The 53,738-nt window shown below is 59.3% G+C and carries 50 protein-coding genes and 1 pseudogene (1 of these 51 only partly in view); 39 read left to right on the top strand and 12 right to left on the bottom strand.

What is annotated here, in order from left to right:
* Window positions 1-260: pseudogene (locus tag DLM86_RS32480) on the top strand (hypothetical protein); the annotation flags it as partial.
* A gap of 196 nt (window positions 261-456) precedes the next feature.
* Window positions 457-945: a LiaF transmembrane domain-containing protein gene (locus DLM86_RS14285; RefSeq protein ID WP_110840678.1), complete on the top strand. Its 489-nt coding sequence runs from the start codon at window positions 457-459 to the stop codon at window positions 943-945.
* A gap of 45 nt (window positions 946-990) precedes the next feature.
* On the opposite strand, the gene DLM86_RS14280 is transcribed toward DLM86_RS14285, so the two are convergent.
* The 3 genes from DLM86_RS14280 to DLM86_RS14270 all read right to left on the bottom strand — a co-directional run bounded on the left by DLM86_RS14280 (window position 991) and on the right by DLM86_RS14270 (window position 3,125).
* Window positions 991-1,854, bottom strand: coding sequence for an SDR family oxidoreductase (locus tag DLM86_RS14280; protein WP_110840677.1), 864 nt, complete (start codon window positions 1,852-1,854; stop codon window positions 991-993).
* A gap of 96 nt (window positions 1,855-1,950) precedes the next feature.
* Window positions 1,951-2,367 (bottom strand): Rrf2 family transcriptional regulator, encoded by a 417-nt coding sequence (locus tag DLM86_RS14275; protein WP_110840676.1) that lies wholly within the window; start codon window positions 2,365-2,367, stop codon window positions 1,951-1,953.
* 116 nt (window positions 2,368-2,483) lie between these two features.
* Complete coding sequence (locus tag DLM86_RS14270; protein ID WP_110840675.1) at window positions 2,484-3,125, bottom strand: NAD(P)-dependent oxidoreductase; 642 nt, start codon at window positions 3,123-3,125, stop codon at window positions 2,484-2,486.
* 327 nt (window positions 3,126-3,452) lie between these two features.
* Between DLM86_RS14270 and typA the strand changes: the two genes are divergently transcribed.
* The 6 genes from typA (at window position 3,453) to DLM86_RS14240 (ending at window position 8,046) form a co-directional block, all read left to right on the top strand.
* A complete protein-coding gene (gene typA / locus DLM86_RS14265; protein ID WP_110840723.1) occupies window positions 3,453-5,294 on the top strand; it encodes a translational GTPase TypA in 1,842 nt (613 codons plus the stop codon).
* A 48-nt stretch (window positions 5,295-5,342) separates the two neighbouring features.
* The gene (locus DLM86_RS14260) at window positions 5,343-5,717 is read left to right on the top strand and encodes a YlaH-like family protein (protein WP_110840674.1); all 375 of its coding nucleotides are present in this window, start codon (window positions 5,343-5,345) and stop codon (window positions 5,715-5,717) included.
* A gap of 49 nt (window positions 5,718-5,766) precedes the next feature.
* Window positions 5,767-6,213 carry a hypothetical protein gene (locus DLM86_RS14255; protein WP_110840673.1) on the top strand — a complete coding sequence of 149 codons (447 nt, stop codon included), beginning with the start codon at window positions 5,767-5,769 and terminating at the stop codon, window positions 6,211-6,213.
* Complete coding sequence (locus DLM86_RS14250; RefSeq protein WP_110840672.1) at window positions 6,210-6,485, top strand: hypothetical protein; 276 nt, start codon at window positions 6,210-6,212, stop codon at window positions 6,483-6,485. The genes DLM86_RS14255 and DLM86_RS14250 overlap by 4 nt, the downstream gene beginning before the upstream one ends.
* 15 nt (window positions 6,486-6,500) lie before the next feature.
* A complete protein-coding gene (locus DLM86_RS14245) occupies window positions 6,501-7,475 on the top strand; it encodes an LCP family protein (protein WP_110840671.1) in 975 nt (324 codons plus the stop codon).
* Between the two features lie 118 nt (window positions 7,476-7,593).
* Window positions 7,594-8,046, top strand: coding sequence for a pyridoxamine 5'-phosphate oxidase family protein (locus DLM86_RS14240; protein WP_110840670.1), 453 nt, complete (start codon window positions 7,594-7,596; stop codon window positions 8,044-8,046).
* 59 nt (window positions 8,047-8,105) lie between these two features.
* Here the strand turns inward: DLM86_RS14240 and DLM86_RS14235 are convergent, their stop codons facing one another.
* A complete protein-coding gene (locus DLM86_RS14235; protein ID WP_110840669.1) occupies window positions 8,106-8,654 on the bottom strand; it encodes a YhcN/YlaJ family sporulation lipoprotein in 549 nt (182 codons plus the stop codon).
* A 104-nt stretch (window positions 8,655-8,758) separates the two neighbouring features.
* Here DLM86_RS14235 and DLM86_RS14230 point away from each other — a divergent pair, with 104 nt between their 5' ends.
* Window positions 8,759-10,090 carry a PhoH family protein gene (locus DLM86_RS14230; RefSeq protein ID WP_110840668.1) on the top strand — a complete coding sequence of 444 codons (1,332 nt, stop codon included), beginning with the start codon at window positions 8,759-8,761 and terminating at the stop codon, window positions 10,088-10,090.
* A gap of 66 nt (window positions 10,091-10,156) precedes the next feature.
* Here the strand turns inward: DLM86_RS14230 and DLM86_RS32995 are convergent, their stop codons facing one another.
* Entirely contained in the window at window positions 10,157-10,285 is a 129-nt protein-coding gene (locus tag DLM86_RS32995) for a hypothetical protein (protein WP_281272142.1), read from the bottom strand.
* Between the two features lie 158 nt (window positions 10,286-10,443).
* Between DLM86_RS32995 and DLM86_RS14225 the strand changes: the two genes are divergently transcribed.
* From DLM86_RS14225 to DLM86_RS14210, 3 genes are all read left to right on the top strand, one after another.
* Window positions 10,444-10,824, top strand: a complete 381-nt coding sequence (locus DLM86_RS14225) for a hypothetical protein (protein ID WP_110840667.1) — start codon at window positions 10,444-10,446, stop codon at window positions 10,822-10,824.
* A gap of 299 nt (window positions 10,825-11,123) precedes the next feature.
* Window positions 11,124-17,315 (top strand): carbohydrate binding domain-containing protein, encoded by a 6,192-nt coding sequence (locus tag DLM86_RS14220; protein ID WP_110840666.1) that lies wholly within the window; start codon window positions 11,124-11,126, stop codon window positions 17,313-17,315.
* Between the two features lie 220 nt (window positions 17,316-17,535).
* Window positions 17,536-17,970 (top strand): GNAT family N-acetyltransferase, encoded by a 435-nt coding sequence (locus DLM86_RS14210; RefSeq protein WP_110840664.1) that lies wholly within the window; start codon window positions 17,536-17,538, stop codon window positions 17,968-17,970.
* 145 nt (window positions 17,971-18,115) lie between these two features.
* Here DLM86_RS14210 and melA read toward each other — a convergent pair whose 3' ends face one another.
* A complete protein-coding gene (melA, locus tag DLM86_RS14205) occupies window positions 18,116-19,414 on the bottom strand; it encodes an alpha-glucosidase/alpha-galactosidase (protein WP_110840663.1) in 1,299 nt (432 codons plus the stop codon).
* Between the two features lie 208 nt (window positions 19,415-19,622).
* Between melA and DLM86_RS14200 the strand changes: the two genes are divergently transcribed.
* Window positions 19,623-20,486, top strand: coding sequence for an AraC family transcriptional regulator (locus DLM86_RS14200; protein ID WP_110840662.1), 864 nt, complete (start codon window positions 19,623-19,625; stop codon window positions 20,484-20,486).
* A gap of 2 nt (window positions 20,487-20,488) precedes the next feature.
* On the opposite strand, the gene DLM86_RS14195 is transcribed toward DLM86_RS14200, so the two are convergent.
* Window positions 20,489-20,980 (bottom strand): hypothetical protein, encoded by a 492-nt coding sequence (locus tag DLM86_RS14195; protein ID WP_110840661.1) that lies wholly within the window; start codon window positions 20,978-20,980, stop codon window positions 20,489-20,491.
* A 226-nt stretch (window positions 20,981-21,206) separates the two neighbouring features.
* Between DLM86_RS14195 and DLM86_RS14190 the strand changes: the two genes are divergently transcribed.
* Window positions 21,207-22,541 (top strand): sugar ABC transporter substrate-binding protein, encoded by a 1,335-nt coding sequence (locus DLM86_RS14190; protein WP_110840660.1) that lies wholly within the window; start codon window positions 21,207-21,209, stop codon window positions 22,539-22,541.
* 22 nt (window positions 22,542-22,563) lie between these two features.
* Here DLM86_RS14190 and DLM86_RS14185 read toward each other — a convergent pair whose 3' ends face one another.
* Both DLM86_RS14185 and DLM86_RS14180 read right to left on the bottom strand, forming a co-directional pair.
* The gene (locus tag DLM86_RS14185; protein ID WP_110840659.1) at window positions 22,564-23,643 is read right to left on the bottom strand and encodes a coiled-coil domain-containing protein; all 1,080 of its coding nucleotides are present in this window, start codon (window positions 23,641-23,643) and stop codon (window positions 22,564-22,566) included.
* Between the two features lie 101 nt (window positions 23,644-23,744).
* Window positions 23,745-24,698 (bottom strand): hypothetical protein, encoded by a 954-nt coding sequence (locus DLM86_RS14180; protein WP_110840658.1) that lies wholly within the window; start codon window positions 24,696-24,698, stop codon window positions 23,745-23,747.
* Between the two features lie 116 nt (window positions 24,699-24,814).
* Here DLM86_RS14180 and DLM86_RS14175 point away from each other — a divergent pair, with 116 nt between their 5' ends.
* Window positions 24,815-25,939 carry a class I SAM-dependent methyltransferase gene (locus DLM86_RS14175; protein WP_245954584.1) on the top strand — a complete coding sequence of 375 codons (1,125 nt, stop codon included), beginning with the start codon at window positions 24,815-24,817 and terminating at the stop codon, window positions 25,937-25,939.
* Window positions 25,940-26,022: 83 nt separating this feature from the next.
* On the opposite strand, the gene DLM86_RS14170 is transcribed toward DLM86_RS14175, so the two are convergent.
* Complete coding sequence (locus DLM86_RS14170; protein WP_110840721.1) at window positions 26,023-26,253, bottom strand: DUF2626 domain-containing protein; 231 nt, start codon at window positions 26,251-26,253, stop codon at window positions 26,023-26,025.
* Window positions 26,254-26,524: 271 nt separating this feature from the next.
* On the opposite strand from DLM86_RS14170, the gene DLM86_RS14165 reads away from it, so the two are divergent.
* From DLM86_RS14165 to DLM86_RS14100, 14 genes are all read left to right on the top strand, one after another.
* Window positions 26,525-27,178, top strand: a complete 654-nt coding sequence (locus tag DLM86_RS14165) for an RsfA family transcriptional regulator (protein WP_110840657.1) — start codon at window positions 26,525-26,527, stop codon at window positions 27,176-27,178.
* Window positions 27,179-27,311: 133 nt separating this feature from the next.
* On the top strand, window positions 27,312-28,319 hold the full coding sequence (locus DLM86_RS14160) for a ketopantoate reductase family protein (RefSeq protein WP_110840656.1): 1,008 nt from the start codon (window positions 27,312-27,314) through the stop codon (window positions 28,317-28,319).
* A 35-nt stretch (window positions 28,320-28,354) separates the two neighbouring features.
* Complete coding sequence (locus DLM86_RS14155) at window positions 28,355-28,750, top strand: DUF3397 domain-containing protein (protein WP_245954582.1); 396 nt, start codon at window positions 28,355-28,357, stop codon at window positions 28,748-28,750.
* Between the two features lie 27 nt (window positions 28,751-28,777).
* Complete coding sequence (locus tag DLM86_RS14150; RefSeq protein ID WP_110840654.1) at window positions 28,778-29,035, top strand: late competence development ComFB family protein; 258 nt, start codon at window positions 28,778-28,780, stop codon at window positions 29,033-29,035.
* A 466-nt stretch (window positions 29,036-29,501) separates the two neighbouring features.
* Window positions 29,502-31,184: a peptide ABC transporter substrate-binding protein gene (locus DLM86_RS14145; RefSeq protein ID WP_110840653.1), complete on the top strand. Its 1,683-nt coding sequence runs from the start codon at window positions 29,502-29,504 to the stop codon at window positions 31,182-31,184.
* Between the two features lie 205 nt (window positions 31,185-31,389).
* Window positions 31,390-32,325, top strand: a complete 936-nt coding sequence (locus DLM86_RS14140; RefSeq protein WP_110840652.1) for an ABC transporter permease — start codon at window positions 31,390-31,392, stop codon at window positions 32,323-32,325.
* The gene (locus tag DLM86_RS14135; RefSeq protein WP_110840651.1) at window positions 32,322-33,269 is read left to right on the top strand and encodes an ABC transporter permease; all 948 of its coding nucleotides are present in this window, start codon (window positions 32,322-32,324) and stop codon (window positions 33,267-33,269) included. The genes DLM86_RS14140 and DLM86_RS14135 overlap by 4 nt, the downstream gene beginning before the upstream one ends.
* A gap of 30 nt (window positions 33,270-33,299) precedes the next feature.
* The gene (locus DLM86_RS14130; protein WP_158289472.1) at window positions 33,300-34,301 is read left to right on the top strand and encodes an ABC transporter ATP-binding protein; all 1,002 of its coding nucleotides are present in this window, start codon (window positions 33,300-33,302) and stop codon (window positions 34,299-34,301) included.
* On the top strand, window positions 34,298-35,254 hold the full coding sequence (locus tag DLM86_RS14125; RefSeq protein WP_110840650.1) for an ABC transporter ATP-binding protein: 957 nt from the start codon (window positions 34,298-34,300) through the stop codon (window positions 35,252-35,254). Before DLM86_RS14130 ends, DLM86_RS14125 begins: the two co-directional genes overlap by 4 nt.
* 147 nt (window positions 35,255-35,401) lie before the next feature.
* Entirely contained in the window at window positions 35,402-35,962 is a 561-nt protein-coding gene (locus DLM86_RS14120; RefSeq protein ID WP_110840649.1) for a TetR/AcrR family transcriptional regulator, read from the top strand.
* Between the two features lie 48 nt (window positions 35,963-36,010).
* Window positions 36,011-36,385 (top strand): DMT family transporter, encoded by a 375-nt coding sequence (locus DLM86_RS14115; RefSeq protein WP_110840648.1) that lies wholly within the window; start codon window positions 36,011-36,013, stop codon window positions 36,383-36,385.
* A gap of 10 nt (window positions 36,386-36,395) precedes the next feature.
* The gene (locus DLM86_RS14110) at window positions 36,396-36,812 is read left to right on the top strand and encodes a YvaD family protein (RefSeq protein ID WP_110840647.1); all 417 of its coding nucleotides are present in this window, start codon (window positions 36,396-36,398) and stop codon (window positions 36,810-36,812) included.
* A 73-nt stretch (window positions 36,813-36,885) separates the two neighbouring features.
* Complete coding sequence (bshC, locus tag DLM86_RS14105) at window positions 36,886-38,520, top strand: bacillithiol biosynthesis cysteine-adding enzyme BshC (RefSeq protein WP_110840646.1); 1,635 nt, start codon at window positions 36,886-36,888, stop codon at window positions 38,518-38,520.
* A 46-nt stretch (window positions 38,521-38,566) separates the two neighbouring features.
* Window positions 38,567-39,835, top strand: a complete 1,269-nt coding sequence (locus DLM86_RS14100; protein WP_110840645.1) for an adenosylhomocysteinase — start codon at window positions 38,567-38,569, stop codon at window positions 39,833-39,835.
* A gap of 96 nt (window positions 39,836-39,931) precedes the next feature.
* Here the strand turns inward: DLM86_RS14100 and DLM86_RS14095 are convergent, their stop codons facing one another.
* Window positions 39,932-40,264: a hypothetical protein gene (locus tag DLM86_RS14095; RefSeq protein ID WP_110840644.1), complete on the bottom strand. Its 333-nt coding sequence runs from the start codon at window positions 40,262-40,264 to the stop codon at window positions 39,932-39,934.
* Between the two features lie 64 nt (window positions 40,265-40,328).
* Window positions 40,329-41,273 carry a helix-turn-helix domain-containing protein gene (locus DLM86_RS14090; RefSeq protein WP_110840643.1) on the bottom strand — a complete coding sequence of 315 codons (945 nt, stop codon included), beginning with the start codon at window positions 41,271-41,273 and terminating at the stop codon, window positions 40,329-40,331.
* Window positions 41,274-41,405: 132 nt separating this feature from the next.
* Here DLM86_RS14090 and DLM86_RS14085 point away from each other — a divergent pair, with 132 nt between their 5' ends.
* From DLM86_RS14085 to mraY, 10 genes are all read left to right on the top strand, one after another.
* Window positions 41,406-42,185, top strand: a complete 780-nt coding sequence (locus DLM86_RS14085) for a phytanoyl-CoA dioxygenase family protein (RefSeq protein ID WP_110840642.1) — start codon at window positions 41,406-41,408, stop codon at window positions 42,183-42,185.
* A 137-nt stretch (window positions 42,186-42,322) separates the two neighbouring features.
* Entirely contained in the window at window positions 42,323-43,423 is a 1,101-nt protein-coding gene (locus DLM86_RS14080) for a DUF4349 domain-containing protein (RefSeq protein WP_158289471.1), read from the top strand.
* Between the two features lie 129 nt (window positions 43,424-43,552).
* On the top strand, window positions 43,553-43,990 hold the full coding sequence (gene mraZ / locus DLM86_RS14075; RefSeq protein WP_110840640.1) for a division/cell wall cluster transcriptional repressor MraZ: 438 nt from the start codon (window positions 43,553-43,555) through the stop codon (window positions 43,988-43,990).
* A gap of 47 nt (window positions 43,991-44,037) precedes the next feature.
* Window positions 44,038-44,997, top strand: coding sequence for a 16S rRNA (cytosine(1402)-N(4))-methyltransferase RsmH (rsmH, locus tag DLM86_RS14070; RefSeq protein WP_211326527.1), 960 nt, complete (start codon window positions 44,038-44,040; stop codon window positions 44,995-44,997).
* 49 nt (window positions 44,998-45,046) lie between these two features.
* On the top strand, window positions 45,047-45,454 hold the full coding sequence (gene ftsL / locus DLM86_RS14065) for a cell division protein FtsL (RefSeq protein WP_110840638.1): 408 nt from the start codon (window positions 45,047-45,049) through the stop codon (window positions 45,452-45,454).
* An 18-nt stretch (window positions 45,455-45,472) separates the two neighbouring features.
* The gene (locus DLM86_RS14060) at window positions 45,473-47,767 is read left to right on the top strand and encodes a penicillin-binding transpeptidase domain-containing protein (RefSeq protein ID WP_110840637.1); all 2,295 of its coding nucleotides are present in this window, start codon (window positions 45,473-45,475) and stop codon (window positions 47,765-47,767) included.
* 129 nt (window positions 47,768-47,896) lie between these two features.
* A complete protein-coding gene (locus DLM86_RS14055) occupies window positions 47,897-49,825 on the top strand; it encodes a stage V sporulation protein D (RefSeq protein ID WP_110840636.1) in 1,929 nt (642 codons plus the stop codon).
* Between the two features lie 79 nt (window positions 49,826-49,904).
* Entirely contained in the window at window positions 49,905-51,392 is a 1,488-nt protein-coding gene (locus tag DLM86_RS14050; RefSeq protein WP_110840718.1) for a UDP-N-acetylmuramoyl-L-alanyl-D-glutamate--2,6-diaminopimelate ligase, read from the top strand.
* A complete protein-coding gene (locus tag DLM86_RS14045) occupies window positions 51,389-52,789 on the top strand; it encodes a UDP-N-acetylmuramoyl-tripeptide--D-alanyl-D-alanine ligase (protein ID WP_211326526.1) in 1,401 nt (466 codons plus the stop codon). The genes DLM86_RS14050 and DLM86_RS14045 overlap by 4 nt, the downstream gene beginning before the upstream one ends.
* A 22-nt stretch (window positions 52,790-52,811) precedes the next feature.
* Window positions 52,812-53,738, top strand: the 5' portion of a protein-coding gene (mraY, locus tag DLM86_RS14040; protein WP_110840635.1) for a phospho-N-acetylmuramoyl-pentapeptide-transferase. Its footprint extends 30 nt past the window's final position; 927 of the gene's 957 nt are visible here — the first part of the coding sequence; the start codon lies at window positions 52,812-52,814; the stop codon falls past the right edge of the window.

Here is a 53,738-nt window from a genome sequence, read left to right as displayed (position 1 = left end):
CGTCGCCTTTGATAATGACGTTCAGATCTTTAATCTCGCCGGCGACGGCCGCGCGCCCGGCGCGCACCGCGGGCCCCGCGGGCGCGGCGGAGCCGCCGCCCGGCCCGCCGCCGGCCGTGCCGGACGCGCCCGAGCGCGCACCGGCGTCTGCGGCCGCGGAGCGGGCCGCCGAGGCTTCGCCGCCGGACGGCGCCGCGCCGGACGCGTCGGCGGCGCGGCTCGGCCGGCTGCTCGCGGCGAAAAATCGCCGCGGCCGCTAGCGCCGGCCGGCACGTTGCAGGGAATCGCCGGATATCGGACCGGCGGTTCCCTGTTTTACGTTCGCAAGCTTTCGCGAAAAGCGAACGTTTGTTTTGGCGAAAGCTAGCCAATTTTGTCTATTTTCGCTACAATAGAGAAAAGGGACGCCTGCGGATTCGCCGCGGCGCCAACCTGTTTGCGGGGGAGGAAAGCCTTTTGTCCAACAATCGCTACTCCGTCGGCCTGATCATCGTGGCGGTCGGCATCGTGCTGCTTCTCGGGAAGCTCGGCGTTTTCGGATTTTTTTGGGGAACGTTCTGGCCCGTCTTCTTGCTGGCTCCCGGCTTGCTGTTCCACGCCCTGTACTTCAATCGCACGCTGCCGTCGGGCGTTCTGATCCCGGGCGGCATTCTCGTGACGATATCGATTTTATTTTTTTTGTGCACCTTGTTCGGCTGGGGCTTGATGGCGTACCTGTGGCCCGGCTTCATCTTCGCCGTCGCCGTCGGGCTGTACGAGTTTTATTTGTTCGACAAGCATAGCCCGCGCGGCACGCTCGTCGCCGCCCTCGTGCTGGCGATCGTGTCGGGCGTCCTGTTCGGCATGACGATTTTGTTCACCGTCGGCATTTACTTCATCGCGCTCGTCCTGATCGCGGTCGGCGCGTACTTGATTTTTTTCAACAAGCAGCGCCGTCCCTGGTGACGGCGAAACGAACGACGAACGCCCCGGATACCGGGGCGTTCGCGTTTATTTGACGGCATCGACGATCCGGGCGAGCGCCTCCCGGACCGGAGTGGCCGGACGACCGAGCAGCTTCTCGAAATCGCCGCTTTCGACCTCCAGCGTGCCTTCCCGAATGCCCTGCTGGATGCCGACGAGGAAGGGGATGATGAAGTCGGGGACGCCCGCGCCCTTCATGATGTCGGCATAAGCGGCGTCGTCGACCTGCCGAACGGGCACGTCCTTGCCCAATACGGCGCCGACGGCGGCCGCCAGCTCCTCTTGCGTCAGCAGCTTGCCCGAAAGCTCATAAATCGTATTGTCGTGCCCGCTCCCTGCCAAAACGGCGGCGGCCGCCTCCGCGTAATCTTGCTGCGGCGCCCAGCCGACTTTGCCGGAGCCGGCGGACGTCACCCAAGGGGCGCCGGCCATCGCGGCTTGAATGCCCGACGTTTCGTTTTCCAAGTACCAGTTGTTGCGCAGGAAGGAGTACGGAATGCCGGTATTCGCAATGGCTTCCTCCGTGGCGCGATGAGTGGGAGCGAGGAAGTTGCGGCTCTCTTTCGCGTTGGCGATGCTCGTGTACGCGATAAAGCTTACACCGGCGCGCTTGGCGGCATCGACCGCATGGGCGTGCTGGCGGATTCTCGTCTCGTTGTCGCCGTCCGCGGAGATGAGCAACAGCCGGTCGATTCCCGAAAACGCCGTCTCCAACGTCTCCGGCCGGTCAAAATCCCCCTGGCGCACCTCGACCCCGCGCGCCTTCCATCCTTCGGCTTTGTCCGGATTCCGGACACTGACGGCGAGCCGGCTTGCCGGTACCGTCTTCAACAGCGTCTCCACCACTTTGGATCCCAATTTCCCCGTTGCGCCTGTCACCAATAATTTCATAATCGTTTCCCTCCAGTAGTTGGTTTGTTGTAATAACACACGTTATAACATACATGGTTACAACATGCGCATTATAAAAGCTCCGAGGGGGAGCTTTTATTGAAAGGTACCGATGAGCTGCTCCAGCGTCGTCCGGGCGAGCCTTTGTTCCATGGCGGATTGCGCGGCCTGCAATTCCGATTGCAGAGCTTGCTCGATGTTCCGGCCGACGGGGCAATTCATGTTGGGGCTTTCGTGCATACGGAACAGCCGGTTCTCCTCCGTCACGTCAACGGCACGATAAATGTCGAGAAGCGTAATTCGACCGGGCTCCTTAAGCAAAGTCGCTCCGCCCACCCCCGGACGAACGTCCACCAAACCGGCCTTTTTCAGCATGCCCATGATTCTCCGAATGACGACCGGGTTCGTATTGACGCTGCCGGCGATGAAGTCCCCGGTGCATTCGTTCGGACTGACGGCAATAAGGGACAGCGTATGCACGGCCATGGAAAAGCGCGTACTGATCTGCTTCATCGTAATCACCACCGCTGTAACCATTCTAGTTACAATTATTCGATTTGTCAAATCCGTTATGATTGATTGCTTTCATATCCGGATGACCGTTATTCCCGCTCCCGTGTCGGTCCTCCTCAGTTGGAAACGAACGGAAACGCCCGAACGAACCGGGAATCTTGAATGTGCCCGACGATAAATCGGGCCAGGTCGGCGCTGCGCACCCGCAATCCCGGCATATCGCCTTCGTCGAACCGGATTCGTCCGATGGCCGGCCCTTCGGTTACGAACGATATCCGGAACAACGTCCAATCGGCGTCGCTGTTTCGGAGAACGGCGAGCTCTTTCGCTTTATCTTTCATCATGGCCGGATACGAGAGCCGGAATAAGGCGGCCCCGATCCGGTTGGGAATCGATTTGCGGTCGCCGGGTACGTCCAACGATGCTCCCGTAACCCCGATATACCGTCGAATGCCTTTCTCTTTCATGATTTCCACAATTTGCCCGGTTACGAGACTGTAGAGCGGAAACGTTTCCTTGTTCGGCTGGCCGAACGCATTGATGACGACGTCGCAGTCCGCAAGCAGCGAGGCGATGGCCGCCCGGTCCCGGGCATCGCCTTGGACGATTGCCAAGCGTGAATCGGCTGCCGTCACGCGTTCCGGATTTCTGGCGAGCATTCGAACGGCATACCCGTCCTCCAACGCTTGCTTCACGATTGCGCGGCCGACCTTGCCCGTTCCGCCGATGACGGCCATCTTGCCCGTTCTTTTTTCCATGGTAATCCTGTCCATGATGGTAATGACGGCTTTTCATTGCCCGTTACTCGTCCTTTTTCGACTTTATCATAAAAAGAATCGGATCCGCCAATCCGGTTCCACCGTTTTCTGAAAAAACTTATGAACATACGATCACCGCTTTTCTTGCTTTTTCGCGGCCGAATCTATATAATTCTAGGTGTGTCAAGCGTCGGCGCATCGGCCCGACGCTTCTTTCATGATTGGCCGGACACGGGGCGCCCCGATCCCCAAAAAGGCTCCGCCGTTCGGCCGCGACTCGACTTCTTGTACTTTTTGGGGAATACGGAAAGGATGAATACCGACTTTATGCACGCCAGAGACAAAATACGCAACATCGCCATCATCGCGCACGTCGACCACGGCAAGACGACGCTCGTCGACAAGCTGCTTCAGCAATCCGGCACGTTCCGCGAGAACGAAGCGATCCAGGAGCGCGCCATGGACTCCAACGATTTGGAGCGCGAGCGCGGCATTACGATTTTGGCCAAAAACACCGCCATCACGTATAAAGACTATTTCATTAATATCGTCGACACGCCGGGGCACGCCGATTTCGGCGGCGAGGTGGAGCGGATCATGAAAATGGTCGACGGCGTCCTTCTTGTCGTCGACGCGTTCGAGGGCTGCATGCCGCAGACGAAGTTCGTGCTGCGCAAGGCGCTCGAGCAAAATTTGACCCCGATCGTCGTCCTGAACAAAATCGACCGTCCGAACGCCCGTCCGGCCGAAGTCGTCGACGAAGTGCTCGACCTGTTCATCGAGCTCGGCGCGAACGACGACCAGCTCGACTTTCCCGTCGTCTACGCCTCGGCGCTCCAAGGCACGTCCAGCTTGAATCCGGACGAGCAGGGAGGCGACATGCAGGCGCTGTACGATACGATCGTCAGCCATATACCCCACCCGACGGAAGACCCGTCCCAGCCGCTTCAATTTCTCGTCACGCTTATGGACTATAACGAATATTTGGGCCGCATCGCGATCGGCCGGATCAACCGCGGCGTCATCCGCCAAGGCCAGCCCGTCGCCGTCATGACCCGCGAAGGCGCGACGAAGCAGGCGCGCATCGAGAAGCTGTTCGGCTTCCAAGGCTTGAAACGGATCGAGATCGAGCAAGCCGGAGCCGGCGACATCGTGGCGCTGTCCGGCATCAAGGATATCAACATCGGGGAGACGATCGCCGACCCGGCCAACCCGGAGGCGCTGCCCGTGCTCAAAATCGACGAGCCGACGCTGCAAATGACGTTCGTCGTCAACAACAGCCCGTTCGCCGGCAAGGAAGGCAAATGGGTGACGTCCCGCAAGCTGCGCGAGCGCCTGTTCAAGGAGCTGGAGACCGACGTGTCGCTGCGCGTCGACGAGACGGACAGCCCGGACGCCTTCGTCGTATCCGGCCGCGGCGAGCTGCACCTCGGCATCCTGATCGAGAATATGCGCCGCGAAGGGTTCGAGCTGCAGGTGTCGAAGCCCGAGGTTATCGTCAAAGAAATCGACGGCGTCAAGATGGAGCCGATCGAGCGGCTCATCATCGACGTGCCGGAAGACAGCATGGGCGCAGTCATGGAAAGCCTCGGCACGCGCAAGGCGGAAATGGTCAACATGACGAACACCGGAACGGGCACGGTCCGTCTCGAATTTCTCATTCCGGCCCGCGGGCTGATCGGCTACCGGACGCATTTCCTGACGCTGACGCGCGGGTACGGGGTCATGAACCACGCGTTCGACAGCTACGGTCCGTACGTCGGCGCGAACGTGGGCGGCCGCCATCAAGGCGTGCTCGTGTCGTTCGAGACGGGCGTCGCGACGACGTACGGCATTTTGTCGATCGAAGACCGCGGCATATTGTTCCTGCATCCGGGTACGGAAGTGTACGAAGGGATGATCGTCGGCGAGCATACGCGGGACAACGATCTCGTCGTCAACATCTGCAAGGAGAAGCAGCTGACGAACATGCGCGCCGCGAGCAAGGACGATACGGTGAAGCTGAAGACGCCGCGCGTCTTCTCGCTCGAGCAGGCGCTCGAATATTTGAACGACGACGAATATTGCGAAGTGACGCCGAAGTCGATCCGTCTGCGCAAAAAGATTTTGAACAAAAGCGAACGGGAAAAAGCCGAAAAAACGCGCAAAATGGCCGAGTCGAGCGTCTGACGCTCGTTCGGCCTTTCGGCCCGTTACAGGCAAAGGAGGCGTGTGCCGATGCAGCAATGGCTGTTCGAGCATCCTTGGATCACGTATATTCTGATTTACGTCTTTCTCGTCTATATTTATAACAAAGTGTTCCGCATGCGGAAGCTGCCGCCGCTGAAGGACGCGGTCATCTACTTGACGATCGCGGTCGGCGCGTTCATCCTGCTGCTGTTCCAGCTCGATCTCGAGCTGCCGATCGTCGTCAGCCTCGGCGTCGCCGTGGCGCTCATGCTGACGGTCCGGATCCGGTATTGGATGCTGGACCGCGAAAACCGCAAAAAAGGCGGAGCCGGCTCGTCCGACACCGGTTCGTCCGGAGGCGGCCCGTCCGCCGACGCCGGTAACGGCACGGGAACCCAGACGGCCGACCGTCCGCCGTCTTGAGTCGAGCGTACGTATTCCGATCCGGGTCATGCGATAGGGGGGGAGACGGATGGAGCGTTACTGGTTGACGCCCATAACGGGGATTCGCCCGCTGACGCTCGGAGCCGACCGTTTCGTATGCGCGCCGCCCGATGAGCTGGCCGGCTTCCGCCGGTCGCTGGACGCGGTTCATCCCCGTCTGCTGCTGTCGTTCAAAGCGCGTCTGCTCCTCCCGGACACCGGGGCCGGCGGCTCCTGCGGCGCGGAGGATGCGAATGGCATGCTGGACGACGGACGTGACGTCGTGTTCGACAGCGCTCCGCTTCCGTTGTCCGACTGCGGGATGGCGCTGCTGGACAGGCTGCTCGCGCCCGCCGAGACGGCTTCCTTGCTGGAGACGTTCGAAGCGGGCTCGCCCGTCTTGCCGGCGTCGCATCGGCGATGGCTCGCCGCGATGCGCGATTGGACCGGGAAAGGGTGGAGCGTCATTTTGCTAAAGGAGGGGCCGGAGACATGAAGCTGCAGGACGCTTTGTTCAATTGGCTGCAAATCCGCCTCGTCGCCGAGGCGAGACCCGACGACAACGCGGCGAAGGAGACGGAATCGTTTTTCGCGGAGGTGCTGCGCGACGACCATCGGCTGACGGACGTCCGCATCGCATCGACCGACGATACGATGGTGCACGTCCGCTACGTGCACGAAGGCAAGACGAAAACGCAGATGTTCGACAAGGAGCATGCGGAGCAACTGCTGCACGACATCAACGCGAATCCGAAATACAACGACTGAAAGTGGTGACTTCCGATGCCGACGGCCGGTTTGCCGCCGCTGCCGCCGCGTCAGCGGCGCAAAGGCTCCCGAACGTTTTTGAAGGTGCTGCTCTTTATCATCGTCCTCATCCTGCTGGCCGTACTCGGATACGCCGCTTACTTGTATTACAAAATCGATTCCGCCATCGACCAGGTCGGCGCGCCCGCATCGGCTCCCGTGACGAAGCCGGTCGACGCGAATCCGGTAACGGTGCTCGTGCTGGGCGTCGATACGCGGCCGAAGAGCGGCAGCTTGAACACCGATGTCATCATGGTCGCCTCGCTCAATCCGGCGCGCAAGACGGCTTCCGTCGTCTCGATTCCGCGCGATACGCTGATCAAGCAGAGCGGCTATTCGCAGGGCAAGGCGAATTCGTATTACGCCGCCTTCCATAACGCCAACAAGTCGACCGCGGACGCCAAGACGAAGACGCTGTTCGGCAAAGTGCTGGGCGTGCCGATCGATTACGTCGCCAAAATCGATTTCAAAGGATTCGAGGAAATCGTCGACAAGCTCGGCGGGCTGACGCTCGACGTCGACATGAACATGTGCTACATAGACAAGGAAGACGGGACGGAGATCAAGCTCAAGAAGGGGACCCAGACGTTGAACGGCGACGAGACGCTCGACTTCGTCCGGTACCGCAAGGGCAACTGCCAAAACGCCGCCGACTCCAACGACATCGAGCGCAACGAGCGCCAGCAGCAGGTGATCGGGGCGATGATCGGCAAGCTCAAGTCGCTGGACGGGCTGCTCAAGCTCGGCACGGTCATCGAAGCGGCCGGCGGCAACGTCGAGACGGATATCCCTTCGTCCCAAATCAAGAGCTTCATTCGGACATATATGGGCATCGATCGCGATAAAATAAACTATGTTCATTTGGAAGGCGAATGGCAGAGCCCTTACATCGTCGTCCGCACGGACGAATGGAAGAAGGCGCAGTCCGCCTTGCAGCAGCAGCTCAAATGACGGGTAGGACCGGAGCGCGTCCCGTCGTCAGCCAAGTCGGCATGCCCCAAACGGCTATGGCTGACGAGACGCGCTCTATGGTATACTGAAAGCAAGCCGCACTTCAGGAGGATGACGTATGGCTGAAACGATTACCGCTTTGACGGAGCAACTGTTCTCCCAACTGCAGAAAGAAAAGCTTGTCCTGCTCGCCACCATCGACGCGGAGACCGGCGCTCCGAACGTGAGCGCGATTTCGTGGGTGTATGCGGTTAGCCCCACGCAGGTCCGTTTCGCGATCGACCAGCGATCCCGTCTTGTCGCGAACATGAAGAAGCATCCGCAGGTGACGCTTACGTTTTTCGGCGAAGGCACGGTCAACGCGCTTTACGGCCAAGCGTCCGTCGTGACGGACGCCCTCGAAGGCGTGCCCTTCAAGCTGACGTGCTTCGACGTGGCTTTGGAGGCGGTCCGGGACGCGATGTTTTACGGCTCCCGCGTGTCCGTCGAGCCCGAATACGAGAAAACGTACGACAAGCGTGCGGCGGAAAAGCTGGACGGACAAGTTTTCGACGCCATGAAAAAAGCCTAGTTCCATCGGAACCGGGCTTTTTGCGTCTTCGTAAGCTTGTCGCTTTATGACGGTCGCCGTCACATTTGCTTGCCGCCCATCTGGTTGGCGTCGTCGGTCCGGGCGGGCGGGTTGCCTTGCGGCGTAATGTCCTTCGGAATTTGCGGCACGATGCGGCCGATCATGTCGGCCAGCTCCTCCGCGAAGCCGGCAATCGGACGGCCTTGGCGAATGTCTTCGCGAATTTCCGCGATGCGCCCCGCCAAATCGAGATCGGCGGTGACGAACGCATGGACGCCGTACGGGTCTTTGCGCAGCGCCTCGGCCACCGAATATTTGATGACGTCGACGCGGCTCCGTTCGAGCTCCGGATCGACGTTGATGCCGACGATCGCCGTATTGCCGAGCACGACGCAGCGGGCGCTTCTGACTTGGGGGATGCTCGCCGCCAGCTTTTCCAGCCGATCGGTCACTTCTTGCTTGTTGCGGATTTCCGGCTTGCTCGGAACCGTCTGCTGCACTTTGATTCCGTTTTGCCCGTCCGGAGAGGGGGAAGCTTCGTTTTGCGGCGCTCGACTGCAGCCGCCCATAATCGCAATCGCCATCACGAGGACAACGACATTCCGCATCTCAATCGCTCCTATCTGTTCCTGAATTCGCCATGGTTAGTTTGTCCGTTTCGACATCGAATATGTACAACGAGAGCCATACGCCAAGCCGGGAGGGGACGCTCATGAAAAAAATTTACGTATTGGATACGAATGTCCTGTTGCAGGATCCTAACGCCGTCTTCGCCTTCGAAGACAACGAAGTGATCATTCCCGCAGTGGTGTTGGAGGAAATCGACTCGAAAAAACGGAACGCCGACGAATTGGGGCGCAACGCCCGATCCGTTTCCCGATTGCTGGACGGATTGCGCGAGAAGGGACGGCTGCACGACGGCGTCGAATTGGAACGCGGCGGCAGCATCAAGGTGGAGCTCAATCATCGCAGCTTCCAGAAGCTGCAGGACGTCTTCGGCGAAATTACGAACGACAACCGCATTCTCGCGGTCGCCTTGAACTATCATCTCGAGGAGCAGCAAAAGCCGGAGCCGAGGCCGGTCGTGCTCGTCAGCAAAGACACGCTCGTGCGGATCAAGGCCGACGTGCTCGGGCTGACCGCGGAAGATTATTTGACCGACCGCGTCGTCTCGACGACCGATCTGTATCCGGGGTATTTGACGCTGCACGTTCACCCCGGCATCATCGACAGCTTTTACAATGCGAGATTTTTGCCGGTCACCGATTTGAATTTGAATTATTCGTTCCATCCGCACGAATTCGTCATCCTGCGCGACGAGCTCGGCACGTCCAAGTCGGCGCTGCTGAAGGCGAGCGCGGACGCGAAACGGCTGGACCCGTTATTTTTGAGCAACGATCCGGTATGGGGCATCGGAGCCCGCAACGTGCAGCAGCGCATGGCGCTCGAGCTGCTGCTGAACGACGACATCCCGCTCGTCACGCTGAGCGGCAAGGCCGGCACCGGCAAGACGCTGCTGGCGCTTGCGGCGGGGCTGATGAAGATCGAGGACGAGCGCAAGTACAAGAAGCTGCTCATCGCGCGACCGGTCGTGCCGATGGGCAAAGATATCGGTTATTTGCCCGGCGAAAAAGACGAAAAGCTGCGTCCGTGGATGCAGCCGATCTACGATAATTTGGAATATTTGTTCGATACGAAAAAGTCCGGCGACATCGAGAAAATATTGGCCGGCATGGGCAGCATCCAGGTGGAAGCGCTGACGTACATTCGCGGGCGCTCGATTCCGGGGCAGTTCATCATTATCGACGAAGCGCAAAACCTGTCCAAGCACGAAGCGAAAACGATCGTCTCCCGCGTCGGCGAAGGCAGTAAAATCGTCCTGATGGGCGACCCCGAGCAGATCGACCACCCGTATCTCGACGCCTACAGCAACGGGCTCACGTACGTCGTGGAGCGGTTCAAGGGGCAGGCGCTCAGCGGGCATATCAACCTCGAGCGCGGCGAGCGGTCGCAGCTCGCCCAGCTGGCGGCGGATTTGCTGTAAAGCGGCGCGGACGAAACGAATACGATAGCGAAGCCGGCGGGAGGCGTCCCGCCGGCTTTTCCGGCTTCAGCCGGTCGATTCGGTCGAAGGCGGCGCGAAGCCCGTTCCCCCGCCGCGGGACGCGGCGTCGACCGCTTGACGGCACACGTCCGCGATCGTCCGGACGCCGGCGTACGGTTGTGATGAGCTCGGCACGAGAGACGCGCCCGGGCTGTACGAGCGGTACGGCTTCGTCCGCAAAGAAATGATGCAGCGGCTTCCGGGGTGATCGGGCGCTCCCGTTCACCGGCCTTCTTGACTTGAAACTTTTCGGTTTCGTATACTGGGGACAAACGGCACAGGAGATGAATCCGATGAACGAGGAAGTCGTCAAGAAGCTGCGATATAAGGAAGGGAAAGCGATCGTCGTCAACCCGCCCGAGGGATTCCGGCTCGGCATCGAGACGGGCACGGATCTGGACGAGGGGGCGTACGATTTTTTGCTCGTCTTCGTCTCGAGCGCGAAGGAAACGGAGGAATGGCTCCCGCGGGTGATCCCGGCGATCAAGGAGGACGCGGTGTTCTGGCTCGCCTACCCGAAGTCGTCGTCGAAGCGCAAGACGGATATCAACCGCGACATTTTGTGGAAGATCGTCGAGGAATCGACCGATTACCGGCTCGTCAGCAACGTGGCGATCGACGAGACGTGGTCCGCACTCCGGCTGCGCCTGAAGGATAAGGTGAAGGCGAAATAAAGAAACGGCGCGCGAAACGGGCGCCGGTGCGAAGAAGGAGAGGAAGAGCCCCCAGGGGCTCTTTTTGTCATTGGACTCATCATGTATTTGACTTCTTCACGTTCTGTTGAATTCCTGTAAAAAAAGGGGATGATCGTAAAATTGATTTCTTTTCCGGCAAGTGTGCTTTATTTACAATCGTGCATATGAGGGGAGGTGGTAGAGGGCAATGAACGTCGATTAAAAAGTGGTAGGGCTTCTAACACCTTAGAGAGGAGAAGCATGACGACAATATCAATCATGGGAGAGGTGTAAGGAAAGTGATTCATTTTCCGGTGAGAAAACGAATATCGATTCTGCTGCTGGCATCCATCTTTTTCAGTTTGTTTGCAAGCGCTCTCACAAGCCGTTCCGTACAAGGGGCGGAGCTGCTAAGCAGTCAGAATTTGATCGCCAACGGCGGATTCGAGGATGTCCAAAACGGGCTTCCGACAGACTGGCAGGCTACGGTGCCGAGCGAAGCATCGCATATATCCGTAGTTACTTCCAACGTTTACGAAGGGACGAAGAGCCTGAAGCTGCACGACGACGGTACTGTCGCCAATCTTGAGGTCGGTGTGAAGAAGACGAACATTCCGGTCCAAGTCGGCGAAAGCTATTCCATCAAGCTGAAGGCGAAGGTGGAACAAGGAAAAATTCACCTTATAGCGAGATCATATGATGCAAATGGGGTCTCCCAGTATCAACAGCATGCGGAACTCAATGCGGCGGCCGACTGGCAAGACCTGACGGTGAGCGTAACGCCACCGCAAGCGTATAGCCATCATATGGACATTTTCATTTATGAAAGAGATACCGAATCTCCGTCGCTGACGTATGTCGACGCATTATCCATGGTGAGAAATGAGCGCTCGTTGGTTACCAATGGCGGTTTCGAGGACAACCTGACCGGAATGCCGGCAGGCTGGTCGGCGACGGTTGATGCAAATGCTTCATTGATCGCTTCGGATACCGCCAACGTCTATGAAGGAACAAAAAGCGTGAAGATTCAAGATGACGGTTCCGTCACTGGCCGTGAGGTCGGTGTGAAAATGACTAACATTCCGGTACGATTGGGCGAAGTCTATGCTTTTAAGGCAAAAGCAAAAGTTGCCCAAGGGAAAGTTTATGTGATTGTCCGGTATTTCAATGCCGCCAACCAATCAAAGTCACAAGTGTTTAAGGAGCTGAGCGTGGCAGCCAATTGGCAAGATCTCTCCTTCCCCGTAACGCCTCCGGAGGGTTATAGCGATCATGTGGACATTTATATATATGAAAGACAGACCGAGGCTCCAACGCTAGCCTATATTGACGCTGTTTCCCTTATACAGTCTGAACAATCCGTGATCGGAAATGAAGGATTCGAGGATAATCAGACAGGAATCCCGGCAGGCTGGGAGGCGACTGCAGATGCAGCGGCTTCGAATATCACTGCGGAAACTTCCAACGTTTATGAAGGCGCGAGGAGCTTGAAGCTCCACGACGATGGAGTCGGGGGAGTCCGGGAGATCGGCGTACAGACGGCGGCGATTCCGGTTCAAACCGGCGAAACGTACTCCGTCAAAATGAAGGCGAAGGTGGAACAAGGGAACATTCATTTGATTGCCCGGTATTTTAACGCAAATGGCGATTCCATCGATCAAGAACATGCGGAACTGAGTGCTGCGGCGGGTTGGCAAGACCTGACTGTGACGGCTGAGCCTCCCCAAGCGTACAGCGATCATGTGATTATATACATTTATGAAAGAGAATCGGAAGCGCCTTCATTGACCTATGTAGATGCTGTTTCCATGGTACAGGAAGGACACTCCCTGGTGACTAACGGCGGCTTCGAGGACGTCCCGAGCGTGGACGGGCTCCCTACGGGGTGGGAACCGACCGTACCCGCACAAGCTTCGCGTATTACTTCGGATACCGCCAATGTCTATGAAGGTACGAAGAGCTTAAAGCTGCACGACGATGGAAACCTCGGGGACCGGGAAGTGGGAGTGAAAACCGGGAAAATCGCGATTGAGCCTGGCGAAAGCTATTCGGTTAAGCTAAAGGCTAAGGTTGTGCAAGGGAAGCTGTATGCGATTACCCGATTTTATGAGGCAAACGGGAAATATGTTTCTCAGCAAGGGTATGCGGAATTGAGCGCGGCGCCGAATGCTTGGCAGGATATGAAGCTTACGGTAACGGCTCCACTGACGCCGAATCTTTATATGGTGATTATGATCTATGAGAGAGAACTTGAGAAGCCGACACTGGCTTATATCGACGCGGTCAGCATGAAAAGGGTGAACCCGCTAGCTTGGCCGGTGGATTTAAAGCTCGGTGAATATATGCATTTTCGCCCGGCGGACGGAATTGTGACCGTTCAGAATGCTCCTGATTTTGCTTGGCCGTATATCGCTGATGCGGATAAGTATGAGCTTCAGATTGCGTCAGACGAAGCCTTCTCCCAATTGGCTTACAGCAAGAATGACATCAAGACCAATTTTCAAAGTCTTGCCGATCCGTTAACTCCAGGAGCGACTTATAACTGGCGCGTGCGTTTTCATAAAACGATAGGCTGGTCGGAATGGAGCGAGAGCCGCCAATTCCGGTTGGATCCGCATGCCGTAGAGCTCCTGATTCCCGATATTGAGACGATGATGAAATCGGTGCCGCTGGCACATCCAAGAATCTTTACGACCCCGGATGACCTGGAGGACTTCCGCGAATTGAAGGATGGAATCGGGAAGCCTGTCTTCGCTAGTGCAGTGGGACACGCAGATAAAAATGCGAAATTACCGGATGAACCCGACCTACTGGGAGGACTTACACCAGGTACAGAGGCTTATCAGAATAAGGTCAAAGAAGTCAGGAGGATTACCTTCGCAGAGACCCGAATCATGACATCGGCCGCTTTTGTCTATTTGATTACAGGCGATGCCTCTTACGGCCAATTTGCCAGAACGAGATTGTTAAATTTAACAACCTGGGATTACATCAACGGGGATACGAGTTATAAGAAAGGAGATCAATCATTCAGGGAAATCGCTTTAACGGGAGCTATTACCTTCGACTGGATTTATGATCTGCTTTCGGAAAGCGATAAGGAGGCTGTGCTATCCATGATTGCCGGCCGCACACAAGTTCTGGTTGACGATATTTTGGGTGTGAATTCGATGATGAAAAATCCGTGGAATTCCCACGGAGGGACGGCAACAGGGTATGTAGCCATGATTTCGACCGTTCTGCTGAACGACAGCACCGCTGTGAACGGAGAGCCTATTTCAGTTAGAGCCCGCGATTGGTACCGTCTTTCTGTTCCGGTCCGGATCAACACGTTTCCACCGGTAGGCGGGGACGAAGGCGGGTGGGCTTCCGGTACGGGTTACTATCAGTACTCCCATTTCTCGGACAAAACGGTGGCCGACGCCATATTGGCAGCAACAGGGGTTGATTTATACAAGAAGGCGCACACGCGCAACGAGCCCTTATTCGACTTGTATTTTCTGCCGAACGGTCAGAAGCATGGCGTATTTGGAGACGATACAACTCAAGGTATCAGTCCGACTACCGTAAATAACTCGCTCCGGCTGGCGGAGAAGCTGAAAGATCCGCATATGCAGTGGTATGCGAACGCCGCTGGTGTCCAACGAGACCTTGCAGACAGTAATTATCTATATAGTTACCCTTACGGAGATGCGAGTGTGCCGGAGCGCCCGCCCGTGGATCTTCCGACTGCAAGATGGCTCCAGGACGTAGATTGGGTAGCCATGCACTCCAGTCTCTATGATCCGGAACGGATTTCGCTTTATTTCAAATCCAGCAGGTACGGCAGCTACAATCACAGTCATGCGGATCAGAACAGCTTCGTCATCAGTGCTTTCGGAGAACAACTGGCGATTGACGCCGGACGCTTTGACCGCTATGGAAGTCCGCACGATACGCGCTTCCACAGGGCGACGGTCGCGCATAATGCGATTACGTATGACGACGGCAAGGGGCAAAAAGTATGGGATATGAACGCTTCGGGGAAAATCACCGGCTTTGCCACAAGCGAAGCTTTCGACGCTACTATAGGCGATGCCACGCAAGCCTACAATGTAGACCCGGCGAATCCTGGGCTAGATCAAGCGCAGCGAAGCATCATTTATGTGAAGCCGAATATGTTCGTAGTCATTGACAATCTGAAGGCGAAAAATCCGGCAGGCTCCGAGTTCGAGTTTTTGCTGCATGCCAACAATAACTTGACACTCGATGCCGATCACCAAGGCGCTACCATCGTGCAGAACACTGCGGCGCTGAAAGCCGACTTTCATTATCCGGCGGTAGAGGAAGCTTCCGTGACGAATCAATATTTGGATGCGGACGGCATTGAAGTTAAGCCTGAAGATCCATTTAAGAACGCACCGCTGCAGCAGCACGCCAAGTTTACGTTCCCGAAGGCGCAGAGCGCTACGCTCGTGTCCACCTTTGAACCTTATCGCGTAGGGACGCAGCCTACAGGTGCGGTGGCATCGGTTAACGCAGGAGACTATCAGAAGCTTACTTTTGCCGACGGAACTAACGTATATGCTCGTCTTTCCGGCAGCGGGCTTGTTCAAGCGGATAACCTCCAGTTCGATGCCGTCGCCGTCGCGGTCAAAGGAGATAACCTCCTGATGGTCGGGGGCACGAAGCTGGTCAAGGACGGGATTACCCTATTCCAGACGGATCAACCGGCAACAATCTCATTGAACGCTGACGAGCTCTCGATTTCGAGTGACAAACAGGTTCAAGCCTCGATTTATGCGCCGACTGTCAGTATGCTGGTGAACGAGAGGTATGAGTCCGTTCCACAAGGCGGCGACGTCACGGATACGGTCCGCTCCAAGGGTGTACATTGGAGTAAATCCGGCAACGTAGTGACAGTAACTTCGGAGCATGGTGAAAAACGCTTCAAGCTTCACCCGGCGCAGCCGCCCGGGGAGAAAACGCCGATGACGCTTAACGTCGAAGTGGACGGAGAAACTTCTACTATTTCGCTTAATGTTTATGGAACTTTCGATGGAAGTGTTGCCGGTTGGGGAGCTTTAACGAATGTTGAAGCAGGACTATACGAAGTACTTCAGGCACCGCCGGGACTGGTATTCCAGAAAACCGGTTCGACCAAGCCGGTCATGTTCCTGGAAGCATCGCCTAAAGTAATCCTGCAAGGAATCGGCGGAACGCTGCGCTTACGATCGGCTGGTTCCAGCTCCATAACGCCTTCCGAGCAGTTGGACGATTTTAACGCTGTCAGAAGCGGGCTTGCCTCTTTTAAAGAAGCGGAGTTTTTCCAGTATACCGGAGGAGCAGGTAAATTTGACGTGTACACACGTGATCATTTATCAAACGGAACGGGTGTTGCCGAATGGAAAACGACTGGACAGAACATCTCCTGGAAATTGGATGTGCCGAGCTCCGGATATTATGACGTCGTGGTGAAGTATGTAGGCGGATGGAATATTCTCGACGACGATTATGGAACTACTCGCGTAATTAAGCTGGGGAATGGCATGTACACGACAAAGATTAAGCGAACCTTCGATTGGGGGACCGATCCTAAATATTGGAAGGCGCTGCAAGTCCATACAGGAAAGTATCTGGAACAAGGCACGGTGGATTTGACCATGTGGCACCAGGCAGGGCCGATGAACATCGACTGGGTCGGACTGGTTAAAGTGGAAGGAAGCGAAGCGGACAAAACCGCTCTTTCCGCCCAGATCACAGTTACGCAGTCCATATACGCAGAGGACTATACGCAGACATCGTGGACGGCGCTGCAAACGGCTTTGTCAAATGCGATTGTTGTACGGGACGATGTGGAGGCGACCCAAGACCAGGTTGATGGAGCATTGGCCGCTCTGCAAGCGGCTCAGGGAGCGCTTGTGCCCCGGGCGGCGGGAGTTCCGGGGAAGCCGGTGCTTTCGAGCAACAGCGGACATGCGAACGGTTTGCACGACGGAAACTACAAGGTGACTATGAATCTGTGGTGGGGCCAGAACGGAACGAGCTACACGCTGTACGAGAACGGGGTGGCTATCGATTCGAAACGGCTGACGGACGCGTCCCCTGGCGCGCAAAGCGCGGAAACGATCGTTTCAGGCAAGCCTAACGGTACTTACGTTTATACATGCGAGCTAAAGAATGCACGCGGGACGACTGCATGCGAACCTGTAACCGTAGTTGTTAAGGACGCGAACCCTGGGAAACCGGTGCTGGCCCATGATAATTGGGACAACAACGGAGAATACCGGATCACGATGAACATGTGGTGGGGCGTGAACGGCACGACTTACAAGCTGTACGAAAACGGCTTGTTGATCGATACTCAGCAGCTTTCGGCTAATACGCCTAATGCCCAGTCGGCCAGTACGACGGTTGCGGGAAAAGCGGCGGGGACTTATCAGTATAAGGCGGAGCTTATTCATGTATCCGGGGTTACCGAGAGCAGTGTGATTACCGTAATCGTCAAATAAAAGACCAAACGAGTCGCGTTCGATCGCGATCGGCGGCTATACGGCGGAAGCGGCGGCGCCGGCGGCCGGTACGCTCGTCTTTTCCGTCATGCCCCAGTCTGCGGCCGGAATGACGGGGGAAGCCGCTTCCGTTACGAAGTAAAGGTTGCCCGCTTGCGAATTCGTTTGGTACGATAGGGAGGCTGCTCGCCAAAAGCCGGAGCCGAACAGGAGGGAACCTATGATTCGCAAATCAACGGAGCACGACATCGGCCGACTCGTCGACATTTGGCTGGACGGCTCGATCCGGGCCCACCATTTCATCGACCGGGACTATTGGATATCGAAAAAGGAAGAGATGGCGCAAGTGTACTTGCCCATGGCGGAAACGTACGTGGAGGACGAGGGGAACGGCCCCGTCGGGTTTCTGTCGCTGGTGGACGGTTATTTGGCGGCGCTGTTCGTCGACTCGGCCCACGCAGGCCAAGGCATCGGGCGGAAGCTGCTGGAATACGCGACAACGCTGAAACCGGAGCTGGAATTGAAGGTGTATCGCGACAATGCCGGCGCCTGCCGCTTCTATGCCCGCAACGGCTTCGTCGTCCGGGAGGAAACGGTGGACGAGGCGACGGGCGCGCGCGAGCATGTGATGGTTTGGAAACGCGCGGACGGATAAGCGCCCGGGCGGCAGGGTCAGCCTTGCCGGGTCATAGGGGAACGTCGGAGCGGTGCCAATAGCTCCGAAACAACGAAAAACCGGTCGGGAACCCGAAGTTCCTCGGCCGGTTTTTCGTTCGCGCCGAATGGCGGGATCGAAGAGATCAATGAAATTTGGGCAGCCAGTCGCCGTGCGCTTCGATCATCGCGTCGCACATCGCCACGATGTCGTCGATCGACAGCTCGGCGGACGTATGCGGGTCGAGCATCGCCGCATGGTAAATATGCTCTTTCTTGCGCGTGCGGGCCGCTTCGATCGTCAGCAGCTGCGTATTGATGTTCGTCCGGTTCAGCGCGGCGAGCTGCGGCGGCAAGTCGCCTACATACGTCGGCGTAACGCCGTTGCGGTCGACGAGACACGTCACCTCGACGCACGCCTCCTTAGGCAGGTTCGTGATGAGTCCGGTATTCATGACGTTGCCGCCGATGCGGAACGGATTGTTCGTCTCCATCGCTTCCATCATGTACGACGCGTATTCGTGAGAGCGGGTATGCTCGATGTTTTTGTTGTTGACGAGCTCCTCGCGCATCGTTTTCCATCTTTCGATTTGGCGGATGCAGCGTCGCGGATATTCGTCGAGCGGGATGTTGTAGCGCTCGATCAGCTCCGGGTAGTTCCGCTTGATGAAGTACGGATGGTATTCGGCGTTATGCTCCGAAGATTCGGTTACGTAGTAGCCGAACCGGAACATGAGCTCGTAACGGACCATATCGTTATGCTTTTCTTTCTGTCTTTCGGCCGCGCGGCGCTTGATCTCGGGATACAAGTCGACGCCGTCCTTCGTCACCTCGAGCAGCCAAGCCATATGGTTGATGCCGGCGATTTTGGCCTGCACGCCTTCCATGTCGAGGCCGAGCGGCTTGAACAGATGCGGAATGCACGCCTGGACGCTGTGGCACAGGCCGACCGTTTTCACGCCTCCGTCCGTATTCATGACGTTGGTAAGCACGGCCATCGGGTTCGTGTAGTTGAAAAACCAGGCGTCCGGACATACTTCCCGAATATCCTTCGCGAACTCGAGCATGACCGGAATCGTGCGCAGGTTGCGGAAAATGCCGCCGATGCCGAGCGTGTCGGCGATCGTCTGGCGCAAGCCGAACTTTTTCGGAATTTCGAAATCGGTAATCGTGCACGGATCGTAGCCGCCCACCTGAATCGCGTTGACGACGTATTTGGCGCCGCGGAGCGCTTCCCGGCGGTCCGGATAGGAGACGATGCGGCAGCGGCTGCCGGACGTCGCCTTCAAGTTGTTCAGCATGTTCTCGGAATCCTGGAGCCGCACCGGGTCGATATCGTGAAGGGCGATTTCGAACTCCTGCAGCGCCGGCGTCATCATGACGTCGCCGAGCACGTTTTTGGCGAAGACGGTGCTTCCCGCTCCGATGAACGTAATTTTCGACATGTCGATTGTTCCTCCCTTGGTATCGTTCTACAGCAACTATATAATCCGTCCGTTAAAATGAATATGGAGAAAAGCGTGTTGGACATGGAACAATGCGGCGTTATTCCGGACGGCCGAAAATGCGCTTGATTTGTGCAGCGGCTTCGTTTTCAATAGAAGAAGAGTAAAAGGGAGAACGTTATCGGGAAAGGAGCGGGTGCCTGTGAGTATGGAGGAACGTTATTCGTTTGCCGTCAATCCCCGCCCCGGCAAGGGCGAGCTGACCGTGCTGTTCAGCGGCCGGGAGCGGACGCTTCCGGCTCATAACGTCGGCCCGCAAGTGCGCGATTATTATCTCGTCCATCACGTCTTGTCGGGCCGTGGAACGTTTCAATGCATGGGCCGGACGTACGAGCTGTCGGCCGGGGACAGCTTCTTCATCTTCCCCGGGGAGCTGATCCGCTACACCGCGGACGAGCACTCCCCCTGGACGTACCGCTGGATCGGCTTCCGCGGCGATCGCGCGGAGGAGCTTCTAAGCGGGCTCGGCATCACGCAGCACCGGGCCGTCGCCAAGCCGATCCGCCACCGGCGGGCCGCCGCGCTGTTCCGCGCGATCGAGCGGACGTTCGAGACGGCGGAGCCGGGAAGCGACATGCGCAGCGGAGGGCTGATGCGGCAGCTGCTGGCCGAGTACGCGCGGGAGGACGGGAACGAATCCCGAGGAAGCGAAGGGAAGCGGAGTCCGATCGAGGAGCAGGTGGAACGGACGATCCGGTGGTTGACCGTGCAATATTCGCAGCCGATCTCGATCGAGAACATGTCGCGGTCGCTCGGCTACAACCGGACGCATCTGTCCAAAATGTTCAAGCAGTACACGGGCATGACGCCGATGCACTTCCTGCTCAAAATCCGCATGGAACGGGCGAAGCTGCTGCTTCTCGAGCAGCTGACGGTCGAGCAGGTGGCCGCCTCCGTCGGGTTCACGGACCCGCTTTATTTCTCCAAGCAGTTCAAAAAATGGTACGGCCGGTCGCCGACCGAGTACCGGCTCGAATCGGACGTTCGGACGATGTACGATTGCAACGCCTGACGTCACTCTCCATAGACGAATTCGACCCGGCACCGGTACGCCTTCGCGATCCCGTGCATCAGCTCGGCGAGCGTCCGGTCGACGGCGTAGCTCGTCTCGTTCCCGTCCGCGAAGCGCGCGATCAAGTGCTCCTCCATTTGCGCGGTCGCGTTCGCCCGGGCTTCCGGGCTCTCCGCATCGGCGAACCGGAACACGGCGCATAGACGGGCGTACAAGTAAGCCCGCTCGGATACCGAGACGAAGCCGTAATCGTCGAAAAGCGGCGTCGTCTCCGCCGTTTCGGGCAAGGCGAGCAGGTCGAATTCCTCGTACTCGAATCGGTATTCCTCCAACAGCCGCTTGACGGCTTCGCGGTTCGCTTCGTCCCCGGTAATGAGCATCTCCTTGTCGCGATCGGCCAGCCGCGCTTTGGCGGCGAGCGCCTTGACGAATTGGGCGTAATAGCCGGGCCGCTTCCCTTCGGGCAGCCGCATCTCCACCCCGTATGCCAGCATGACGATTCCTCCGTTTGTCGTTCGTATCCGGGCGCCGGGCGCCGCGGTATTCCTCATTGTAGCAATTCCGCCGCTTCGTGTCGAACGGCTCTCCCGGCTCCGGCGCATTTCGTGCACGCAAAAAAAGGTTCACGAAAGCGCTTTTTTGATATAGTATAGATGTGGGAAATTAAGACTTTCGGACTATCGTTTCTTTTCGCCGCAGCCGAAAGAAGGAGGGGAAGCCTTGTTTCGCCATCGAAACTGGCTGCTGCTCGCGTCCGCGGTTCTCTTCGCGGTCGTCCTCGCTTCCGTCCTGTTCGGCGGAGCCGGGGACCGGACGAAGCCGAGCGCGGGGGAAAGACCGCCGGAGGACGAGCCGCCGCCCGCCGCCGGCAGCGCCGAGAAGCCGCTCCGGATGACCGTAGCGATGCAGCCGAAAGAATTTCAGCTGCTGCAGCAGCTGAAGGACCAGTACGAGTCCGCGCATCCCGGCGTCGTCGTCCGGCTCGAGAACGTGCCGGAGCGGACCGCCTATGCGAAGCTCAAGAAAGCGGCCCAAGTCGGGGATGCGCCCGACGTCATGCTGCTCGACAACGACTGGGTCAGCGAATTCGCCGCCCTCGGCTACTTGGCTCCCGTCGATTCGATGCTGACGGCCGATCTTCAGGCGCGGCAGATGGAGCAGGCGCTCGCCCAAGTGAAATGGAACGGCTATTTGTGGGGCGTCCCGAAAGACGTGGACGTCTACGTGATCGTATATAATGCGAAGAAGCTGAACGAATGGGGCGGCGAGAAGCCTCCCGCTTCGACGGAGGACGCGCTTGCGCTGCACAGGCAGAATCACAAGCCGGAGGAGGGGCAGTACGGGATCGCGTTCGATCCGCAGAAGGGCCGCTCGTTCGCGGCGCTGGTCCGCATGGTGGCCGGCTCGAAAACGGCGTCCAAGACGATGCCGGTCAAGCTGAACGACGCGTCCGTGCTGAAGGCGCTGGAAACGTTTTTGTACGCCAATCCGGACGGCGTCAAGGACGAGCCGAGGCCGCTCGGCAAGTCGTTTCCGCCGGAAAGCGCTTCTTGGAAGCCGTGGGAGCTGCTTGCGCAGGGGCGGCTGACCGGATACGTGACGACGTTGTCCGATTGGAAGCAAAACGGCTCGCCCGCCGTTACGATGGCGGCGCTCCCGCTGCCGAAGGGTGAAGAGCCGTGGAAGGGCGCCTGGCTGTCCGGCAGAAGCTTCGCCATATCGGCCCGGTCGGAGGCGGGCAAAGAATCGTACGAGCTGATCCGGGAGCTCGTCTCCGCCGGCTCGGCGATGAAATTTTGGTCCGCAGCCGGCAACTTGCCGGCGCAGGCCGGCGTGTATGCATCCGGCATCAGCGCCGACGACGCGGTCAAGCGCGCGGCCGCGTTCATCGACCAAGACGACGCCTCGCCCGCCTTTCCGCAGCGGGCGAAGATGACGGCGTCGCTCGAGGCGCAGCTCGAGACGCTGTGGCGGGGCGACGTCGCGCTTAAGGCGTTCGCCGAACGGACCGAGGCGGAATGGGAGGCGATTCGTCCGACCGCGAAGGGGAATTGACGTTCGCTTCCGGCGGACGGTTTTACAAGGCGAGCTTCAGCGCGATCGTCATTTTGCCGGGAACGGTCTTGACGCCGGTCGCTTGAAGGAACGGCGCGATTTTGCCGGGGTAGAACGCCAGGTCGAATTGGCGCTCCAACGATTGGGCCGTGCTCGCCGGAAGCGGGTAGCCGTTGAACGTGACGCCGTCGATTTTGAACCGGACGGCGTTGGCGGGCTCGTTCTCGACCGCGTAGCGTCCCTGTACCGTTATCGTTACGTCGTCCGAACGGCCTCCCGCCGTAATCGACCCGTCCCCGAAGGAGAAGGCGAAGCCGCGGAACGCCTCGTCGTGCGACTGCAAAAACCGGTTCAGCTCGCCGTCCGCGATTTCCACCGTAGGGTTCAGCCCTTTGATCGCGACCGAGCCGCCGTTTTGCCCGAGCAGCTCCGGCAGCTTGGGCATGGCCGCCGCCAAAGCGGCGAAATACGTTTTGAAAAGGGGGAGCCCGCGCTCCTCCCACCGCTTGCTCAATTCCGCCATTTCCTTCTCCAGCTTCGCGCGCTCCGCGTTTCCCGCCAGCAGCCGTTCGACCTCCCGCTGCGCCCGAATCCGGTTTTGCTTTTCCGCTTCATAGGCGGCTATCGTGTCGCCAAGCTTTCGCCGGTCTTCCTCGAGCGCGTTCGTTTTCGCTTTCAGGGAACGGTACCGTTCCCTATAGTCGTCCATCGTTCGGCGATCGCGCGACACGATGAGCTGAAGCTGGTCCCAGACGTACAGCGCGTCCCGGACGGAGCGGACGCTGAGCGCGGCCAGCCAGATCGAGCTGCGGTCGCCCGTATAATAGGAACGGAGCACGTCCGCGGTTTTCCGCTTCATCTCCGCGATTTGCAAGGAGGCTTGCTCCGCGTCGCGCTCCGTTTCCCGGATGCGGACGCTCAGCCGGCTTTGCTCGTCGGCGAGCCGGGCGATTTCGCGGTCCAGCTCGTAGACGGTCAGCCCTTTCTCCAGCAGCCGCCGGTTGCCGGCGTCGGGCTGCGCCGCCGCCGCCCACGGCCCGGAGGCGAGCAGCAGACAGCCGAGCAGCGCCGTCGCCGCCAATCGCATCCATCGTTTCGGCATCGGTTGTCCCCCCGTTCTTTCCGTACTAAATGTATCGAACGGCGGGGCGATTTATGCTTACGAAAAACCGCACCGTGTGTACGGTGCGGCCGCATTCCTTCTTATTTTTTCGGAAGCCCCTTCAGCAAATCCTCGAACGGCTTCGTCTTCGCCGGTACGTCCTTCTCGAACGCGGGCGGCTCGTTGATGCCGGACAGCGCGTAGTCGAGCTTCATCCGGAAGCCGCGCGGCGTCCCGGCGGAAACGGCCGTTTCTCCGCTCACGTCGAGGGCGATCCGCTCGACGAACTGCTTCTCGCCGACGGTAATCCGGATCGAGCCGGGCGCTTTCAGCCGAAGCTCGGCGCCTCCCGCGCTTTTCGCCGCCGCGTCGGCCTTCGCTTGGGCAAGCAGCCCGGCGTCGCGCAGCATCCCCGCCCATTCGGGCGCTTTCGTCCGGAGCAGCGCGGACAGCTCCTGCGCGTTCCGGTCGGTGATGTCGACGGCATAGGTGACGGCCGTGCCGCCATCGCCGGATTTCGTCTCCGCGAACCATTTCGGATCGATGTCGGCGAGCAGCTTGTCGAGCATGCCGGCCATCGCCTCGTTGGAGCGGCCGAGCGCTTCGGGGGACAGCGGACCGGCCGCCGGCGCCGCGGCCGGATTGGCCAAGTCGAACGCGATATATTCGTCCGGCTTGTTGACCAGTGGAAACTGCGCATACATTTTGTTATCCTTGATAAGAATCGGGACGGAGACGGACGCTCCGGATTTGGGCGTCATCTTGAAGGTCGCCTCCAGCCGGACCGGGTCGCGGCTCGCCGCTCCGGCAAACTCGACGGCGGCACCGTTCAGCGCGTTCAGGAGTCCTGCGGCAAGCGGCTTGGCGGCGCTATCGGCGGCGGCCTCCCATTCGACCGACAGGCTGCCGGCGAACCGGTACTGGCCGACTTCGGCCTGCTTGCGGATCGCCTGCCGGACCGCTTCTTTTTGCTTCGTGCCGTCCGAGCACCCGCCGAACAGCAAAGCGGCGGCGGTCAACAGGGCGGGGACGACGAGCAGCCTTTTTTTGTTCACGACGGATCTCTCCTTGAATTTCGGATACGGGTATGATGGACGTTACCATTATACTCGGTCCGTTCTCATTTGTCTGTATGTCAAGTCGTACCAGATCGAGCGGAAGGAGAGGCGGCATGCCGAACGAGACTTACCCGGGGAATGCGCTGGAGGCGATCATACGAGGCGAAATCGCCCGTCGTCCGGCCGGCGCGATTCCGTTTCGGGATTATATGGAGCTGTGCCTGTACCACGACCCGTACGGCTACTATCGCCGGAGCCGGACGAAGGTGGGCAAGGACGGCGATTTTTACACGAGCGCTTCGGTCGGTACGATTATGGGCGAGATGCTCGGCCGCTATTTCGTCCGACTGGCGGACGAGCTCGGGTTCGCGGACCGGCTTCGGATCGCGGAGTGGGGCGGAGGGACGGGACGAATGGCGGGCCATATCCTCGACGCGATCGCGTCCGCCGCGCCTTCCGCGTACGACCGGCTCGATTACGCGATGATCGAGATCAGCGCCCATCACCGCGCGCTGCAGCGGGAGGAGCTGGCCCGGCACAGGGCCGTGCGGCATGTCGATGCGGATGAATGGCTCGAGTCGGTGCCGGACGAGCCGATCGTCGTGTTCTCCCACGAGCTGCTGGACGCGTTTCCGATCCATCGGGTGGAGCGAAGAAACGGCCGACTGTACGAGTGGTACGTGGAGTGGGACGAGAAAGCCGGACGGTTCGCCGAAAGGCTGGTGCCGATCGACGAGAGCGGCGCGGCGATGCGGTTTCTCGAGCGGGAAGGGATAACGCCTTGCGAGGGGCAAATCGTGGACCTCAATCCGGAAGCCGCCGAATGGATAACCCGCATCGGCTCGCGGATGACGCGTGGGGCGATCGTGACGGTCGATTACGGGGATACGGCCGACGAGCTGTACGCCCCGCACCGGATGAAGGGGACGTTTCTTTGTTACCGGAACCATCAAGCGTTCGACGATCCGTTCGCGTATCCGGGCGAGCAGGATATGACGGCCCACGTCGATTTTACGGCGTGCATCCGCGCCGGCGAGGCGGTCGGATTGACGTCGCGTCCGCTTAGGACGCAGCAGCGGTTTCTGCTCGACGAAGGCGCGCTCGGGCTGCTCGCCGCCCATGACGGCACCGATCCGTTCGGGCCCGAGGCGAGGCGCAACCGGGCGATTCGGCAGCTGCTCGTCGGCGATCGGATGGGCGAGCTGTTCAAGGTGCTGACGCAAACGAAGTCGGGCTGACCCGACGAAAAAAAGGTGACCGCCGGTTATGTACGATTGCTCCGGCAGGTCACCTTTTCGGTTGTCATCGGGACGGATGTCGCTTACAGCTCCATCTGGAAGAACGACCAGTACGTAAATCCCAAGAAGGAAAGAACCATGTATCCCCAAAAAATCAAAATGTACGTACGTTCGGACAAATTCATATAACCCAAGACGACGAAAGCGGCGGTTTGGAAAAAGAACAGCAGCGCCATCTCCTTCATGTCGCCGGCCAGCGCCATCAGACCGATCGCGAGCGTCCAAAAGCCGAGCACTCTGAACATGCGAGCCACCATTACTCCCCCTCTCTGTTGAAACGATCGATATACGCAAAATCCTATTGTCCATTATAAACGTTGCCTTTTCGACTTGTAAACGGGATTCCGTGACGAATTAGCAAACTTTTTCGTACGGCCTTTACTAGCATAACCGGCTCGGCCCGAAAACATGTATGAGCGGTCGAAAAAATGGTAATACCAAATAGTATCAAATAGATTCTATGAACTCTAGTTTGGGCATAGAGATAAGTAGTGGCGATTTCAGTTTGGTGGGAGGTTTTCGATCATGACTGCGGTCAGACAAGACGCATGGAGCGAAGAGGACGATCTGATATTGGCCGAGGTGACGCTTCGCCATATTCGCGAAGGCAGCACCCAGCTTGCGGCGTTTGAAGAAGTAGGGGAGAAAATAGGAAGAACGGCGGCGGCTTGCGGCTTCCGGTGGAACAGCTGCGTCCGCAAAAAATACGAGGCCGCGATTTCGATCGCGAAAGCGCAAAGGCAAAAGCGGAACCAATACCGGAAGCAGGCGAACGTCGGCTCGACGGTCACTTCCGTAGCGACGCTCGAACCGGGGGAATCGGGAGCGGCGGGTTCCAGGCACGATGTCAGCGAGGAATCGATCTCGATCGATGCGGTCATTCGTTTTTTGCGTCAATGGAAAGGAACCTATCAGGAGATGACGCGGCAAATCAAGGCGCTTGAAAAGGAGCTGAAGGAAAAAGACGAGGAGCTCGACGAGCTGCGCCGCGACAAGGAGAAGCTCGACAAAGAAATCAACAACGTGCAGACCGATTATCGGGTCGTCAACGACGATTACAAGGCGCTTATTCAAATTATGGACCGTGCCCGGAAGCTTGCGTTTCTCGTAGAAGAGGAAGACGAGCAAAAACATCGCTTCAAGATGGATGCGAACGGCAACCTGGAGCGTATCGACTGAACGCCGGACAGGGAACGGTTAAACAAGGGGAGCTCGCAGGCCGAACCACGGCCGTCGAGCTTTTTTGCGCTTGGCGGCTCCCTTTTCGAAAGGAGACCGGACATGATATAGTACAGGAAACGATTCCTGGACGGTGAAGGCGATGAATATCGTATGCGTGGGGGCCGGCTCGATCGGCATGCTGGCGGCGGCGAAGCTTGCGGCGGCCGGTGCGGATGTCGCCTTGGTCGCCCGTACCGAGCGGCAGGCGGCGCTGTTGAACGGGGAAGGATTGGCGCTCAGGCAAGGGGATACGGAGACGGTTTGCCGGGTGCCGGCGTATTCGTTCGAACGGCTCGCCGAAGACAGGCTGCCCGAGCGGCTGGAGGGCGCGGATTGGATCATGCTTACCGTCAAGCAGCAGCATTTGTCGGAGCCGCTGCTCGCGCTGCTCGGCGCCATGGCGGCCGGGAACGGCGGGGGGAGGCTGCTCTGCTTCCAGAACGGCATCGGGCACGCCGAACGGCTGTCCCGCTTCGTGCATCCGTCCCGTCTGTTTTTGGCCGTCACGACGGAAGGGGCGAAGAAGCTGTCCGGGCGCGAGGTGGCGCATACCGGAGCCGGTTCGACGTGGATCGGTCCCGCCTTCGGAAACGACGAGCCGGGTACGGCTTCGCCCGAAATCGACAATGCGCAAAAAAAAGCGGTAAAAACGTTGAACGAAGCAGGATTTCGTACGTTCCCGTCGAACCAAATGATGGAGATCGTATGGAACAAACTGCTAATCAACGCCGTCGTCAATCCGTTGACCGCTCTGCTGCGCGTCCGCAACGGAGAGCTTCTGGCGACCGAGCGGCGCATCGGCCTCATGCGCAGGCTGCTCGACGAAGGAACGGCCGTCGCCAAAGCTTGCGGAATACCGGTCCGCGACGACGTATGGGAGCAAATCGTCGACGTTTGCGCCAAGACGGCCGACAACGCGTCTTCGATGCTCCAGGACGTATCGAGCGGCCGGCCGACGGAGATCGACTGGATCAACGGGGCGATTGTCGAGCGGGCGCGGCGGTTCGGCATTCCGGTGCCGGTTCACGAAACCGTCTGCGATCTCGTGAAAGCGTCCGTACCCGAATCGGGGCAAACCGGCGGACCGCTTTCTCCGTAACGCGCGTCACGAAGCTGATATCCGGGTGGTGCAAGTTGAGCGGACTCATGAACGTGTTGATCCATATTTACGCTTTTTCGGCCGCGGTGCCGTTCGTCTGGTTTTTCGCGCTGTGGATCGGGGTCTATTATTGGCGGAGAGACGGCAAGCGTGCGACGAAGCTGGCCATGGACGTAACGACGCTGCTGCTGATCGGCTCCGTGTCGGTCATGTACTATCAGCTGTTTCATTCGAATTTCGGCTTTTTTTTGATTCTGTTGTTTTTTCTGATCGGATACGGGCTTGTCGGCAATTTTCAGTACCGGATCAAGGGCCGGATCGATCACCGCCGAATTATCCGGCTGCTGTGGAGACTCGGCTTCCTCGGACTTAGCGCCGTGTACGTCCTGTTTTTGTTTATCGGGCTCGGCAAGTCGATCTTGTCGGTATGACGATTCGTCAAAAAGGAGTGTTTCCCCATGACCGTTCACAACATGATGGAAGAAATCGTGCGCAATTGCTTGAGAGACTTGATGCACAATCAGACGAGGCTGTCCGGCCTCGACGAAAAGCAGCAAAGCGACATTATGGCGCTCGCCTTGAATAAACTGCCGCCCCGTTACGTTTCGACGGTACGAGGCGAAATGTTCGCCAAGACGCAGCTTCGTCAGCAAGTCGAAACGGACGTATACCGCGAGCTGACGCATGCGATCGAGAAAGTGTTGACGACCGACTGACCGGTTCGTCCTTCGAGCCGGAACGTCCAGACCATGCCGACCTTCAATCCGACGGATTGCGGGAGCGGCTTTTTTTCGTTTCGCGCGAAACGGCGCAATAGTCGGCAAAAACGCATAAATCGGGCGGCTGCCGGGAATGGATAAGAGAAAGGCGCCAATAGATTCCGTGTTTCGCCGGCCAATCGCGCGAGTAGGCCGCACCCCGCTTCATCGCTTCAACGAAGACGGACGTTAAAGGATCTAAGAGTTAATGGGATTAACCGGCAAAGCATAAAAGGGCTGGGGCATTGACGCATCAACGTTTTGACCCTTTTGTGTATTAAAGACAATTTAAAGACAATATCAATTTTTTACACCTTTTCGATCAATATTTTGCGTGTTTTTTTACACGGAACGGAAGTATATTATTTCGTGTATGGCAAAAAAGAAGGAAACAACGTTCCTAAAATAAGGAGGACGCTTGCCAATGCTTAAGGGGATCAACAAAAGTGTAATCGTTTTCACGGGTGCCGCCTTGCTGCTAGGTTCGGTTTTGGCCGGCTGCGGCAAAAAAGACGAAACCGGCACGGGCGCCACGGGAGACGCGGGAGGACTCGTCGCGGCGGATCAGAAGTTCCGCATGCTGATCGCCTCCGAGCCGCCTACGCTCGATCCGGGGCTCGCCCAGGACAACAACTCGTCGACGGTGCTTCGCCCGATTTACGACGGCCTGACCCGCAAAGACGAGAATGGGGAAGTCAAACCGGCCGCGGCCGAGAAGTGGGACATTTCGCCGGACGGCTTGAAGTACACGTTCCACCTTCGCAAAGACGCGAAGTGGAGCAACGGCGATCCGGTGAAAGCAAGCGATTTCGAATTCGCTTGGAAGCGCGCGCTCGACCCGGGGATGACGCCTCCGGCGCCATACGCTTATCAGCTGTACTACATCAAAAACGCGGAAGAGTACAACACGAAAAAAATAACCGACGCCTCCCAGGTGGGGGTTAAAGCGAAGGACGACTTTACGCTCGAAGTCGAGCTGAAATCGCCGACGCCTTACTTCTTGAGCCTCGTCTCGTTCTACACGTACTTCCCGCTTAACGAGAAGCACGTCAAGACGAATCCGAAATTCGCCGCCGAAGCGAGCACGATGGTGACGAACGGGGCGTTCGTGCTGAAGGATTGGAAGCACAACGATTCGCTCACGCTCGTCAAAAACGACAAGTATTACGCGGCCAACGAAATCAAGCTGAACGAAGTGAACATGAAAATATTGAACGACCCCGGTACGATGCTGAACATGTACAACACGAACCAGCTCGATTGGGCCGGCCGTCCGACGACCGAATTCCCGGTCGACCAGCTGCCGAAGCTGAAGCAGGACAAAGCGATGAACCTGCAAATCAAAGGGATCGCGTCGACGTATTACTACGAGTTCAACACGAAGGCGGAGCCGTTCGACAACGCGAAAATCCGCAAAGCGTTCGCGATGACGATCAACCGTCAAGCGATCGTGGACAAAATTACGCAAGGCGACCAAAAACCGGCGTTCGGCCTCGTTCCTCCGGGAATCAAGGGCGAGAAGAAAACGTTCCGCGAAGAAGTGAAGGACGATTACTTCAAGGAAGACGTAGCCGAAGCGAAAAAATTGCTTGAAGAAGGGCTGAAGGAAAAAGGGCTGGCGAAGCTGCCTTCCGTGACGCTGATTTACAACAAGAGCGAAGCCCACAAAAAAATCGCCGAAGCGGTCGTCGACATGTGGCGGCAAAACCTCGGCGTAGACGTGAAAATCGAAGTACAGGAGTTCGGCGTCTATATCAAAAACCGTCAAAACGGCAACTTCCAAATCGCCCGCGCCGGCTGGGGAGCGGACTATAACGACCCGATGACGTATATCGACCTGCTCATGACCGGCGGCGGCAACAACAACTCGAAATACAGCAATCCGGAATACGACAAGCTGATCAAGGAAGCATACGGCACGTCCGACGAGTCGAAGCGGATGAAGGCGATGGCGCAGGCGGAGAAAATGATGATCAACGACATGCCGATCGCGCCGATCTACTACTACTCCGGCATCTGGGCGCAAAAAGACTACGTGAAAAACGTATTCGTCGATTACAAAGGCGACATCGACTTTACCCGCGGGTATATCGAGAAGAAGAAGTAATCGCCGTCTCATAGCAATCGCAGCAACTCTCGGGGTGTATAGGGCGTCTTATATACCCCGATTTTTTTCTGCCTTGGAAAATGGTTCTGTTGGACGCTGACGGCGTTGGAGATTACAATAATCATGCATTATGTAAACTTACTATCCGCACTTATCGAAGCGCTTCGTTCGATCGCTTCGCATTATGCTCTGGAGGTGCGCGGATTTGGCTCGCTACTTGCTGCGGAAGCTTCTCTTTGTCATCATCTCCTTATTCGTGCTGGCTTCGGCGACGTTTTTTCTGATGAAAGCGATCCCGGGAGATCCGTTTTTGTCCGAAAAAGCGGTGCCGCCCGAAATCAAGGCGAATTTGATGGCTTATTACGGACTGGACAAACCTTTGATCGTCCAATATGCGGAGTATATGAAAAACGTCGCGTCGTTCGACCTCGGCATGTCGATGAAATGGCAAAACCGCTCGGTCAACCAAATCATCGAGGGCGCGTTCGGCTACTCGCTCCGGCTCGGCTTGTGCGCGGTCGCGACGGCCGTCGCCGTCGGCGTTACGCTCGGTTCTGTCGCCGCGCTTCGCCACCGCAGGCTGCTGGACAGCGTCGCCATGGTCGTGGCCGTGCTGGGCGTCGCGGTGCCGAGCTTCGTCATGGCGACGCTGCTGCAGTACGTGTTCGGCGTCAAGCTGCCGCTCTTTAACGTCGCGGGGCTGAACGAGCCGCTCGATTACGTGCTGCCGACGCTGGCGCTGGCGTTCATGCCGATCGCCTTCATCGCCCGTCTGACCCGCTCCAGCATGCTGGAGGTGCTGCAGTCCGACTTCATCAAGACGGCGAAGGCGAAAGGTCTCGCCGGCACGGCGATCACGCTTCGCCACGCGCTGCGCAACGCGATTTTGCCGGTCGTCACGTACCTCGGACCGCTCGCCACGAGCGTCATTACCGGATCGGTCGTCATCGAGAAAATTTTCGGCATTCCCGGCCTCGGCAAATATTTCGTCGAGAGCGTGGAAAACCGCGACTATACGCTCATTATGGGGCTGACGCTGTTTTACGGCACGCTGCTCATGTGCGCCCGCTTCTTCACGGACGTGGCGTACGGCATGGTCGATCCGCGGATCAAATTGACCGGTGGGAAGGAGAAGGCATGATGACGGAACAGAACGTCCGGAACGCGCCGGACACGATTTCGCCGGAGCTGTTTCAGAAGCTGGACAAGGAAAGCCGCCAAGGCGAAAAAATCGTTCGCGAGAGCTTGTCTTCGTGGAAGGACGCCTGGCTGCGCCTCCGCTCGAACCGGCTGGCCATGATCGGCTTGGCGATCCTCGTCGTGCTGGCGTTCATGGCTTTTTTCGGGCAAATGATGACGCCCTACAATTATTACGCCAACGATTTGCAAAATACGAACCAGCCGCCTTCGGCCGAGCATTGGTTCGGCACCGACGACCTCGGACGCGACATGTTCGCCCGCACGTGGATGGGCGCTTCGATTTCGCTGCGGGTCGGCTTGTTCGCCGCCTTGATCGATTTGCTGATCGGGGTTATTTACGGCGGCATCATGGGGTATTTCGGCGGCAAAGTCGACGAAGTGATGAACCGTTTCTCCGAAGTGCTCGACTCGATTCCTTATTTGCTCATCGTCATCTTGATGGTCGTCGTGTTCGAGCCCAGCATGTACACGATCATCCTTGCGCTCGTCGTCACCGGCTGGATCAAGATGGCCTGGATCGTGCGGGGGCAAATCATGCTGCTCAAAAACCACGAGTACGCCTTGGCGTCCCGCTCGCTCGGCGCCGGCTTTTTCCGGATTTTGTTCCGGCATCTGATCCCGAACGCGTCCGGTCCGATTATCGTCACGCTGACGCTGACGGTGCCGCAGGCGATTTTCGCCGAAGCTTTCTTGAGCTTCCTCGGCCTCGGCGTCAATTCGCCGGCCGCCTCGTGGGGGACGATGATATCCGACGCGCTGTCGTCGTGGATGTATTTGCCGTGGAGAATGTTTTTCCCGGCGTTTCTGATCAGCTTGACGATGTTCGCCTTCAACGTGTTCGGCGACGGACTGCGCGACGCGTTCGACCCGAAAATGAAAAAATAATTTACCAGCTCCCGAGGGGAGGAGAATCGCTTGGATCGACAAGAGACGATATTGGACGTGCAGGATTTGCGAGTGTCGTTCCGCGTTCGCGGGGGTGAAGTGCAAGCGGTTCGCGGCGTCAGCTTCCAAGTGAACAAAGGGGAGGCCGTCGCGATCGTCGGCGAGTCCGGCTGCGGCAAAAGCGTGACGGCGCAGACGATCATGCGGTTGATTCCTTCGCCGCCGAGCCTGATCAAGGGCGGATCGATCCGCTTCATGGGCGACGATTTGCTGAAGAAGACGGAGAAGGAGATGCAGCGCATCCGGGGCAAAGAGATCGGCATGATTTTCCAGGACCCGATGACGTCGCTCAACCCGACGATGACGATCGGCCGCCAAATAACGGAAGGGCTGATCAAGCATCAGAACATGACGAAGCAGGCGGCGAACCGCCGTGCCGTCGAAATGCTGCAGCTCGTCGGCATCCCGAACGCCGAAGCGCGGATCAAGCAGTACCCGCACGAATTTTCCGGCGGGATGCGGCAGCGGGCGATGATCGCCATCGCGCTCGCGTGCAACCCGGCGCTGCTTATCGCGGACGAGCCGACGACGGCGCTCGACGTGACGATCCAAGCGCAAATTTTGCGCCTGATGAAAGATTTGCAGCAAAACTTGGGCACGTCGATCATCCTCATTACGCACGACTTGGGCGTCGTCGCCGATATGTGCGACAAGGTCATCGTCATGTATGCCGGCAAAGTGGTGGAAACCGGCACGAAGCACGAAATATTCAAAAACCCGAAGCACCCGTATACGAAAGGGCTGCTCCGTTCCGTACCGCGTCTCGACCAGCCCAAGGACGAGCCGCTTATCCCGATTTTCGGGACGCCTCCGGACTTGATCAAGCCTCCGGCCGGCTGCGGCTTCTGCGCCCGCTGCGACGACGCGATGCGCATTTGCGCCGAGCGGGACGCCGATAACGTGTCGCTCAGCGACACGCATCAGGTGCGGTGCTGGCTGACGCATCCGCTTGCGCAGGAGGTGGCGAGATGAGCGCTCCATTGGTGGAAATCCGCAACTTGAAAAAATATTTCAACGTCGGCAAAGGCCAGACGCTGAAGGCGGTCAACGACGTCAGCTTCGACATCAAGCAGGGCGAGACGCTCGGCGTCGTCGGCGAATCCGGCTGCGGCAAGTCGACGGCCGGCCGCACCATTTTGCGGCTGTACGAGCCGACGGGCGGCGCCGTCAACTTCAACGGCACGAACATTTACTCGCTGTCCGGCTCGAAGATGAAGGCGCTGCGCCGCGACATGCAGATGATTTTCCAAGACCCGTACGCCTCGCTGAACCCGCGGATGACGATTACCGACATTATCGGCGAAGCGCTGGACATCCATAGGCTCGCCGGCAGCAAGGCCGAGCGGAAGAAGCGGGTCGAGCGGCTGCTCGATCTCGTCGGCCTCAATCCGGACCATGCCACCCGGTATCCGCACGAATTTTCCGGAGGCCAGCGGCAGCGGATCGGTATCGCCCGGGCGCTCGCGGTCGATCCGAAATTCATTATTTGCGACGAGCCGATCTCGGCGCTCGACGTGTCGATCCAGGCGCAGGTCGTCAATTTGCTGCAGGAGCTGCAGCGGAAAATGGGCTTGACCTACTTGTTCATCGCCCACGACCTGTCGATGGTGAAGCATATTAGCGACCGCGTCGCAGTCATGTACTTGGGCAAAGTCGTCGAGATCGCGCCGAGCGAGGAGCTGTACGCGAACCCGACGCACCCGTACACGAAGGCGCTGCTGTCGGCGATCCCGATCCCGGACCCGGATATCGAGGCGACGCGCGAGCGGATCGTGCTGTCCGGCGATTTGCCGAGCCCGATCAATCCGCCGACCGGCTGCCATTTCCGGACGCGCTGCCCCGCGGCGTCGGAGAAATGCGCCAGCGTCGAGCCGGCGCTCGTCGAGGCGAGACCGGGGCACTTTACGGCGTGTCATTTCGCTTAATCGAAAGGATGAGAAACGCTCCCGCCGGCCGGGGGCGTTTTTTCGTCCGCGCGAACGGAAAGATTGCCAAAGGCGGAAAACGAAGCTATACTAGTCTGGTACTGAAAAAACCAGAATAGTTTTCGTCGTTCCGAGAAGGAGGAGCCCATGAAAGAACGGATCGTTCGCGCCGCGGCGGAAGAGCTGCTGGACAGCGGCGTCAAATTCACGATGGCCGATTTGGCCGCCAGGCTCGCGATCAGCAAGCGGACGCTGTACGAGCATTTCGATTCGAAGGAAGCGATCGTGGCCGCGCTCGTCGACTCGGCCATTCGCGACATGAAGGACGCGGAGCGGGTCATTTTCGAAGACGGCTCGCTCACGCTGACCGAGAAGCTGCGGCGGGTGCTGTGCGTTCTGCCGAACGACGTCCGGTTCGTCGATGCGAGGCTGCTCGCGCAGATCAAGCGCGCTTATCCGGACGAATGGGAGCGGATCGACCGGTTCATGCAGGAGGAGTGGGGCGTCGTCACCGCGCTGCTGGAGGAAGGGATCAGGACGGGGGTATTCGTCGCGCTGGACGTTCCGGCCGCCGTACAGGCGATGCGGGGGGCGTTCGCCGCCCTGTTCGACACCTCTTACTTGATCCGAAGCAGCGCCAATCTGAACGATTCGATCGCGGCTGCGGTCGACATGTTCGTCTTCGGGCTGGCCGGCCGGGAACGTTGACGGCCGCCTGGCGGCGGAACAAGTCCTTATATTAAAGGAGGAAAGGTTATGAATGCTTGGCTGTACTTGGCCGCGGCGATCGTGCTCGAGGTGGCGGGCACGACGTCGATGAAGCTGGCGCAAGGGTTTACGCGTCCTTTGCCGTCCGCCCTGATGATCGTCTTTTACTTGACCAGCTTCTCGTCGCTCACGATGGCGCTCAAAAAAATCGAGGTGAGCACCGCTTACGCGATCTGGTCCGGCGTCGGCATCGCCGCCATCTCGGTCATCGGCGCGCTGTGGTTTCACGAATCGTTTCATTGGCGCAAGGCGCTGTTCATTATACTGATCGTCGCGGGCGTCGTCGGCCTGCAAATGAGCGGGGACGGGCATGGTTCCGCGTCTCCGCCAGAGCCGGCGCAAGCCGATGCGGCCGGAAAGTGAGGGGAAGCCGATGGCGCGCTCGCTGCGCATTTGGTTTTGGGTGACGGACGTCGGGTTCGTCCTGTACTGGCTCGTAACGGCGTTGAAGCTGATTCCCGCCGACTATTTGTACAGCGACTACCGGAATCCGGTATTGGTCGCATGGAATTGGTCGTTTTTTCCGCTCGACCTGTTCATCTCGGCCACGGGCTTCGCCAGCCTGTACGCCTGGAAACGGGGGAGCGCGTCTTGGGAGCGTTGGGCGCTGCTGTCGCTTGCGCTGACGTTTTGCTCCGGGCTGCAGGCGATTTCGTTCTGGAGCATCCGGCTCGATTTCGACGTCTCGTGGTGGATTCCGAATTTGTATCTCCTGCTCTATCCGTGCTTCTATATCCCGGCGTTGATCAAGGGCATCGGGAAAAGCCGGGAACGTCGCCGGACGCTTTGACGAACGGGGCCCTTACGTGTACAATCGGAAGTAGCTTTACGCTATCGTACGCATGCAGACGGAGGGTTGCCGGATGAAAGTGGAACGTTTCCGATGGGCGCCCGGTCAGCCCCTTACTCGGGATTACATAGACCAATTCGCTTCCGTCTCCCCCTTCTACGAGTACAATCCGTGGGAGGAAGGAAGCGAGCGGGAGCGCGCCGCGTGGCTCGATCGCGACGGAAGGCCGCAAGCCGACCGGGACGGCCTCGTCCAAGCGCTGCTCGCCTACAACGGGAAAATCGGCAATACGGGAGCGAACGCGACGGCGCATATCGAGGCGCTGCGCGACCGCCGCACGCTCGTCGTCGCCGGAGGCCAGCAGGCCGGCCTGTTCACCGGGCCGCTGCTCGTGCTCTATAAGGCGATCACGATCCTCGTCGAAGCGCGTCAAGCGTCCGAGCGGCTGGGCCGAACGGTCGTACCCGTCTTCTGGATCGCCGGCGAGGATCACGATACGGACGAGGTCAACCATACGTATGTGCTGACCGATTCGCTCGCGGTGCAAAAAATCAAGCTGAACGCGGCGCCCGACGTGAAGACGTCGGTAAGCCGATGGAGCGTTCCACGGGAAGCGTGGGACGACGCGCTCGACCAGCTGGAGCGATCGCTCATGAACACGGAATTCAAGGCCGGGCTGATGGAGCGGCTGCGGGCGATCGCGGCCGAATCGGACACGCTCTCGGACCAGTTCGCCCGGACGCTTGCATGGCTGTTCGGCGAATACGGGCTCGTCTTCGTCGATTCGGACGACGCTTCCTTGCGGAAGCTCGAGTCGGGCATGTTCCGGCCGATCGTCGCCCGCCAGAGCGAGCTGAGCGCCGCTCTCCTGGAAGCGAAGGAGCGGCTGGCCGAAGCGGGTTACGCGGCGCAGGTGGAGCTCGCTCCCGAGCAGGCGCACCTGTTCGCGTACGAACGCGGCGAGCGGCTGCTGTTGCACCGGAGCGGGGATACGTTCGCGGACCGCAAAGGAAACGTGTCGTTTACGGCCGGCGAATTGGCCGAGCTGGCGGAGCGCGAGCCCGAGCGGCTGAGCAACAACGTCATGACGCGCCCGCTCATGCAGGATTACTTGTTCCCGGTGCTGTCCGCCGTTCTCGGTCCGTCGGAAATCGCTTATTGGGGATTGCTGCGCGGCGCCTTCGCGCTGTTCGGCATGCGAATGCCGATCGTCGTGCCGAGATACGAGTTCACGCTGCTCGAAGGGACGGTTCAGAAGCAGATGGGCAAGTTCGGTCTCGGCTTCGACGACGTCGTCAGCCGGCTCGACGAGAAGCAGGACGAATGGTTGAAGGCGCAAGGCTCGCTGCAGGTCGAGGAGCTGTTCGCCGAGACGAAGGCGAAGTTCGCGGCGCTGTACGACCCGGTCGTCGAGACGGTGTCCGGCATCAACCCGGGCTTGCGCAAGCTGTCCGAGACGAACCGGCAAAAGATCGTCGAGCAGATCGAATTTTTGCAGACGAAGACGGCGGACGCATTCCGGACGCAGCACGATTCGGCGCTGCGGCAGTGGGAGCGGATCCGGCTGTCGGTGCTGCCGCTGGGCAAACCGCAGGAGCGGGTGTACAACCCGTTCCAATATACCGTAAAATACGGCGACGGTTGGCTCCGCGAATTGATTGACGTGCCCCTGTCCCGAGACGGGTGTCACCGCATAGTATACTTTTGAGCATGGGGACGGCTGAAGCCGATCACTCGAAGGAGGATTATCAAGGATGAGCGCAAGCGCGAAGCAAAACAGCATTATCGCCGATCCGTCGCTGGCGAAGGACGGCCATCTGAAAATCGACTGGGTACGCGCCCATATGCCGGTATTGAACCGGATTCGCGACCGGTTCGAGAAGGAGCAGCCGTTCAAAGGGCTGAAAGTGGCGATTTCGCTTCACCTGGAAGCGAAGACGGCGTACTTGGCCAAGGTCGTCCAAGCGGGCGGCGCGGACGTGACGATTACGGGCAGCAACCCGCTGTCGACGCAGGACGACGTGTGCGCGGCGCTTGTCGAAGACGGGATTACCGTATTCGCGAAATACAACCCGTCCCCGGAAGAGTATAAGCAGCTTCTCATTCATACGCTCGAAACGAAGCCGGACCTGATCATCGACGACGGCGGCGATCTCGTAACGATCCTGCACTCGGAGCGTCAAGATTTGCTCGCGCAAGTGCGCGGAGGCGCGGAGGAGACGACGACCGGCATTCTTCGCCTGAAGGCGATGGAGAAGGAAGGCCAGCTGAAATTCCCGATGGTCGCCGTCAACGACGCGTTCTGCAAATATTTGTTCGACAACCGGTACGGAACGGGGCAGTCCGTATGGGACGGCATCAACCGGACGACGAACCTCGTCGTCGCCGGCAAGACGGTCGTCGTCGTCGGCTACGGCTGGTGCGGCAAAGGCGTGGCGATGCGGGCGAAAGGTCTCGGCGCCAACGTCATCGTCACCGAGATCGACGCCATCAAGGCGGTCGAGGCGTACATGGACGGCTTCGCCGTCATGCCGATGGTGGAAGCGGCGAAGGTCGGCGACTACTTCGTCACCGTGACCGGCAACCGCGACGTCATCCGCGGCGAGCACTACGACGTCATGAAGGACGGAGCGATCTTGTCCAACGCCGGCCACTTCGACGTCGAGGTCAACAAGCCGGAGCTCGAGGCGCGGTCCGTCTCGAAGCGCACCGTGCGGCGCAACATCGAGGAGTACGAGCTGAAGGACGGACGCAAAGTGTACGTGCTGGCCGAAGGCCGTCTCGTCAACCTGGCGGCCGGCGACGGCCATCCGGCGGAAATTATGGATATGACGTTCGCCCTGCAGGCGATGTCGCTCAAATACGTGAACGATCGCTACAAGGAGATCGGCAGCAAAGTCGTCAACGTCCCGTACGAGCTCGACGAGCAGGTCGCCCGCTTCAAGCTGGAATCGCTCGGCATCGGCATCGACGCGCTGACCGACGAGCAGAAGGCGTACTTGGACAGCTGGGTCGAACATTGATCGGACACGTCCGGAGAAGCAAAGCCCCTTTCATCGGAAAGGGGCTTTGCTTCGTTCAAGCCGGTTTATCGCCACACGTGAGGCGATCCGTCTCCATCAAGGGGCGATCGGCTTCTCCTGCTCGCCGATCATGCCCATGCCGGCGATCGTTCGCCGCGTTTGTTCCGTGCCCATGTCGTACAGCTTCCGGTATATTTGCGTCAACGTGATGTCGTAATTGTCGTTTTCCTCGTCCTGCGAATAATCTTCGAACGGATTGAGCGCCCGTGCGGCCGAATCGTTGTCCAAGTCGCTCAGCAGCTCGAACGACTCGACCAAATCGTCCAGCTCCGCTTCCGTCGCTTGAATCTCGAATTCGTAAGCGGCGTCCCCTTCGTTTTCCAATACCGTTCCGGCCTGCACCGATACGTAATACGTCTTCTTCTCCATCGCTAACCTCCGGTTCGTACCGTTTTTACCGTTCTTTAGATGGTATCCCATATCCGGACCTACTTTATACGCGTTCGCGCCGAACAGGCAAAGGGGCCGCGGCACCGTCCCCGTCGCCTCCGCTGCGCCCGCGCTGCCGGTACTTGCCCGGCGGGCAGCCGGTTTCCCGTGCGAAGACGCGCGTGAAGTAATGGACCGAGGCGAAGCCCGCGGCGTCGGCCACCTGCTGGACGGTCATGTCCGTATAGTCGAGCAGCTCCGTCGCGTGACGGATTCGTTCCCGTCGGACGTAGTGGACGTAACTGAGGCCGAGCTCCCGTGCGAACAGGCGCGACAAATGCCTCCCGGACACGTGCAAGTATCGCGCGACCGTCTCCAGCGCAAGCGGCTGGGACAAGTTGTCCTTGATGAACACGAGAGCCCGGTTCAGCAATTGGTGAGCCGACTTGCGAAGCGGGACGTCGCCCGGATCCCCGCCTTCGTCTTCGTCCGACGCGCGGAATGCGTCGCGAAACGAAAGCAGCAGCGCGAAGGCGGTCCCGGCCAAGGCGCTCTCCCGCAAGCCGGGAGGCCGCTCCAGCATAAGCATGAGCGACCGCCATAGCAGCGCGGCGGAGACGGTGTCCGCATCGGGAAGCACGATGCGGTCCGTGGCCCGCAGCGACCGGTACGTCCGCACCGCGCCGGGATCGGATACGCGCTCGTCGACCTCGAACGCCACGAACAGCAAATACATGCCGGCTTCGCTGCGAATTTGGTGAAGGACGCCGGGACGCGAGCAGAACAGCGTGCCCGGTCCGAGCGGATGCCAATGCCCGTCGTCCATATACGAGCCGGTGCCGTCCAGCACGTAGCATATTTCGTAAAACGAATGCTTGTGAACCGGGTTATCGTAGTGGCGGGGCGTGATTCCCCAATAATGAACCGCAAAGCCGAGTCGGCTATCCCCCGGGCGCAAGGCGTACGCGTCCAGCAGCGACAAGGCGCGGTCCGGATCGAATCGGAACATGCATTCATCACATCCTGTCCGAATTGTACAAATGCGAGGCCGATAACGGCAAATACAACGGCGTACGCGGAAGCTTATAATCAAGGCAAGTTAAGCCCTTTCACCATCAAACCGAAGGAGCGGTCCGTTACGATGATTAAAGCAGACGATGTACAATTTTACAAGGATACCGGCTATTTGCTCGTCAAAGGCGTCTTTTCCCGCGAAGAGGTTGAGGAGATGCGGCGAGCCGTCGACGGCATCGTCGACCGGGCGGCCAAAGCGAAAAACGTCGCCCAAAGCCATACGTGGCAGGGCGACTATTTGCCTCCGGAGGAGCTGAAGAAGCTCGTCCTGAAAGGGTTCCACGACGTCCATTATCAGGACGCCGCATTCACCCGGGCGGTATGCCACCCGAATATGACGGCGATCGTCTCGAAGCTGATCGGCCCGAACGTGCAGCTGCATCATTCCAAAATGCTCGTGAAGCCGCCGGAGAAGGGCGCCGCGTTCCCGCTCCACCAAGACCATCCGTACTTTCCGCACGCGAACCATACGATGATGGCCGCGAGCGTCCATATGGACGACGCCGACATGGACAACGGCTGCCTGTGCGTCATCCCCGGCAGCCACAAGCTCGGGCCGATTCCGCACGTCGGCCGGCACTATTTGGATCACCGGGACTATCCGTTGTCGTCGGCGACCCCTTGTCCGGCGCAAGCGGGAGACGTGCTGTTTTTCAATTACTTGACGATCCACGGCTCGGACGTGAACCGGAGCGACCGTCCGCGCCGCAACGTCCTGTTCCAGTACCGGGATCCGTCCGATCCGCCGACGAACGACGATCACGTCAATTGGGGACAGGGGCTCATGATTTGCGGCGAAAATCCGCAATACCGCGAATACAAAGCCGAGTACCGCCTCAAGGCGTAACCGCTGGAAAAAATTTCGTTTCGTACCCGAATGTTGCAACACGGGCGTCGTTAGCTCCGTTTAGGAGTTGACGGCGCTTCTTCTTTTCCGGAGGGGCCGTCTGATCGAGAAACGATCGGATCGAAGGGGGGATTGTCTTGAAACGGACAATCGGAGGAAGGCAAAAGCTCGCCGCGACGGCGGCATGCGCGCTGCTGCTCGGCGCATTGGCGGGCTGCGGCTCGAGCGAAGACAAGACGTCGAGCGGGGCGGACGCATCGGCGCCGCAAGCGTCGGCGGCGCAGCAGTCGGTCGCTAACCGCGCGGCGGATCAAGCCGCGCCGGGAACCGCAGCCAAGCAGGACGCGAAGTCGGAAGGAGCGGCCGCCGCGGAGAAGCCGCAGTCGGGCGCAGGAGCGGGGGCGCAGCCGCCGGGCGGCTCCGTCGTCGACATGGCGGAAGCCGCGCCGGCCCGTCAAATCATTTACAAAGCGAACGTGACGATGGAAGTGACCGATTACGGAGCCGCCCATACGGACATCAACAACTTGATCCATTTGTCCGGCGGCTACTTGATGCAGTTTTCCGAAAATCGGACCGATTACGAGCAGAGCGGCACGCTTGTCGTAAAAGTGCCCTCGAACGGCTTCACCGGCTTTCTCGCCGATCTGGAGAAGATGAAGCCGAAATCGATCCAGCGCAGCGTCCAGGGGCAGGACGTGACCGAGGAGTACGTCGACCTGTCCTCGCGCCTCAAGGCGAAGGAGACGGAGGAGGCGAGGCTTCTCTCGTTTATGGAGAAGGCGACCAAGAGCGACGAGCTCGTCGCGTTTTCGAGCCAGCTCGGCAGCGTCCAGGCGCAAATCGAACAGATCAAGGGGCGCATGCGATATTTGGAGCAAAACGTCGCTTATTCCACGATCGAAATCCGGCTGTACCAGAAGATCGAGAAAGCGAAGGCGGCGAGCGAAAACGTCGAGGACGGCTTCGCCGGCAAGCTGTCGAAGGCGCTCGGCGGGGGTGCGGGTGTCGTGGTCGGCTTCTTCCAAGCGCTGCTGATCGCGCTGGCCGCCGCGCTCCCGGTCGCGGCCGTGCTGCTCGTCGTCGGCATCCCCGCCTTCCTCGTCTGGAGAAGCCGGCGGAAGCGGGCGGCGGAACGGGAGGAGCGGAGCCGGCTCATCCGGCTGCAAAACCGGGACGCGGACGGGATTCCGGAAGGCGAATCGGCGAGCCGGGCCGATACCGGGAGCGACGACTGACATTTAATGGGATGAAATATTTTTTTTCGAAATCCTGCCGCCTGCGGCAGGATTTTATTCGTTGGCGACGAATATCCATTCAGAGTGGTGAAAAGTGGGTGAAAGTGGTGGAAAGGGGGAGACCTAGGGATGTTCATGGGGGAATATCAGCACTCGATCGATGACAAAGGTCGGATGATCGTTCCCGCCAAGTTCCGCGAAGCCCTGGGAGCCCAGTTCATCGTCACCCGCGGACTCGACAACTGCTTGTTCGTCTACCCGAAGGAAGAATGGGCCGTGCTCGAGCAGAAGCTGAAGAGCTTGCCGCTCATGAAGGCCGACGCCCGCGCGTTCACCCGGTTTTTCTTCTCCGGCGCGACCGAGTGCGAGCTCGACAAGCAGGGACGCATCAACATCCCGAACACGCTGTGCGAATACGCGAAGCTGGACAAAGACTGCGTCGTGCTCGGCGTTTCGAACCGGGTGGAGATTTGGAGCAAGCAGGTTTGGGAAAACTATTTCCAGCAGTCGGAAGAGTCGTTCAACGAAATTGCGGAGAAGCTCGTCGACTTCAATTTTGACTTATAGAGAAACAGCTTCGGCGCATGCCGGCCGCGGCTGGTGGAGGACGCAACTTGTTCGAGCATGTGACGGTGTTGAAGGAAGAGTCCGTCGAGGCGCTGCACATACGGCCCGACGGAATTTATGTAGATTGCACGATGGGCGGAGCGGGACACAGCTCGCTGATCGCTTCGAAGCTCGGTCCGGCCGGCCGGCTGATCGCCTTCGATCAGGACGACGCCGCGCTCGCCAACGGCAAGATCATGCTGGCCCCTTACGGGGAACGCGTACATATCGTGAAAAGCAATTTCCGCCGTCTGCGCGAAGTGCTGGCGGGCCTGGACTTCGTGCCGAAAAAGGACGGCGTGCCGCAGGTGGACGGCATTTTGTTCGACCTCGGCGTATCGTCGCCCCAATTGGATGAAGCGGATCGCGGGTTCAGCTACAATCACGACGCGGAGCTGGACATGCGGATGGACCGCGACTCGCCGCTGACCGCCAAGACGATCGTCAACGAGTGGAGTCCCGAGGATATCGCGCGCATTTTGTTCGAGTACGGCGAGGAGAAGTTTTCGCGCAAAATCGCCAAGACGATAGCCGAAGCCCGCGCGGCCGCTCCGATCGAGACGACCGGCCGGCTCGTCGAGCTGATCAAGGAGTCGATCCCCGCGGCCGCCAGACGGACCGGGCCGCATCCGGCGAAGCGGAGCTTCCAGGCGCTGCGCATCGCCGTGAACGACGAGCTGGGCGCCTTCGAGGACGCGCTCGAGCAGTCGATCGCCTGCTTGGCACCCGGCGGACGGGTGGCCGTCATTACGTTTCATTCGCTGGAAGACCGGATTTGCAAGCACGCGTTTGCGAAATTTATCGAAAAATGCACGTGTCCGCCCGATTTTCCGATGTGCGTTTGTCAAAAAAAGGGGATTCTTCGCCTCGTGCACCGAAAGCCCGTCGTTCCGTCCGACGAGGAGCTGGAGCGGAATCCGCGGGCGAGATCGGCGAAGCTGCGGGCGGCGGAAAAGCTGGACGCGTAAGGGAAACATTACATTAAAAGGGATAACGCCCGAAGGAGGATGCACCCGAGTGTCGGCATACATCAACGGAAACTTGGCGATCGAGCAGAAGCCCGTCAAGAAAGCGAAAGTGCAGGAACAGAAGAAGGTCGTCGTCAAACGGAAGTCGATTCCGGTTCAGGAGAAGCTGCTGTATTTGTTCACCGTCATCGTGTGCGTCCTCGTCGCGGGCGTCATCATTTGGCGGTATGCGCAAATTTACGAGATGAACACGAGAATGCAAAAGATCGAAAGCCAGATCAAAGCGCTGCAAATCGAAAACAACAAGCTGAAGCTCGAAATTACGAAATACCAAGATCCGAAAAGACTGCTCGATCAAGCGAAACAGCTCGGCCTCGTGCCGAACGACGACTTGAATCAGGTGACCGACAAAAAAGCCGGAACGGGCGGAGAGTCGATCGCGATGAAAAAAGAGTAGAAAGGGTCGAAAGCGGAAATGACCAAGAAAGTTAAATTGCGCACCATTTTGATAGGGGGATTGTTCACCCTATTTTTTATTGTCCTCATCGGGAAAATCTATTGGGTTCAAGTCGTTAACGCCTCGTGGCTCGTCGGCCAGGCGCAAGTGATGTGGGAGCGCAACAAAGTGCTGCAGCCGGTGCGCGGATCGATCGTCGACCGGCACAACCAGGTGCTGGCCGAGGACGGCCCTTCCTATACGGTTGTCGTCAATCCGAAAGTCATCGATTCGCTCAAAAACGCTTCCGAAATCGTGAAGACGCTCTCCTCGATTTTGAACAAGCCCGAATCCGAGCTGATGGAGCTCGTGACGAAGCGGCGGGACGACGGGACGCTCATGCCGTGGGTGGAAGTGCGCAGCGAAGGGTGGAAAATCGACGCCGAGATTGCCGACAAAATCGCGAAGGAGCTCAAGCTGGACGAGCCGATCAACAACCAGAGCAACCTGTATACGCACGGCGTCTACCTCGAAGAATCGCAGAAGCGGTATTACCCGGCCGGCGGCCTGGCCGCTCACGTGCTCGGCTACTTCGACAAGAACGGCAAGGCGGTCATGGGGCTCGAATCGTCGTTCGACGAGCTGCTGAAAGGGAAGCCGGGCCATATCATTACCGAGAAAGACCGGATGGGCTACGAGCTGCCCGATGCGAAGGCGAGCTACGAGCCGGCGGAGGACGGCAAGACGCTGCAGCTGACGATCGACCGCAACATCCAGTCTTATCTCGAGACGGCGCTCGACCGCGCCTACGAGGAATGGAAGCCGAAGAGCATGACGGCGATCGCGATGGATCCGAAGACGGGCGAAATTCTCGGCTTGGCCAATGCGCCGAGCTTCAATCCGGCGAAATATTGGGAAGCGAAGCCGGAAAGCTTCAGAAACCATGCCATCGCTTCGCAGTACGAGCCCGGCTCGACGTTCAAGCTCGTCACGCTGGCCGGTACGATCGAGGAAGGCCTATTCGATCCGAACGATACGTTCAAGTCGGGCTCGATCAAAGTGTACGACCGGACGCTCAGCGACCATAACGTGAAAGGCTGGGGCACGATCAACTATTTGAAAGGGCTCGTGCGCTCCAGTAACGTGGCGTTCGTCAAGCTCGGCTACGAGAAGCTGAAGCCGGAGCGGCTGAAGCAGTATATCGCCAAGTTCGGGTTCGGGGAACGGACGGGGATCGATATTCCCGGCGAAATTCCCGGCTTGATCCGCTTCCAGTATCCGGTCGATTACGCGACCGCCACGTACGGGCAAGGCGGCGTATCCGTCACCGCCCTTCAGCAAATCGCCGCCTATTCGGCGATCGCCAACGGCGGGAGGATGATGCAGCCGCACGTCGTCAAGGCGGTGCTCGATCCGAAAACGAACGAACCGATCGAGACGTTCGCGCCCAAGGAGGTGCGTCAGGTCGTCAGCGAAGCGACGGCGCACAAGGTGACCGAATATTTGGAGCAGGTTATCGTCGATCCGGACGGCACCGGGAAAAACGCGGCCATCGAAGGATACCGCATCGCGGGCAAAACCGGTACCGCGCAAAAGGTTATCGACGGCAGCTACTCGACCGAGAAATGGGTGATCACGTTCGCCGGCTACGCGCCCGCGGAAGATCCTCGGATCGCCGTGATCGTGCTGGCCGACGAGCCGGAATTGCACGGCAACTATCATAACGGCGGCTTGGTCGCGCCCGTCATCTTCAAAGAAATCATGTCGCAAAGCTTGCGGTACTTGAACGTGACGGCGACCGTGAAGCAGGAGCTGTCGGGCGTCGACAAAAAAACGGCGGCTCCGGACGTCGTCTCGAGGCCGGTCGCCGACGCGAAAAAAACGCTCGGCGACGCGAAGCTGAAGTACGACGTGCTCGGCAAAGGCGGAACCGTCCTCGCCCAACTTCCGGCGGGAGGTACCGAAATCAGCCCGAACCAACGAATCTATTTGTTGACCGAACAAAAGGAAGGCATGGATTTGCCGAACCTGCAGGGCAAATCGCTCCGCGATGCGCTCGCCGTCTGCTCGTTCATGAAAGTGAGCTGCCAGGTGAACGGGGAAGGCTACGTCGCGTCCCAAGCCGTCGTTCCCGGCGGCGAGCCGCAGACGGTCGCGCTCCAGCTCGTGCCGTGGAACGAGCTGGAGAAGGCGAAGGCGGAGGCGGCGAAGACGGCGGCCAACGCGAACGCCGCCGGGAATGCCGGCAAAGCCGATACGGGCGCCGCGAAGACGCAGTCGTCGACGACGTCCAAAACCGACAACGGCAAAGCGAAGACGGACAAAAAGCCGTAACATGACGGGCTCGACCCGGACAGCTTGTTCTAACCCCTCCCCAATCGGAATAGCTATGACTATGAAACGTTCCTACGATCGTCATAGCCAAAGCTTTCCCGCGAAAGCTTCCGAAGGAGGGCATATCCAGTGAAAGTATCCAGCGTAACCGTCCGACGCCGATTGTTCGCCGCGCTGCTCGGCAGCGGGATTTTGTTCGCCGCGCTCTTGATCCGGCTCGCCTACGTCCAGCTGTGGATCGGAAGCGATCTGGCGCGGAAGGCGGAGGACTCGTGGCGCCGCAACATTCCGTTCGCCGCCAACCGCGGGGAAATATGGGACCGGAGCGGCGTTCGGCTGACGTACAACGTCAGCTCGCCGTCCGTGCTGGCCATTCCGGCGCAAATCAAGGACGCCCGCGCCACCGCGAGGGAGCTGGCCCGCGTGCTGCAGATGAACGAGGAAGATATTTACAAGACGATTACGAAACGGGAATCGAGCGTCTATATCCGGCCGGGCGGCCGTAAAATGACAGAGGAAAAGGCGGAGGAAGTGAGCAAGCTCCGTCTGCCGGGTATCGTCGTCGCCGGGGACAACAAACGGTATTATCCGTTCGGCTCGTTCGCCTCCCACATTCTCGGCTTCACCGGCATCGACAACCAAGGGCTGACCGGGGTCGAAGCGTCCTATAACAAGGAGCTGACCGGCACTTCCGGCAGCATCTCCTATTTGAGCGACGCCGCCGGCCGGGAGATGCCGAACACGTCGGAGCGATACGAGCCGCCGAAGGACGGGTTGAACCTGCAGCTGACGATCGACAAAAACATCCAGTCCTATCTCGAGCGGGAGCTGGACCAGGCGATGGTGCAGCATCAGGCGAAAAACGCGATCGCCATCGCGATGGATCCGAACACCGGCGAAATATTGGCGATGTCGGCCCGTCCGACGTACGACCCGACGAACTTCCGCGACTATCCGAGCGAAGTGTACAACCGGAACTTGCCGATCTGGATGACGTATGAGCCCGGATCGACGTTCAAAATCATTACGCTCGCCGCCGCGCTCGAAGAGAAGAAGGTCGATTTGAAAAACGAGCCGTTCTACGATCCCGGCTTCATCGAAGTCGGCGGCGCCCGGCTCCGCTGCTGGAAGAAGGGCGGACACGGCAGCCAGACGTTCGAGCAGGTCGTGCAAAACTCGTGCAACCCGGGCTTCGTCGTCCTCGGACAGCGGCTCGGCAAAGAAAGCTTGTTCGATTACATCCGCCGGTTCGGCTTCGGCCAAAAGACGGGGATCGATCTGGGCGGTGAAGAGAACGGCATTTTGTTCAAGCCGTCGCGCGTCGGACCGGTGGAGCTGGCGACGACCGCGTTCGGCCAAGGCGTGTCGGTTACGCCGATTCAGCAAATTACGGCCGTATCGGCCGCCATCAACGGCGGGAAGCTGTTCAAGCCGCACGTGGCGAAGGCGTGGTACAACCCGGATACGGGCGAAAAGGTGAAGGACGTTCAGCCGGAGCTCGTCCGCCAAGTCATCTCGGAGGCGACGTCGAAGCAGGTGCGCGAGACGCTCGAAAGCGTCGTCGCCAAGGGGACGGGGCGCCCCGCCTTTCTGGACGGCTACCGCGTCGGCGGCAAAACGGGTACGGCGCAAAAAGTCATCAACGGCCGGTACTCGCCCGACGAGCATATCGTGTCGTTCATCGGCTTCGCGCCGGCGGACGATCCGAAGATCGTCGTCTACGTCGCGGTGGACGATCCGGCCGGCATCCAGTTCGGCGGTCTCGTCGCCGCTCCGATCGTCAAAAACATTTTGGGCGACGCGCTTCGCTACATGGGCGTGGAGCCGCGCAAAGACCAGCTCGAGCGGGAATACCGCTACGGCGAGACGAAGGTCGTCGAAGTGCCGGATTTGATCGGGCATTCGGTCAGCGACATTTACGAAGACATGAACATGAATTTCCGGCTCGAGAAGTTCGGGACCGGGGACGAAGTGATCAGCCAGGCGCCGAAAGCGGGCGAACGGGTGGAGCAAGGGTCGACGATCCGCATTTATATGGGAAAACATCCCGATTCCTGATTGCGCCCGCCGTCGTTTGGTCTATACTGGTAACACCATAGCGTACATTACAGTCGGTTCAGGAGGGATCGCCATGGCCATGCGGCTGGAACAGCTGTCTTCGCTATTCATCGCTTCCCGGTTGGAGGGAGACGCCGGGACGCTCGTCACGGGCGTTCAGGCCGATTCGCGCAAAGTACGGCCGGGGGACTTGTTTCTGTGCGTCCCCGGCTTGGTCAGCGACGGCCACGATTTCGCCGCCAAAGCGGCGGAGGCGGGAGCCGCGGCGCTCGTCGTCGAGCGCGACGTGCCGGTCGACCTGCCGAAGCTGTTCGTCCGCGATGCGCGATACGCGATGGCGGCCGTCGCCTGCCGCTTTTACGGCTACCCGAGCCGGGAGCTGAAGCTGATCGGCGTCACCGGGACGAACGGCAAGACGACGACGGCGGCGATCATCGAGCATATTTTGCGCGACCGAGGGTTCGGGACGGGTCTCATGGGCACGATCAACATGAAGATCGGCGACCGCTGGTACGATACGGAACGGACGACGCAGGAAGCGATCGACCTGCAGATGAACTTGAGGAGGATGCGCGACGCCGGAGCCGATTACGCCGTCATGGAGGTGTCGAGCCATGCGCTCGAGCTGGGCCGGGTGAAGGGGTGCCGGTTCCGCACCGCGCTGTTCACGAATTTGACGCAGGACCATCTCGACTTCCATAAGACGATGGAGCAGTACCGGGCGGCGAAAGGGCTGTTCTTCTCGCGGCTCGGCAACGAGTTCGCCGACGATCCGGACGCCGCCTCCTATGCCGTGCTCAATGCGGACGACGACGCGTCGGCCTACTTCGCCAAGCAGACGAGCGCGCAGGTAATCCGGTACGGGCTCGGCGACGGCGCGGACGTCCGGGCGTCCGGCGTCCGGCTGACCGCGAAGGGGACGCAATTTACCGTCACCGCCTTCGGGGAGTCGGTCGACGTCAAGATGAAGCTCGTCGGCAAATTCAACGTTTATAACGCGCTCGGGGCCATTTCATCAACTTTGGTCGAGCGGATTCCACTTGCGGCGATCGCGAATAGTCTGGAGAGGGTCGGCGTCGTGCCCGGGCGGATGGAGGCGGTGGAAGGCTCCGCCGATTTTCTTGTCGTCGTCGATTACGCCCATACGCCGGACGGCTTGGAGAACGCGTTGTCGACCGTCCGCGAATTTTGCGAAGGACGGATCATTACGGTATTCGGCTGCGGCGGCGAGCGCGACCGGACGAAGCGTCCGATCATGGGACGTATCGCCGCGCGCTACAGCGACTACGTGATCGCGACGTCGGACAATCCGCGGTCGGAGCCGCCGGAGGCGATTCTCGGCGAGATCGAGCCCGGAATCGCGGCGGAGGGCATCGGCCGGGACCGCTACGAGCTGATCGTCGACCGGCGCGAGGCGATTCATAAAGCGGTTGAAATGGCAAGCCCGAACGATGTAGTATTAATTGCGGGCAAGGGGCATGAACCATACCAGATCGTGGGCGGCGTCCAGCTTCATTTCGACGACCGGCTTGTCGCCCAGGAAGCGATAAGGGGTAGATCGAAGTGATCATTCGGACGTACGGCGAGATCGTCGCCATGGTATCGGGAGAAGCGCGAGGCGGAGACGAGACGATCGTCGTCCGCGGCGTCTCCAAGGATACCCGGACGATTGAAGCCGGCAATTTGTATGTCCCGATTATCGGGGCGAAATTCGACGGGCACGACTACGCGAAGGAAGCGATCGGCAAAGGGGCCGCCGCCACGCTGTGGCAGCGGGACCGCGGCGCTCCTCCGGAAGGGGTGCCGGCGATCGTCGTCGACGATTCGCTCGCGGCGATGCAGCGGCTGGCGGCGGCGTACCGGAGACAGCTGCCGGTCCGGATCGTGGGCGTGACCGGAAGCAACGGCAAGACGACGACGAAGGACATGATCGCGGCCGTATTGGCCGAACGCTATAACGTGCACAAGACGGAAGGCAATTTGAACGGAGACATCGGCCTTCCGCTTATGATTTTGCAGATGGACGAACGGACGGAGTTCGCCGTGCTCGAGATGGGGATGCGCGGCTTCGGGGAGATCGAGCTGCTGACCCGGATCGCCAAGCCCGAGGCGGCCGTCGTGACGATGATCGGCGAGGCGCATATGGAGCGTCTCGGCTCGCGGGAAGGGATTGCGAAGGCGAAGCTGGAAATTTTGATCGGCCTGGAGGAAGGCGGCCTGTTCGCCTACAACGGCGACGAGCCGCTGCTTGCGGCGCTGCTCCCGTCGACGCCGAAGCCGGAGTCGCTGCGGGCGGTCCGGTTCGGCGCGGGCGCCGGCAACGACCTGACGCCGAGTGGCATCGCGATGGATGCGGACGGCTCGACCTTCACGGTCAACGGGGAGAAAGAGCCGGTTTACCGCATCCCGCTGCCCGGACGGCACAACGTGGTCAATGCGCTCGCGGCGGTCGCCGTCGGCCGCTTTTTCGGCATGGCCGACGAGGCGATCGCGCGCGGGCTCGCGACGATGCGGCCGACGGGGATGCGGATCGAGCGGCTCCGGGCGCCGTCCGGTCTTACCGTATTGAACGACGCGTACAACGCCAGTCCGTCGTCCACGCGGGCGTCGATCGAGCTGCTGAAGGAGCTCGAAGGGTTCCGGCGCAAAATCGTCGTGCTCGGCGACATGCTGGAGCTCGGCGACCGGGAAGCGGACTTTCACCGGGAGATCGGAGCGCTGCTTGCGCCCGACCGGATCGATTACGTTTTCGCATACGGTCCGCTGTCGAAGCATATCGCGGAAGCGGCATTGCCGGCTTACGGCGAAGACGGGAGCCGGGTACGCTGGTTCCCCGACGACAAGCAATCGCTCGCGGGCGAGGTCGCCAAGGTGGCCGGGCCGGACGACGTCGTCCTGGTGAAAGGCTCGCGCGGCATGAGACTAGAGGAAGTCGTCCAGCGCTTCATGACCGAACAGCTGTAGAGAGGAGGGGGAACCGACCGTCATGGAACTGAAAGTGATCTTGTTTACGATGGGCGCCGCTTTTTTGCTCGCGCTTATACTGGGACCGATTTGCATCCCGATATTGCGGCGGCTCAAGTTCGGCCAGCAAATACGTACCGACGGTCCGCAAGGCCATCTGAAAAAAGCCGGAACCCCCACCATGGGCGGCACGATCATCCTGCTTGCGCTGTCGATCGCGTTTTTGCGGTTTTCCGACAAAACGGCCGACGCCGTCATCCTGCTCGTCGCCTGTCTCGGGTACGGGCTGATCGGCTTTTTGGACGACTACATCAAAATTTTGTTCAAGCGTTCGCTCGGACTGACGGCCAGGCAGAAGCTGATCGGCCAGTTGTTTTTTTCCGGCGTCGTATGTTACCTTTTATATCGGAGCGGGCACAGCACGGAGCTTCCCGTGCCGTTCACCGACTATTCGCTGGAAATCGGCTGGTGGCTGTACGTGCCGTTCGTCGTCATCATGATGCTCGGCATGTCGAACGCGGTCAACTTCACGGACGGTCTCGACGGCCTGCTGGCCGGCACGAGCGCCATCGCCTTCGGCGCCTACACGATCATCGCGATGGTGCATTCGGAGATGGAGACGGCGATATTCTCGGCGTCGATGGTCGGCGCGGTGCTCGGCTTTCTCGTCTTCAACGCCCATCCGGCGAAAGTGTTTATGGGCGACACCGGCTCGCTTGGCATCGGGGGCGGTCTCGCGGCCGTCGCCATGCTGACGAAGTCGGAGCTGCTCATCCTCGTCGTCGGCGCGGTGTTCGTCATCGAAATGCTGTCGGTCGTCATTCAGGTCGTCTCGTTCAAGACGCGAGGCAAACGCGTGTTCAAGATGAGTCCGATCCATCATCATTACGAGCTGGTCGGCTGGTCGGAATGGCGCATTGTCATTACGTTTTGGTTCGCCGGTCTCGTC

The organism is Paenibacillus flagellatus, assembly GCF_003217775.1.
Taxonomy (GTDB): Bacteria; Bacillota; Bacilli; order Paenibacillales; family NBRC-103111; genus Paenibacillus_AB; species Paenibacillus_AB flagellatus.
This window is presented reverse-complemented; position numbering and strand designations above follow the sequence as displayed.

Bases quoted from the DNA above. Each gene is read 5' to 3' on its own strand.
- DLM86_RS14280 (WP_110840677.1), bottom strand. From the start codon at position 1,854: ATGAAATTATTGGTGACAGGCGCAACGGGGAAATTGGGATCCAAAGTG.
- DLM86_RS14275 (WP_110840676.1), bottom strand. From the start codon at position 2,367: ATGAAGCAGATCAGTACGCGCTTTTCCATGGCCGTGCATACGCTGTCC.
- DLM86_RS14270 (WP_110840675.1), bottom strand. From the start codon at position 3,125: ATGGAAAAAAGAACGGGCAAGATGGCCGTCATCGGCGGAACGGGCAAG.
- typA (WP_110840723.1), top strand. From the start codon at position 3,453: ATGCACGCCAGAGACAAAATACGCAACATCGCCATCATCGCGCACGTC.
- DLM86_RS14260 (WP_110840674.1), top strand. From the start codon at position 5,343: ATGCAGCAATGGCTGTTCGAGCATCCTTGGATCACGTATATTCTGATT.
- DLM86_RS14255 (WP_110840673.1), top strand. From the start codon at position 5,767: ATGGAGCGTTACTGGTTGACGCCCATAACGGGGATTCGCCCGCTGACG.
- DLM86_RS14250 (WP_110840672.1), top strand. From the start codon at position 6,210: ATGAAGCTGCAGGACGCTTTGTTCAATTGGCTGCAAATCCGCCTCGTC.
- DLM86_RS14245 (WP_110840671.1), top strand. From the start codon at position 6,501: ATGCCGACGGCCGGTTTGCCGCCGCTGCCGCCGCGTCAGCGGCGCAAA.
- DLM86_RS14240 (WP_110840670.1), top strand. From the start codon at position 7,594: ATGGCTGAAACGATTACCGCTTTGACGGAGCAACTGTTCTCCCAACTG.
- DLM86_RS14235 (WP_110840669.1), bottom strand. From the start codon at position 8,654: ATGCGGAATGTCGTTGTCCTCGTGATGGCGATTGCGATTATGGGCGGC.
- DLM86_RS14230 (WP_110840668.1), top strand. From the start codon at position 8,759: ATGAAAAAAATTTACGTATTGGATACGAATGTCCTGTTGCAGGATCCT.
- DLM86_RS14225 (WP_110840667.1), top strand. From the start codon at position 10,444: ATGAACGAGGAAGTCGTCAAGAAGCTGCGATATAAGGAAGGGAAAGCG.
- DLM86_RS14210 (WP_110840664.1), top strand. From the start codon at position 17,536: ATGATTCGCAAATCAACGGAGCACGACATCGGCCGACTCGTCGACATT.
- melA (WP_110840663.1), bottom strand. From the start codon at position 19,414: ATGTCGAAAATTACGTTCATCGGAGCGGGAAGCACCGTCTTCGCCAAA.
- DLM86_RS14200 (WP_110840662.1), top strand. From the start codon at position 19,623: ATGGAGGAACGTTATTCGTTTGCCGTCAATCCCCGCCCCGGCAAGGGC.
- DLM86_RS14195 (WP_110840661.1), bottom strand. From the start codon at position 20,980: ATGCTGGCATACGGGGTGGAGATGCGGCTGCCCGAAGGGAAGCGGCCC.
- DLM86_RS14185 (WP_110840659.1), bottom strand. From the start codon at position 23,643: ATGCCGAAACGATGGATGCGATTGGCGGCGACGGCGCTGCTCGGCTGT.
- DLM86_RS14175 (WP_245954584.1), top strand. From the start codon at position 24,815: ATGCCGAACGAGACTTACCCGGGGAATGCGCTGGAGGCGATCATACGA.
- DLM86_RS14165 (WP_110840657.1), top strand. From the start codon at position 26,525: ATGACTGCGGTCAGACAAGACGCATGGAGCGAAGAGGACGATCTGATA.
- DLM86_RS14150 (WP_110840654.1), top strand. From the start codon at position 28,778: ATGACCGTTCACAACATGATGGAAGAAATCGTGCGCAATTGCTTGAGA.
- DLM86_RS14145 (WP_110840653.1), top strand. From the start codon at position 29,502: ATGCTTAAGGGGATCAACAAAAGTGTAATCGTTTTCACGGGTGCCGCC.
- DLM86_RS14135 (WP_110840651.1), top strand. From the start codon at position 32,322: ATGATGACGGAACAGAACGTCCGGAACGCGCCGGACACGATTTCGCCG.
- DLM86_RS14125 (WP_110840650.1), top strand. From the start codon at position 34,298: ATGAGCGCTCCATTGGTGGAAATCCGCAACTTGAAAAAATATTTCAAC.
- DLM86_RS14120 (WP_110840649.1), top strand. From the start codon at position 35,402: ATGAAAGAACGGATCGTTCGCGCCGCGGCGGAAGAGCTGCTGGACAGC.
- DLM86_RS14115 (WP_110840648.1), top strand. From the start codon at position 36,011: ATGAATGCTTGGCTGTACTTGGCCGCGGCGATCGTGCTCGAGGTGGCG.
- DLM86_RS14110 (WP_110840647.1), top strand. From the start codon at position 36,396: ATGGCGCGCTCGCTGCGCATTTGGTTTTGGGTGACGGACGTCGGGTTC.
- bshC (WP_110840646.1), top strand. From the start codon at position 36,886: ATGAAAGTGGAACGTTTCCGATGGGCGCCCGGTCAGCCCCTTACTCGG.
- DLM86_RS14100 (WP_110840645.1), top strand. From the start codon at position 38,567: ATGAGCGCAAGCGCGAAGCAAAACAGCATTATCGCCGATCCGTCGCTG.
- DLM86_RS14095 (WP_110840644.1), bottom strand. From the start codon at position 40,264: ATGGAGAAGAAGACGTATTACGTATCGGTGCAGGCCGGAACGGTATTG.
- DLM86_RS14090 (WP_110840643.1), bottom strand. From the start codon at position 41,273: ATGTTCCGATTCGATCCGGACCGCGCCTTGTCGCTGCTGGACGCGTAC.
- DLM86_RS14085 (WP_110840642.1), top strand. From the start codon at position 41,406: ATGATTAAAGCAGACGATGTACAATTTTACAAGGATACCGGCTATTTG.
- mraZ (WP_110840640.1), top strand. From the start codon at position 43,553: ATGTTCATGGGGGAATATCAGCACTCGATCGATGACAAAGGTCGGATG.
- DLM86_RS14060 (WP_110840637.1), top strand. From the start codon at position 45,473: ATGACCAAGAAAGTTAAATTGCGCACCATTTTGATAGGGGGATTGTTC.
- DLM86_RS14050 (WP_110840718.1), top strand. From the start codon at position 49,905: ATGCGGCTGGAACAGCTGTCTTCGCTATTCATCGCTTCCCGGTTGGAG.